Raw genomic sequence first — 57,010 nt, 5'->3', positions numbered from 1 at the left:
CCCGGCCCAGAACGGCAGCAACGTCGTGGCATTCAATGGCGGCGACAGCACCCCGAACGGCAGCATCTGGCAGAGTTTCGTCACCACCACCCGCGCGCAATACACGGTGAACTTCGACTTCGGCGCAACTTCCTGCACGAGCAGCTGCGGCCAGTCGCTGCTGGCCTCGGTCTTCGGCGCCGACGGCACGACCCTGCTGGCGTCGAAGACCGTCGCCGGCGGCTCGAACGGCGCCCTGGGCAGCTTCAGCTTCAACTTCGGCGCCAACGGCACCGCCACCACGCTGCGTTTTTCCGACCTGGCGACCAACCGCACCGTATCGATCGACGGCGTGCTGGACAACGTCAGCGTGACCGCCGTCCCGGAGCCGGCTTCGCTGGCCCTGCTGAGCCTGGGCCTGGTCGGCCTGGTCGCGCGCCGCCGCCGCGCCTGATCATCTTCGGTACGGACATAAAAAAGCCCGCGACAGCGTAATGCCGTTCAGTTGCGTGGCGTGTTACGCATTTCAGCTAGTGCCACTCTCTGTCGCGAAATGCGAATCGCGCGATACGTAGGGTGGACCGGGCGGCGAACCGCTCCGTCCACGGCCCTTTTCATGCACATCGAAATGCGCCACCTAGTCCTGGAGCTCGTACTTACGGGCTGACGCCAGCGTGTGGGAGTGAAACGAAACGGCCGTGGACTCAAGAGTCCACCCTACGATTAACGAAACTCAGCCAGTGTGGCCCGGTTCACCGCTGACAGTCATTTCGCCCAGGCTTGACTGAACGGTATTACCCGCCGCGGCGGGCTTTTTTTTGCGTCCGCTCTCGGTAATCTTACTCCGTGTCCTCGCGAAAGCGCCGCAGCGCCGCATCGACAATTCCCTCGGTACTGCCCGCCTCCGCATACGCATTGCGCAGCGTCTGCGCGTCGCTGCCGGTATGCGTCTCGCGGTAGAGGTGGTCCAGCGCCGCTTCGCTGCCGAGCGCCTTGGCATGGGGCTCGAGCCGGCGCAGGGTGGTCAGGATGTCTTCGCGCAGCGAGATCGTTTCGTGGCTTTGCGGGTGCACCAGGGTGCCGTCGAGGCCGAAGCGGCAGGCCTGGAAGCGGTTGTAGTTGTAGACCAGGTAGTCGTCTTCGAGCGGCGGCGGCTCGTTCCCTTCGAGCAGATAGCGGCACAGCGCCTGCAGGTAGCAGGCCAGCGCCGCCGCGCGCTCGACCGTCAGCGGGGTGTCGCAGACGCGCAGTTCGATGGTGCCGTACTCGGGTTTCGGGCGCAGGTCCCAGTAAAAGTCCTTCATGCTGCGCACGATGCCGGTGTTTTCCATGCGCCGGAAGTAATCGCGCTCGAAGGCTTCCCAGCTGAGGATAAAGGGCGCCCGCCCGGACAGCGGAAAGGCGAACACGCTGTTCAGGCGCGCCGAGTTGAACTGGGTGTCGCTGCCCTGCAGGAAGGGCGACGAACTCGAGAGCGCGATGAAATGCGGGATGTAGCGGTTCAGCGCATGTAGCAGGTACAGGGCCTGGTCGCCCGAGGCGCAGCCGATGTGCACGTGCTGGCCGAACACCGTGAACTGCTTGGCCAGGTAGCCGTACAGCGCCGAGACTTCGCGAAAGCGCGGCTTGGAAAAGATTTTACGTTGCGACCACTGCTGGAACGGGTGCGTGCCACCGCCGCAGATGCCGACATTCAGGCGGTCTCCTGCCCGCAAGAGCGTGTCGCGGATCTCGCGCAGTTCCTTCAGCAATTCGCCATGGTGCGTATGCACGCTCGAATTAATCTCGAGCATGCTCTCGGTGATCTCGGGCGTGACGTTACCGGGAAACGGCGCACGTTCCAGCAGTTCGAGCATGTCGGGCGAGGCGGCGACGAGGTCGAAGTCGGACAGGCTGACCAGCTGCAGCTCGAGTTCGACGCCCATGGTGAGCGAATGCGATTGTGCGAATGGTGGCAGTGCCATGATTTATGCCTCCTTGGTGTTGCGGGTTTCGTCGGCCCAGACGACGGCGCGCTGGGTCAGGATCGGCCCGAGCACGTCGAGCAGCAGCATCACCGCCGCCAGCGGCGCCAGGCTGTCGAACAGATCGACGCCGATCCAGCGCGTCTGCTCCATCAGCAGGATGGCGAACACCGCCATCGGCGTGAGCGCCAGGCCCGACAGCGCGCCCTTCTTCGCCGAGATGCCGGAGGCGCGCGCAAAGGCGGTGCACACACCGACTTTCACCAGGCCGCGCACGATGACCAGCAGCAGGCCGAGGGCGATGCCGCCGCCCAGGTGCTCGACCTCGACCTTGGTGGCCACAAAAAAGAACATCAGCACGGCCAGCAAGTCGCCCAGCACGCCGAAATTGCGCTGCGCCGGCGACAGCGCGATGCGGCGGTGGCGCGCGACCAGGCCAAACGTCAATGCCGCCAGTACAGGCGAGAACTGCAGCACGGTGGTGACGGCCACCAGCAGCACCACGGCCAAGGCAAAGGCGAGCGTGGCGTCGCGCGCGGTGTCGTGCGCAGTGTGGCGAACTACGGCAATCATGCGCAGCCAGAGCGGCACCAGCGCGCCGAACAGGGCGCCGAGCACGCTCGACGCGCCCAGCACCAGCAGGCTGCTGCCGGCCGCGTGGGCCAGGTCGCCCGAGGTCTGGAACACGCCGATGCCGACCACCACGTTGAAGGTGAACACGGCCATCACGCAATTGAGCGCGGTCAGGTGCATGGCGCGCTCGGTCACCTGCCCGGCCGCGCCCTGCTCGTTGAGCACGCGCAGCAGGCCCGCCGGCGAACTCGACATCGCCAGCGAGGCGGTCAGCGCGGCCGGCAGGCGCTCCATGCCGAACATGCCGGCGACCAGGTAGACGGCGGCGAAGGTCAGCACCGCTTCCAGCACCGAGGTGGCGACGATCCACGGATTGCTGCGCAGCCAGCGCAGGTTGATGCGGTAGCCGAGTTCGAACAGGATCAGGCCGAAGCCCAGGTTCGCCAGCAGCATGAAGTTCTTCGATTCGGACGGCGGCAGGTAACCGGCGGCCAGGTTGCCGAACACGAAGCCGCCGAGGCCGTAGACGGCGATGCGCGGCAGCGCGGTCCAGCGGAAAATCAGTTCGCCGGCCATCCAAGCCAGGGCGATGGCCAGCGGCCAGGCAAGTTGCAGGCCGAGATCGGCGTAGTTGGGCAGAGATTCGGGCATGGGAATCCTCGTCGATGGGCGGGAGAACTGCGTTCGCACCGGGCGGTGCGCTCCCGCTAAAAAACAGCCCCCGGAAGGCCCGGGGGCTCAAAAGAGCCGCGTGAACGTCTCGCTGCTGATCGGGCGCCACCCGGAGGGAGGTGCTCGAAACAAGCCCATATTGCCTGAGATATATTCTATTGGCAACTATATTTGTGCGAACATATCCGCAGTCATCGGACCTGCGCCACCGCGCAGCGCGACTTCTTGCCCTCCACCTTGCAGCTGTTGCGCTCGCGTCCGTCGAGATCCCACACCTTGGCGAGCCAGGCGTCCGGCCCGGTGCGCTCGAGCGTCATGAAGCCGAAACCGTCGATCCACGAACTCATGTGTTCGACGATGGCGCCAGGTGCGGGACCCACACCCGCGGGCGGCGCGGCCGGCAACGGCACGATGTCTTCGGCGGTGCCGGAAAAGCCGGCCACGAACTGGGTCGGATGGGCGCTGGCGAAGCTGGTCTGCTCCCACAGGTGCACGTGGCCCGACAGCAGCATCGAGATCGAGGGCGGCAGGTAGCCGGGGTCGACGTCGCCAAAGGCGTCGAGCAAGCCGCGGTCGCCGCCGAACAGGGTGATCTCGCCGGTCCTGGCGTCGCGGTTGGCGCCGAAGGCGAACAACGGATGGTGGTCGACGCCGATGTTGTAGCGCGCGCGCCCTGCCAGCGCATCGATCTTGCGATAGCTGTCGGCATACGCGGCGCGGCGCGGATCGCTCTTCGGCAAGCCCTTGTAATTGGTGTTGGCGGTGTCGAACACGATCAGTTGCGCGCCGCCGCCGAGCGGCACCGCGTACGGATCGCTGTGTTCGCCGCGTGCATCGTCCGCAGGCCGGTCGCAATCGCGCCCTGCCTCGAACGGGCGCGGGTCGAGCCAGCGCCACCAGCCCTGGCCGGCGCGGCTGCAATTTTCGTGGTTGCCGCGCGCCAGCACCCAGGGCGCGGCGGCGAACAGCTTGCGCGCCGGGGTGAAGAAATCGGCCGCCCAGGCGTCGTAGCCGTAGCCGTAGGGACTGCCGGCGCAGCCGGCCTGGCCGGCCGGGCACGGGTCTTCGCGGTAATGGTAATCGCCGACGTGAATCACCAGGTCGGGCTTGAACTCGGCGGCACGGGCGGCGACCTGCGCGAACGGAAAGCGCGCCGGGTCGTTGCAGTCCTGCGCCGCGCTGCCCTTCAGGCGGCAGCCGGTGTCGCCGATGACGACGATGCGGCGCGGCGCGGCCTGCGGCACCGGCAAGGCAATGCCGGCCACGCTGGCGATGACGCTACCCGCCGCGATCGGCGCCTCGCACGTCAGCATGGCGCTGGATGGCGGCGTGTGCGGCTGGCCAGGGCGCGCCGGGATGCTCGACCTGGGCACGCGCACCCGCATCGGCATGGCGCGGTTGTCGACGACCAGCGGCGGACACGTCGGCGCCGTCGTGATCAGGCGCGCCGTCGCCGCCCCATCCTCGCCGAGCACGACAAAGGCGACGTCGTCCGGACCGGGATCGGCCACCATGCCGGCGCAGCCAGCCAAAAGCAGTGAGGACAGCAACGCCGCCATCCGAACGGTAAGAGACCGGGTCATGCGCTTCTCCGTGCAAAAGTTGCGAATGTATCACAGCGGTATGACAAGACGAAGTCGAGGCGAACGCGGCCGTTTCCCACTTGCGCATAGCATTTAACAAAGCGATTTTGACAAAATGATGTGCGAATGACAGGAGAAGCAATGGATCAGATACCGATGTGGCTGCAGGCGGGATGGTGGGGACTGGTCGCGGGCGCGGCGCTGCTGATCGGCGCCTTCGTCGGCTACCGCGTAAAAGTGCCGCCGCGCCTCGTGGCGGCGATCATGGCCTTCGGCAGCGGCGTGCTGATTTCCGCGCTGTCGTTCGAACTGATGGACGAAGCCTTCAAGACCGGCGGCTTTCGCGCGACCGCGTTCGGCTTCCTGGCCGGCGCCACGGTCTACACGCTGGCCAACTGGTGGCTGTCCCATGGCGGCGCGCGCCACCGCAAGCGCTCCGGCGGCCAGCCGAGCGAAGCCGAGCATGGCGGCAGCGGCAGCGCCATCGCGGTCGGCGCCCTGCTCGACGGCATCCCGGAATCGATCGTGATCGGCCTGTCGATGCTGGGCGGCGGCAAGGTCAGCCTGGTCGCGGTGGCGGCGATCTTTCTCTCGAACGTGCCGGAAGGCTTGTCGAGCGCGGCCGGCATGAAAAAGGCCGGGCGCAGCGCCGGCTACATCTTCGGCATCTGGGGCGCGATCGCGCTGGCCTCGGGCCTGTCGGCGCTGGCCGGCTACACCCTGTTCGAAGGCGTCTCGCCCGCCACGGTCGCCGCCACCACGGCGGTGGCTGCCGGGGCCATCCTGGCGATGCTGGCCGACACCATGATTCCCGAAGCCTTCGACGAAGCCCACGATTTCGCCGGCCTGATCACGGTGATGGGCTTCCTGGCGGCGTTTGCGCTCAGCAAGATGGGCGGCTGAGCGGACGGCGTCAGGTGCCTGGCCGGTCCGCAGCCGCGGCTGCGGCTAAGGCGGCCCGTTTTCGGTTCGCCACATCGCGGGTGATCCGTAACAGGTCGGCGATATCGAGCGGCTTGGTCAGGTGTTCATTGAACTGCGCCGCTGTCGTCATGTCGCGGTCCTGGTCGCGGCCGAGGCCAGTGAGCGCGACCAGCGGCAACTTGCGGCCCTGCGGCATCCCCCTGATCCTGAGCGCCACCTGGATGCCGCTGATGTCCGGCAGACCCAGGTCGAGGAAGGCCATGTCGATCGGCTCGGACGCTGCCAGCGCCACGCCTTCGAGCCCGTTGAACGCGAGAACCGATGTATGGCCAAGGGCCTCGAGCAGCAGCGCCAGCGTGGTCGCGCCATCGACGTTGTCGTCGACGACAAGCACGCGCAGCGCATCTGCCGTCGGCATGTCCGTGGCGCTCGGCGCCGCGGCATCCTCCTGTGCTTCCATGCGCGGCAATACGACCGTGAAGCAGCTTCCCCTGTCCAGTCCCGCGCTGGCCGCGGATACTTCGCCCCCATGCAGGCCGACCAGTTTCTTCACCAGGTTCAGGCCGATGCCGAGGCCACCCTGCGCGTGGACACCGGTTGCATGCACCTGGGTGAACAGGTCGAAGACATGATCGATCGACGCGGCGGACAGCCCGATGCCCTGGTCGCATACATCTACGACGGCCGCGCGTTCGTCGGGACGGCAACGGATCGACACCGGCTTGTGTGCCGGCGAATATTTCGACGCGTTCGTCAACAGGTTCGCGAACACCTGGACCAGCCGCAGCGAATCGCCCTCGATCCATATCGGCGCCTCGGGCACCTCACAGTTCAAGGGCTGCTCCTTCTGCCTGAACAAGGGCTGCACGCTCTCCATCGCCTGGGCGATGACGTGCTGGAGAAGAACGGGCGCCTTGTCGATTTCCAGTTTTCCGGAGCTGATGCGTCCGACTTCCATCAAGTCGTCCACCAGGCCCGCCAGCTGCTTTACCTGCCGCTCGATGACTTCGCGCGCCCGGCTGCGCACGTCGCGGTCTTTGGAAAATTTGATCAGTTGCGCCGCCGACGAGATCGGCGCCAGCGGGCCGCGCAGCTCGTGCGCCAGCGTCGCCAGATACTCGTTCTTGCGCACGTCGGCTTCCTGCAGCTGCACACCGTCCGCACGCACGCGCTGCGCGTCGCGTTCGCGCTCGGTGTGATCGGTCGATACGGTCAGCACGGTGTCGACGTTTCCTTCCTGGTCGATCGACGGGAACACGCGCGTGATGAAAAAACGCTCCTTGCCATACTGATCGGTATAACCGTAATCGAACTCGCGCGCGCGCTTGTTGCGTACGACATCCTCGAGCACCGCGTCCCAGCGCCGCGCAAGGAGCGGTTCCATGCCCGGCTCATCGAAGCGTTTCCCCACGAAGTATTCCGGGGCGTAGCCGGTCAGCGCCTCGATGCGCGGCGACATCGACAGGCAGCGCCGCTCGCGGTCGAAGCGGCCGACGACGTCGGGCAGGTTGGCGGCAAACGCGGCGAAATCGAGCTCGCGCTGGCGCGTGGCGTTCTGCGCCTCGGCAGCCTGGCTGATGTCGACCACGGCGCCATTGATACCGGCGGGCGTCCCGTCCTTGTGGAAGATGACCCGGCCACTGCCGTGGATATGCCGGACCCTGGCGTCGGGAAGGCGAATCCGGAAGCGGAGCCGGTAGCCGGTGCCCTCGCGCAGCGCATCCCTGATCGCGGCATCGACCGTCGCCGCGTCGTCCGGATGGAGGCGTTCCCTGAACATCGCGTGCGAGACGGGAGCATCGGGCGCGTCGACGGGCCAGCCGAAGATGGCGTAATGATGACGCGACCAGCGCACGGTGTCGCTCTTGAGGTCCCAGAAAAACGTGCCGATTCCCGCGGAGTCGATGATGTCCTTGTAGGCCTCGAGCCGGTTGGCGAGGTCTTCGCGGCGTTCGTCGGCCCGCATGGCCGGCGCCGGGGCGTCCGTCCGGCGCTTCGACCAGAGGACGCAGGCAAGTACGCCAATGGCGATCCCGCCGAGCATGCCTGCTGCCGCAGACCCAAAATCAAACCACAACATGTAAGGTTCTTTCCTGCTTGTCAGGCTGCCAGGCCCGGCGCGCCGCCTGCCATCCGGCAGCGCACCGCATCTGTTTCTGAAGAGATTGCGGGAGTCGCATCGACGCGCGTCATGCGATCACTCACGTTCGGACTGTGGAACGGCAATTTGCCGTAATTTTACCGATTTCCTGCAATCAAGGTGCTGTCGATGTGGCTGGTGATGCATTCCCGGTCATCCTGCATGGCCTATCTGTCGGAATTGACGCACCACTCACTGTTTCGGCCAGTTCACCTCAAGCATTTCTGTCCAACCAAAACGATAAAGTGGTCTTGCCACTTCTACCCTTCGGCGCTACTATCGGCCTGAGCGGTTCAAGGCGCAAGGCGCGCTCGTACTGCTACATAACAACGACAGGAGACAGCAATGAATGAAGAGAATGGGCGTACGTTCGGCCGGCGCACGGTCTTGAAGGCGGCCGGCGCGGCCGGCCTGCTGCTGGCGGGCGCGCCCGCATGGTCGGCGGCATCGTCGTCGCGCAAGCGCTATGCGGTCGTGGGCGTCGGCTCGCGCGCACGCATGTTCACACGCGCCATCACCGACAAGTTCAGCGACAACAACGAGATCGTCGGCATCTGCGACCGCAACGCCGGCCGCGCCTCGCTCGCGGTGAAGACCATCACCGCGACCGGCAAGAGCGCGCCGCTCGCCTTTGCGGCGTCCGATTTCGACCGCATGATCAAGGAGACGAAGCCGCAGTACGTGATCGTCACCACCACCGACGCCAGCCATGACGACTACATCGTGCGCGCGCTCGACGCCGGCTGCGACGTGATCACCGAGAAGCCGATGACGACCACCGCCGAAAAGGCGCAGCGCATCCTCGACGCCGTCAAGCGCAGCGGGCGCCACATCCGCGTCACCTTCAACTACCGCTATTCGCCGCCGCGTTCCCAGATCAAGGACCTCCTGATGTCGGGCGAGATCGGCGACGTGATCTCGGTCGACTTCACCTGGCTCCTCAATACCGTGCACGGCGCCGACTACTTCCGCCGCTGGCACGCCAACAAGGCCAATTCGGGCGGGCTGATGGTGCACAAGGCAACCCACCACTTCGACCTGGTCAACTGGTGGCTCGGCGCCCAGCCGGAAAGTGTGCATGCCTTCGGCTCGCGCCAGTTCTACACGCCCGAGACGGCGCGCCGCATGGGCCTGTCCGGTCCGCACGAGCGCTGCCTGACCTGCCCGGAAAAGCAGAAGTGCAGCTTCTACTTCGACCTCGCCGCCGACCCGGGCCTGAAAGCCATCTACCTCGATAACGAAAAGTTCGACGGCTACTACCGCGACCGTTGCGTATGGCGTCCGGACATCGACATCGAAGACACGATGAACGTCATGGTCCGCTACGACAACGGCGCCCACCTGAACTACGCGCTGTCGGCCTACGACGCCTGGGAGGGTTATCACATCGCCTTCAACGGCACCAAGGGCCGCCTCGAGCACCGCATCGTCGAATCCGGCGGCGCGGCGGGCGCGGCCAAGGTCCAGAGCGGCAACGAGAACGTCTCGATCCGCATCATCCCGATCCGCGGCCAGGCGCGCGACATCGAACCCTGGACCGGCAAGGGCAGCCATGGCGGCGGCGACGACGTCATGCTGACCGAAATCTTCGGCGAGGCGCCGCCCGACAAGTACAAGCGCGTCTCCGACGAACGCGCCGGCGCCTGGTCGGCCCTGGTCGGCATCGCCGCCAACAAATGCTTCGCCACCGGCCAGACCGTACGCATCGCCGACCTGGTGACCGGCCTGGCCCCGCCCGACCGCGCGCCGATGCCGGACCGCAGCACGCCGGTGCCGATGCCGATCCGGATCAAGATTCCGTGATGCGGTGGCGGATTCGTAATGGGGCGTCACGAATCCGCATTCGATGATTGATACCCCGTCAATACTCGCTTTAGATCGGATATTTGCCGTATTGCCAGCACGGCGCAAATGTAGGGTGGACTCCGTCCACGCGTGACGCTTGAAGGGCCTGCGGCGCCGGCTTCGGAGCAGCAGTTGGCTGTGCGACGTTTACGCGTGGACGGAGTCCACCCTACGTCCGCGCCATGCCGGCTCAGATGCTCGTGATCACGAGCCGATACCCCACTCCCGTCTCGGTCAGCAAATACCGCGGCTGCGCCGGATCGTCTTCCAGTTTGTGGCGCAAATGCCCCATGTAGATGCGCAGGTAATGCCCGTCTTCGAGATGCGACGGCCCCCACACCGCGCGCAACAGCTGCGGGTTGGTCAGCATCCGGCCGGCGCTCGCCACTAATACTGCCAGCAGCTTGAATTCGGTCGGCGTCAGGTGCACGCCGGCGCCGCCCCTGGTGACGCGCCGGTCCTTCAGGTCGACGGCGACGTCACCGAAACGCACAACGCCTGCGTCGGCCAGGTCCGGCTGGCGCCGGCGGCGCAGCGTCGCCCGTACCCGGGCCTGCAGCTCGCCCACACCAAATGGCTTGGTGAGATAGTCGTCGGCGCCGGCGTCGAGCGCGGCGATCTTGTCGGCCTCGCCCGCGCGCGCCGACAGCACGATCACCGGCACGCCCGACCAGGTGCGCAGGTCGTGGATCAGGTCGACGCCGTCGCCGTCGGGCAGGCCGAGGTCGAGGATCACCAGGTCCGGGCTGCGCGTGCCGGCGTCGGCCAGGCCGCGCCGGGCGGTGGCCGCCTCGTGCACCTGCCAGCCTTCTTCCTCGAGCGCGGCGCGCACGAAACGGCGGATCTGCGGCTCGTCTTCCACTAACAAGGCCAACGGCGCCAATGCATTCGCAGTCATTCAACTACCTTCATTCAAATATCCATTTCCGGGCCGGCCTGCGGCGGCTGTCCCAGCGGCAAGGCGATCACGAAAGCGGCACCGCCCATGTCGGAGCGGGTACAGGCGATGCTGCCGCCGTGCGCCTCGACGATGGCGCGGCAGATCGCTAGGCCCAGTCCGACGCCGCCGCGCGCCGTTTCGCGTTCGCCGCGCGTGAACTTCTCGAACATCGCTTCTTCGCGCCCCGGCGCCACACCCGGCCCGTCGTCGGCCACTATCAGGGTAGCTGCGGCGCCATGTAGGGCGGCGCGGATTTCGATGCGCGAACCCGGCGGCGTGTGCTTGGCCGCGTTTTCCAGCAGGTTGCACAGCACGCGCTCGAACAGCACCGCGTCGAAGCGCAGCAGCGGAAAATCGGCCGGGATGCTGGTCGTGACCACATGGCCGGCCAGCTGCGCGGCGCTCAGGCGCAGGGCCGTGCCGACGGCTTCTTCCAGCGCCTGCCACTCGCGCCTGAGTGTAACCTGTCCGCTCTGCAGGCGCGCCATGTCGAGCAGGTTCGTTACCAGCGCGCTCATGCGCAGGGCTTCTCCATGCAGGCCCTGCGCCATGTCCAGCTGCGCCGGCGCCAGCGCGGGTTGCGCGCGCGCCAGCGATTCCGACAGGCCGACCAGCAGGGTCAGCGGCGTGCGCAGGTCGTGCGAGAGCGCAGCCAGCAAGTCGTTACGCAAACGCTCGGTCTCCATGCTCACCAGTGCGCCCTGCGCGACCTCGATGTAATGCACGCGCTCGAGGGCGATCGCGGCCAGCGCGGCAAAGGTATCGAGCTGCTGGCGCTGTTCCGGGATCAGGATCCAGCGCTGCTGCTCGGGCACGATCGCCAGCACGCCGCGCGTACGCATCGGCGCCACCAGCGGCAGGTAGAAAAAGGCACTGGCAGGCAAGGTGCCAGTGCCGAGGCCGGCCGCCTGCGCATGGTCGAAGGCCCACTGGGCCACGCCCGGGTCGGGCGCGGCGGTGCCGTCCTCGGGCTCCGGCGACACGAGGCGGCCGTCGGCATCCGGCACCAACAACACTGCGCGGGCGCGGAAGGTGCGTCCCAGGAAATCGCGGGTGGTCTCGATTACCTGCTCGACCTGCAGCGCCCCCGAGAGTTCGCGCGCGAATTCGTAGAGGGCGCGCGAGCGCCGTTCGCGGTGCGCCGCGACACGGGCCTGGAAGCGCAGGCCCGCGGTGAGATGGCCGATGACCAGGCCGACGGCCAGCATGACGCCGAAGGTAATCAAATACTGCAAATCCGAGACGGCCAGCGAGAAGCGCGGCGCCACGAAGAAGAAGTCGAAACAGGCGACGCCGATGCAGGTCGCCACCACCGCCGCGCGCCGGCCGAGGCGCACGGCCACCAGCACGACCACCAGCAAGAACAGCATGGCGATGTTGGCCTGGTCGAGATAGGGAGCGAGTGGCGTCGCCAGCAGCGCCACGCCCAGGCTGGCGGCTGCGGCGATGGCGTACGACAGCCAGCCTTTGCGCGCCCGGGGCGTGTCCTGCGCGGGAGCCGCAGGCGCCACATGCGTAGCGGCGCCGGCCTCGATCACGTCGACATCCGGCGCCAGCGCGGCGATACGGCGCGCGTGCGGCGTGCGCCATGGCCAGGTGCGGTGGCCGCGCGCCATGACGATCTTCGACAGGTTGTGTTCGCGCGCATAGTCGACGATCGCCGCGCCGATGTCTCCACCGGCCAGCACCGCCGTCGCCGCGCCCAGTTCGGCCGCCAGCCGCAATGCCAGCAAGATCTGCTCGCGCCGCGCCGCCGGCAGGCGCGCCAGCGCCGGCGTCTCGACGTACACCGCGTGCCAGTCGACGCCGAGCTGGCCGGCCAGGCGCGCGGTGCTGCGCACCACGTGTTCGGCGCCCGGACGCGGGCCGACGCAGGCCAGCAAGGCGCCGCCGGTTTTCCAGACCGTGTCGATCGACTGTTCGACGCGCCAGGCGCGCACGTCGTCTTCGATGCGGTCGGCGGTGCGGCGCAGGGCCAGTTCGCGCAGCGCGATCAGGTTCCCCTTGCGGAAAAAATGCTGCGCGGCGCGTTCGGCCTGGCCAGCGCCATACACCTTGCCGCTTTTCAGGCGCGCCAGCAGTTCGTCGGCCGGCAGGTCGACCAGCACCACCTCGTCGGCCGCGTCGAACACGGAGTCGGGCACGGTTTCGGCGACGCGGATGCCGGTAATGCCGCCGACCACGTCGTTCAGGCTGTCGAGGTGCTGGACGTTGACGGTCGTGAAGACGTCGATGCCGGCGGCGAGCAGTTCCTCGACGTCTTGCCAGCGCTTCGGGTGGCGCGCGCCGGGTGCGTTCGAGTGCGCCAGTTCGTCGACCAGTACCAGCGCCGGGCGCCGCGCCAGCGTGGCATCGAGATCGAATTCGGCCAGCGCATGGCCGCGGTGCGCGAAGCTTTTACGGGGCAGCACCTCGAGCCCGTCGAGCATGGCGGCGGTGTCCAGCCGGCCGTGGGTCTCGACCACGCCCACCAGCGGCGCCCTGCCCTCTGCCTGCAGTTTGCGCGCTGCGGCCAGCATGGCCCAGGTCTTGCCGACCCCAGCCGATGCGCCGAAATAGATGCGCAGGCGCCCGCGCGCATCCTTGCGCTGCTGGCTGTGCAGTTGCGCCAGCAATGCATCCGGGTCGGGACGCTGGCCGTCGTTCGGTACCATCGGATCCTTTGTCTTGAAAATCAGCGGACCGTCTGGTCGAGCGCGAGGTTCAGCGCCAGCACGTTCACGCGCGGTTCGCCGAACACGCCCAGCGTGCGCCCGACGGTATGCTGCGCGACGAGCGCGTCGACCTGCGCGCGCGGCAAGGCCCGCGCCGCAGCCACTCTGCCGGCCTGGTAACGCGCGGCGGCGACGCTGATCTCGGGATCGAGGCCGCTGGCCGAGGCGGTCACCAGGTCGACCGGCACCGGCGCCGTATTGCCCGGATCGGCCGCGCGCAGGGCAGCGATCCGCGCTTTGACAGCATCGACCAGGGCCGGATTGAGCGGCCCCAGGTTCGAGCCGCCGCTATCGGCGGCGTTGTTGGGCACCGGTGCCGTGGCCGATGGCCGGCCCCAGAAGTAGCCGGGCGACGTGAAGGACTGGCCGATCAGGCGCGAGCCGGCCGGCTGGCCGTCGATGACGATCAGGCTGCCGCTTGCCGCGTCGGCAAAGGCGGCCTCGCCCATGCCGGTCACCAGCACGGGGTAAAAAACGCCGACGACCAGCGTGAGCGCGCCGAACAGCACCAGGGCGGGACGCAGAGTAGTTTTCATGATGTGCTCCCAATTAAACCAGGTTCAGGACCGACAAGACCATGTCGATCAATTTGATGCCGGCGAAAGGCAGGATGATACCGCCTACGCCGTAGACGAGGAGATTCCTGCGCAGGAGCGCAGCGGCGCCGATGGCACGGTAGCGCACGCCCTTGAGCGCCAGCGGAATCAGCACGATGATGATCAGGGCGTTGAAGATGACCGCCGACATGATGGCCGTGTCGGGACTGGCCAGGCGCATGACGTTCAACGCTTCCAGCGCCGGATAGGTGCCGACGAAGGCCGCCGGAATGATCGCGAAATACTTGGCGATGTCGTTGGCGATCGAGAAGGTGGTGAGCGCACCGCGCGTCATCAGCATCTGCTTGCCGATCTCGACGATCTCGAGCAGCTTGGTCGGATTCGAATCGAGGTCGACCATGTTGCCGGCTTCCTTGGCAGCTTGCGTGCCCGAGTTCATGGCCACCGCGACGTCGGCCTGGGCCAGCGCCGGCGCGTCGTTGGTGCCGTCGCCGGTCATGGCCACCAGGCGGCCCTGCGCCTGGTAGTCGCGGATCAGTTTCAGTTTGTCTTCGGGCGTGGCCTCGGCCAGGAAATCGTCGACGCCCGCTTCGGCCGCGATCGCCGCCGCGGTCAGCTTGTTGTCGCCGGTGATCATGACGGTCTTGATGCCCATGCGGCGCAGTTCGGCGAAGCGTTCGCGGATGCCGCCCTTGACGATGTCCTTCAGCTCCACCACGCCCATCGCGCGCTCGCCATCGGCCACCACCAGCGGCGTGCTGCCACGGCGCGCCACCTCGTCGACGCTGCGCGCCAGCGCCGCCGGCCAGGCTGCGCCCAGGCTTTCGATATGGCGGCGCACCGATTCGGCCGCGCCCTTGCGCACCTGGTGCTTGCCAAGATCGATGCCGCTCATGCGCGTATTCGCGCTGAATGGGATGAACACGGCCTGCAGGGAAGCCGCCTCGCGTTCACGGATACCGAACTTCTGCCTGGCCAGCACCACGATCGAGCGCCCTTCCGGCGTTTCGTCCGCCAGCGAAGCCAGTTGCGCGACGTCGGCCAGCTGCTGCTCCGTCACGCCGGGCGCCGGGAAGAAGCCGGCGGCCTGGCGGTTGCCGAGCGTGATGGTGCCGGTCTTATCGAGCAGCAGGACGTCGACGTCGCCCGCCGCCTCCACCGCGCGGCCCGAGGTGGCGATCACATTTGCACCCATCATGCGGCTCATGCCGGCCACGCCGATCGAGGACAGCAAGGCGCCGATGGTGGTCGGGATCAGGCAGACCAGCAGCGCAACCAGCACGGTCGCGCTCACGGGTGTTCCACTTCCCGCTGCCGCCACGCTGAACAGCGAGAACGGCAGCAGCGTCACGGTGACGACCAGGAACACGATGGTCAGGGCCACCAGCAGGATCGTCAGCGCGATCTCGTTCGGCGTCTTCTGGCGCCTGGCGCCTTCGACCATCGCGATCATGCGGTCGAGGAAGGTCTCGCCCGGATTGACCGAGACGCGCACCACCAGCCAGTCCGACAGCATCCGCGTGCCGCCGGTGACGCTGGAAAAATCGCCGCCCGACTCGCGGATCACCGGCGCCGATTCGCCGGTAATCGCGCTCTCGTCGACCGAGGCCACGCCTTCGATCACTTCGCCGTCGATCGGGATCACGTCGCCGGCGTCGACCAGGATGGTGTCGCCTTTGCGCAGCTCGGTGCCCGGCAGCGCCAGCCAGGCGGCGCCATGCTTCGGCGCCGCCAGCTTCTTCGCCGTCACGGTCCCCTTCAGGCCGCGCAGCGACGCCGCCTGCGCCTTGCTGCGGCCTTCGGCCAGCGCTTCGGCGAAGTTCGCGAACAGCACCGTGAACCAGAGCCAGGCGCAGATGGCCAGGATGAAGCCGGACGACGTGTCATCGGTCGGCGCGCCCAGCGACTGGCAGTACAGGAAGGTCGTCAGGATGCTGCCGACATAGACCACGAACATGACCGGGCTGCGCAGCTGCGTGCGCGGGTCGAGCTTCTTGAAGGCGTCGACGAGCGCGGGCCAGACCAGGCTGGCGTCGAACAGGGTCAGCGTTTTGCGCGGTGTAGCTGCCGGCGGCAGCGTCGTTACTTGGGACATCATGGACTCCGTCAATGCGATTGTGTATGGAGCTGCAGGTGTTCGACCACCGGCCCCAGGGCCAGCGCGGGCACGTAGTTCAGCACCCCGACCAGCAGCACGGTCCCGACCAGCAAGCCCACAAAAATCGGCCCATGGGTCGGCATGGTGCCGGGATTGGCGTCGAGCCGCGGCTTGGCGGCCAGGGCGCCGGCGATGGCCAGCACCGGCACGATCACGGCGAAGCGCCCGAACCACATGGCGATCGCCAGCATGGTGTTGTAGAACGGCGTGTTGGCGGACAGGCCGGCAAAGGCGCTGCCGTTGTTGTTGGCGGCCGAGCTGAAGGCGTACAGGATCTCGGAAAAGCCGTGCGCGCCGGGATTGGCGATGCCGGCGCGGCCGGCGTCGAGCATGACCGCAACCGCGGTGCCGCCCAGCACCAGCAGTGGCGTGGCCAGGATCACGATCGAGCTCATCTTCATCTCGTAGGCCCCGATCTTCTTGCCCAGGTATTCCGGCGTACGCCCGATCATCAGGCCGGCGATGAACACGGCCAGGATGGCGAACACCAGCATGCCGTACAGGCCCGAGCCGACGCCGCCGAACACCACTTCGCCGAGCTGCATCAGCAGCAGCGGCACGGCGCCGCCGAGCGGCGTGAACGAGTCGTGCATGGCGTTCACCGCGCCGCAGGAGGCGGCGGTGGTCACGGCGGCGAACAAAGCGGAGGCGGCGATGCCGAAGCGCGTCTCCTTGCCTTCCATGTTGCCGCCGGATTGGAGCGCGCCGGCGGCCTGGTCGACGCCGAGCGCCGCCAGTTGCGGATGGATCGACTGCTCGGCCGCCACCAGCGCCAGCGTGGCGCCGACGAACAGCACGGTCATCGCGGCCAGCAGCGCCAGGCCCTGGCGCCGGTCGCCGACCATGCGGCCAAAGGCGAAGCACAAGCCGGCGGGGATCAGGAAGATCGACAGCATCTCGACGAAGTTCGACAGCGGCGTCGGATTTTCGAAAGGGTGCGCCGAGTTGGCATTGAAGAAGCCGCCGCCGTTGGTGCCGAGCATCTTGATCGCTTCCTGCGAGGCGACCGGGCCCATGGCAATCGTCTGGGTGGTGGCCGTCACGCCTCCCGCCGTCACCGGCTCGATCAGCCGCACTTTCTGGTAAGGATCGACATTCTGGATCACGCCCTGGCCCATCAGGATGGCGGCGACCAGCAGCGACAGCGGCAGCAGCACGTACAGCGTGGAGCGGGTCAGGTCGACCCAGAAATTGCCGATGGTCCGGACCGAACGCGCACCGAAGGCGCGCATCAAGGCAAAGGCGACGGCGACGCCGGTGGCGGCCGAAAAGAAGTTCTGGCCGGTGAGCGCCATCATTTGCGTCAGGTAGCTCATCGTCTGCTCGCCGCTGTAGCCCTGCCAGTTGGTGTTGGCGACAAAGCTGACCGCGGTGTTGAAGGCCGAATCCGGGCCGACGTTGGGCAGCGCCTGCGGATTGAGCGGCAGCCAGGCTTGCACCCGCTGCAGCGCGTAGACGAACAGCGCACCGATGCCGTTAAAGACGAGCAAGGCGATTGCGTAGGCCTTCCAGCCCATGCCAGCCTCGGGCGACACGCCGCCAGCCCGGTAGAGCAGTCGTTCGACGCCGCCCAGCCAGCCCAGGCCGGGCACGGCGCCACCGCTCCCGACCCGCGCCAGCACCAGGCCCAGCGGCCAGGCGAGCGCGAACAGCACCGCCAGGAAGGCGCCCAGCAGCGCCACCGAATGCAGTGTCATCACAGCTCCTCCGCTTTCACCAGTGCACGCACCAGGTAGGCCAGCAGGCCGATAGCGACCGCGGCGCCGATATGCCAGGTTTCCATTACTTGCCTCCCAGGCGGTCGCAGCCGGCCGCAAAGGCCCAGCTCAATGCAAAGAACGCGGCGAGCGCGCCGATATAGATGATGTCCATTGATTCCTCTTGAACGCTTGTTGTCGATAGGCCAAGCGTATCGCCTGCCTCGTAAAAATTTCATAAAGACTGGCGCGGCCGGAGTAAACAAACCGTAAAAATGCGGCGTTTCACCCTCAGAAAGTCTTGCTGACGGTCAGGACCAGCGCCGATTTGCCTAGGAACTTGCCGTTGGCCGGCGAGGCATAGGCGCTCTTGCGCGCATTCGTGCCGACGTAGGCGAGCGCGGCGCTGGCCACCCCGAAGTCCCTGGTGACGCCGAGCTTCCAGTCGGTATAGCTGGCCGCGCCGTTGTGCGCGATGCGCTGGCGCCCGGCGTGCAGGTTGACGACCAGGCCTTGCGCAGCCGGCAGGTTGGCGGCCAGGTCGAGGTAGCCGCTGCCCTGGCTGTCGGCGACAGCCGAACAGGTTCGTGACCGCATGCGAATACTTGAGCAGCGCCGCACCCCAGGACAGTTGTGCGTAGACTTCGGTGGTATTGGCGTCGACGAAGCCGGGCACGCGGCCCAGGTCGTTCGACGGATAGGCATAGCGCAGTACACCGAGGTCGAAGCCGAGGCTTGGCGCCAGTTCGCCGCGCTTGCCGGCGTACAGGTCGATCTCGACGCCGCCATCGCCGCCGGCGTCCTCGGTCCATTTGATGGTGGAGGCCCAGGCGCCGGCATACAGCCCGGTCGCGTTGTGAACGAGATCGGCGCCGCCCTGCAGCGCCGGCTGCAAACGCGTCTGGGAAATGGCTCGGTAGCGGTAGTCGCTGGTGAGGGCGGCGTTGAAGGTAAGATCGGTCGGCGCCTGGGCTTCGGCGGCGCTGGAGGCGAAGGTCGCCGTCATGGCGGCGGCAAGAAATGCGGATTTCATGGGGGTCTTTCGGTGGCTTCGTGACGAAAGAAGCGTAGCAAGCGGCCCGTAAAGACTTTCTAAAAATTGCACTTCAACATGTAAACGCCGCGTAAAAAACGGCGCATTCACCTTCACCGCGCGCGTAGAGGGTGTGAAAAAAACGTCAGGGCAAGGGATACGGCCGCCCGGCGCCGAGTCGAAGACAGCACGAGGGTACGGCGAGACGAGGCAACGCAGCCATGGCGATTTTTTCACATCCTCGTAGGGTGGACCGGGCGGCGAACCGCTCCGTCCACGCGAAAACGCCGACCAGCCCACTGCCGCATTGGCGACTGGCTGACCCACCGTCACGCGTGGACGGAGTCCACCCTACGATCGCCGTTGCGCATACGCTGCCGTCACTTGCCCACCATTCCCGCTCCTGCGCACATCCCTTACAATACCGAGCCCTGCCCCTGTTACATCGAAAGAACCCGCATGATCCTCCTGAAGGTCCCCTACGCCGAAAAAGACGAAGCCAAGGCCCTGGGCGCGCGCTGGAACCCGACCCGCAAGTGCTGGTACGTCCCCGACGGCAAGGACAGCGAACCGTTCGCGCGCTGGATCGCCGCCGGCGGCGCGGAGAAACTCGATGGGCTGGCCGCCAAGGCGTCGTCCTCGCGCGACGCCCACGGCGCCAAGCCGGTGATCGGATCGAAGTACGTCGAACTGGCGCACGCCTGCAACCCGTTCGAGGAATGCGCCGAATGCCGGCCGAAACTGATCGAGAGCGGCTGGCTGGAAGCGCACCAGGCGGTGCGCAAGCTGTTGGCCGGGCTGTAAAGCGTCGCGCCGGCCACACGTTTTACTGAACCGCATCTTTTCAGCCGTGCCCGGCCTTATACTAGCGGCCGGCGCAAACGAGCCGATGGCCCGCGCGCACGATCAACCCAACATCTCCAAGGACAAGATGCACAGTGACACCATCTCCCAGCGCCTGCGTTCGCTGGTCCGCTCCCTGCCGCGCACCGGCATCACGCTCGCCGAACTGGTGCACCGCGTCGGCGACGACGGCTTGCTGCTGCTGACCGCCCTGCTCACGCTGGTGTTCCTGATCCCGGTCTCGATCCCGGGCGTGTCGACCGTTTTTGGCGCCGCCATCCTCTTGATCGGGCTGGCGCGCCTGTTCCGGCGCGACCTGTGGATTCCGGCCAGGATCGAGCACCGCGTCATCGCCACCAAGAAGCTGCGCCCGCTGCTGCGCAAGGCCCTGCCCTGGCTGCAAAAGATCGAGCGCGTCAGCCGCCCCGACCGCATCGGCTGGCTGGTGGCCGACGGCGCGGCGACGCACATGAACAACCTGTCGCTGATCCTGGGCGCGGTACTGCTGATGATGCCCTTCGGCCTGATCCCCTTCAGCAATACCTTCCCGGCGGTGGCGCTGCTGTTCTTCGCCATCGGCCTGCTGCAGCGCGACGGCGTCTGCGTGCTGCTGGGACACATCAGCAACGTCGCGACCATCGTCTATTTCGCCCTGCTGATCGGCGGCGGCGGGCTGGCGGCGCGCGAAGTGTTCCAGCGCATCACGGCCTGAACCACGCGTTTGAGCCAATAACATTCACAACAAGAGGAGACACAGCATGTTCAGTCACATCATGGTCGGCACCAACGACATCGAACGCTCGAAACAGTTCTACGACGCCGTGCTCGGCCTGCTCGGCGCCGGCGAGCCGTTCCGCAACGTGTCCGCCACCGGCCACACCCGCCTGTTCTACCGCCACGACGGCAGCAGCTTTTGCGTGAGCGAGCCGATCAACGGCGAAGCGGCCACCTGCGCCAACGGCGGCACGATCGGCTTCAAGTGCGGCTCGCCGGAACAGGTGCAGCAATTCCACGACACCGCCGTCGCCCACGGCGGCGCCTCGATCGAGAATCCACCAGGCCTGCGCGAAGGCGCCATGGGCGCGCTGCACCTGGCCTACGTGCGCGACCCGGACGGCAACAAACTGTGCGCGCTGTATCGTCCAAAGTAAAACCGGACGGCGGCCACCGGCCAGGAGATGATCGTGAAACCATCCCGCCTGATTATGGCGGCCGCCTTCTGCGCCGCCGCCCATACCTGCCCAGCGGGCGCTGCTGACGCGAAGCCGCTGCGCTTCGAACACCGCGACTGGGAACTGGTCTGCGACAACACCCGTACCTGCCGCGCGGCCGGCTATCATCCCGAGGCACAGGAAGACGCGCCGGTTTCGGTCTTGCTCGAACGCCGGGCAGGCCCCGGCCAGGCCATCGTCGCAAAAGTGCGTCTGGGCGACGACGAGAATGCTGCCGCGCCGGCGGCGCTGGCGATGGCCATCGATGGCCGTTCACTCGGCAGCATTGCCTTGTCGGGTGACGAATCGTTCGGCGCCCTGTCGCCTGCGCAGACGCAGGCACTGGTGCGTGCGGTGGCTGGCAGCGGCCGGGTCGAATGGCGCGCCGGGCGCCGCCGCTGGGCCCTGTCCGGCGCCGGTGCGGCTGCGGTGCTGCTCAAGATGGACGAGTTCCAGGGACGGCTCGGCACCATGGGCGCAGCCATCCGCAAAGGGCCAAAGGCCGATGCTGCGGCCCTGCCGGCCCTGGCGGCGCCCAACGTGGTGGCAGCCGCGGTCCCGCGAGGCGCCCTGCCGCCGCCCGCCAAGGACGGACAGCGCCTGCTGCTGGCGAGCCTGCGCAAGACGGTGACAGGCGACGAATGCGAACTCCTGGCGGACGCCGCCTCCGGCAAGAACCCGCTCGTCTATGCCCCATTGTCGGCGGACCGGATGCTGGTCTCCACCGTGTGCTGGCGCGGCGCCTACAACGAGGGTAGCGGATACTGGGTCGCGAGTCGCAAGCCGCCGTTCGTAGTAAGCTTTGTCACCCAGATGGGGACCGGCTACGACAAGGGCAGCATCAGCGCGTCGCACCGTGGCCGCGGTGTGGGCGATTGCGGCTCGATCGGCGAGTGGGTATGGGATGGCCGGCGCTTCGTCCAAACCCTGGAAGCCACCACCGGCATGTGCCGCGGCATCGCCGCCGGCGGCGCCTGGACCTTGCCGACGCTGGTGAGCAAGGTCCAGCGCTAAAGGATCAAGGTAGACACGTAAGGTGGGCGGCTGGACCCGGCTCCTTGCCTGCCTGCTGCCTGGGCGCCGCCCACGCGTTCAGCCACACTCTGAAACCTCGGGACAATTCATCGGCTGGTTGAACGCGTGGGCGGCGCACATGTAATTGGTCCGGAAAACGAAGAGGTATAGCCGCCCGGTGAATCCGTCATCGAGGCCATTGGCCTCGATGACCCTGTACGGGTCTGAGCATTCCGCCCAAGTCCTATTTCACCCGTTGTTTCTCCAGCTTCCTCGCCAGCGTCCTCCGGTGCATCCCCAACCGCCTTGCCGCTTCCGAGATATTGAAATCGGTCTCGGCCAGCACCGCATGGATGTGTTCCCATTCCAGCGTCTTGATCGAGGTCGAGCGGTTGGTGACCTCGATGTCGGCATTGCCGGCCACGTGGCCGAAGGCGGCCTCGATGTCGTCCGTGTTCGACGGCTTGGCCAGGTACTGGCAGGCGCCGAGCTTGATCGCCTCGACCGCGGTGCCGATGCTGGCGAAGCCGGTCAGCACCACGATCAGCATCTCGGGGTCGTGCGCGTGCAGTAGCTGCACGCAGTTCAGGCCCGAGGAATTGCCCTTCAGTTTCAGGTCGACCACGGCGTAGCCGGGATCGCTGTCTTCCAGCACCTTGGCCGCTTCTTCGTAGCCGGGCGCATGCAGCACGCGGTAGCCGCGCCGCTCGAAGGAGCGGCCCAGGGTGCGCGCAAAGGCTTCGTCGTCTTCGACGATCAGCAGCAGCGGCGCGTCTTCCGGCACGAGATCAGCCATGCTCGGCCTCCCCGCTCAGTGCGATCGACGCCAGCGGAATCGTCAGCGTCACCGCCGCCCCACCCTCTTCACGGTTGCGCGCCACGACGCTGCCGCCCAGCGTGCGCGCCACGTTCACCACCAGGAACAGGCCGACGCCGGCGCCGGGCCGGCTCTTGGTCGACTGGTAGGGCTTGCCGAACTGGGCCAGCATGCCGGGGGCGAAGCCGGGGCCGCGATCAAGCACTTCCAGGCGCAGGGTGCCGTCCTCGACGCTCGCTTCGAGTCCGACCCACTCGGGCGAGGCTTCCAGCGCGTTGTCGAGCAAATTGTCGATGGTCTGCTTCAGGGCCGAATCGAAAGCGACCGGGATGTCGTCGGTGATCCGGTTCTCGTAGTCGAATACGCCGGCCTTGCGGCTGTCTTCCCATTCCTCGGCCAGGCCGTCGAGGAAGGTGTGGATGGTCGTGCGCACGGCCGACTCGCCGCGCGCGCTGCCGGCCGAGAGCAGGATGCCGCTGACGATCGACTTGCAGCGTTTCAGCTGGGTCTGCATCTCGCCGATTTCTTCCAGCAAATCCGGGCTGTCGCGGAAGGCCGGCATGCGCTTCCAGTCGCCGAGGATGACGGACAGCGTCGCCAGCGGCGTGCCCAGTTCGTGGGCGGCGCCGGAAGCAAGCAGGCCCATACGCACGATGTGGTCTTCCTCGGCGGCGCGCTGGCGCAGGTCGGCCAGCTGCGCCGCCTTGGCGCGCAAGGTGGCGCTGATGCGGGTGATGAAGATCACCAGCAGCGCCGCATTGATCGCAAAGCACAGCAGCATGCCCTGAACGTACAGGCTGGCGATGCCGCGCGCATGGTCGAACGGCAGCGCCAGCGGCTGCGCGAACACGGCCAGCAAGGCCAGGCAAACCAGGGTGATGGCGACGATGGTCCAGGTCGACCAGGCTTCCAGCAGCACGGCCGAGATGATAATTTGCAGCAGGTAGAGGAAGGCGAATGGGTTGGTGGTGCCGCCGGACAGGTAGAGCTGGACCGTGAGGGTGGCGACGTCGACCAGCAGCGCCATGAACAGTTCGCTGTTGGCGACCGGGCGCCGTTCGTGCCAGCGCAGGTGGCTGGCGATGTTGAATGCGATCAGGCAGGCCAGCACCTGCAGCATGTGCACCAGCGGCAGGTTGATGTCGAAGATGAGGATCGCCGCGGCGATCGTGGTGACCTGGCCGATGACGGCGATCCAGCGCAGCTCGATCAGCTGCAGCATGTTCTTGTGGCCGGCCGCGTATTCGACGGTGGCCTCGAGCGCCGAAGCCATCGACGGTGTTATTTTTGTGAGTAGATCAAGCTTTACTGCCATCGTTCCTGCCGGTTTCCCTGTTCGAACCCGAGCGTGCGACATACCACCACGCGCCGAGCACCATCAAAGCAAGAGCATACCAAGTGATCGCATACACGAGGTGATTGTTTTGAAAGGAAATGACAGTCAGGCCGCCGACCGGGTGTTCAGGGGCGCCGGCGGGATCCTGCCCGCGCCGCGCATCGACGAAATAAGGTGCGACATTGGATAAACCGCGCGCGGCGGCGATGCCGGCGACGTCGCGCGAGAACCAGCGGTTGCCGGCCGGATCGTTGTCGCGCAGGAAGCCGCCGCCTGGTTCGGCGATGCGCAGCAAGGCGGTGAAGCTGTGCGGGGCATCCTCGACAGCGGCGCAGGGATTGCCGTCGGCGCGCCGCGCCGGATAGCGCCCGCGCGCATCGGCGGCCGGGATGAAACCGCGGTTGACGAGGACGATGCTGCCGTCAGGCGTGCATAGCGGCGTGACCAGCCAGTAGCCGGCGCCTAGTTCGGACACGGCTTGCACCGGCGTGGAAAATTCGTAGAGGAAGTGTCCGGCCAGGCGTACGTGCCGGTATTCGTCGGATTCTTTGGAGATTGAAGACCAGCGCGCCGCGGGAGGCGGCGCCACCGGATCTGCGCTGACGCGCGATTCGACACGTTCGATCAGGGCCAGTTTCCATTGCAGGCGTTGCACCTGCCAGGTCCCCAGCCCCGCGAACAGCACGATCAGGAGCAAGCCGATGATCGCCAGGACGATGCGTACCACACTGCGTGGCCGCTTCACACCGGAATCAAGCGCATGCGCCGGATCGTGCCGGTCCATCATTGCATGTCGTGGGGGCCGTGGCCGGTCATGCCGGCTGCGTCGCCCATGCCAGGCATCATGTTGGCGTTCATGTGGTACATGACCCAGATCGAACCGGCCAGGATGATACCCAGCAGGACGATGGTGAGGATCAGCGCCATCATATTCCAGCCGCCCTCGGACTTCGAGTTCATGTGCAGGAAATAGATCATGTGGACGACAACCTGCACGCCGGCGAAGCCCATGATGACGAAGCGCGTCATCTCCGGTTCGATCACGTTGCCCATGACCAGCCAGAACGGGATCACCGTCAGGATCACGGCCAGCACGAAGCCGATCGTGTAATCCTTCAGGCTGTAATGCACGCCCGGCTCGTCGCCATGGCTGTGGCCATGGAGCGCATCGTGGGCGTGATGGGCGTCGTGGCCGTGGTTGTGGTGGCCGTTGCTCATGGCAGCACTCCCATCAGGTAAACAAAGGTGAAGACGAAGACCCAGACCACGTCCAGGAAGTGCCAGAACATCGACAGGCAAGCCATGCGGCGCAGGTTCTCGACCGACAGACCGTGCTTTGCCAGCTGGAACATCAGCGTGACCAGCCAGACGATACCGAACAGCACGTGCAGGCCGTGGGTGCCGACCAGCGAGAAGAACGCGGTCAGGAAGGCGCTGCGCGACGGGCCGGCGCCTTCATGGATCAGGTGGTAGAACTCGTACAGTTCCAGCGCCAGGAAGCAGGCGCCGAGGACACCGGTGATGGCCAGCCAGAGCTGGGCCTTGCCCAGATTCTTGGCCTGCGCCGAGATCATCGCGAAGCCGAAGGTGATCGACGACACCAGCAGGAAGGCCGTGTTGATGGCCACCAGCTTGAGGTCGAACAGTTCGGCGCCGGACGGACCGCCGGCGTAGTTGCGACCGAGGACAGCCCAGGTCGCGAACAGGCTGGCGAAGATCAGGCAGTCGCTCATCAGGTAAATCCAGAAACCCAGCATGGTGCCGTGTTCCGGATGATGCTCGCGCACGTGGTAGCGCGAGCCGGCGTCGGCCCCGGGGGCGCCGGGGTGAGCGTTCAGGGTTGCGTTAATTTCAGACATGGGCTTCCAGCAATTTAGTGCGTGCGTTCTCGGTACGGGTCACTTCTTCCGCCGGGATGTAATAGTCACGCTTGTAGTTGAACGTATGGACGATGACGGCAACGATCGTCGCCACGAAGGCGAGTCCCGTCAGCAGCCACATGTGCCAGATGATCGCGAAACCGACCACCATCGACAGCGCCGAGACCACGAATCCAGCCCAGGTGTTCTTCGGCATGTGGATCGCGACGTAGTCCTTCAGCGGACGGGTCCAGCCATTCTTCTTCATGTCGGCGAAGGTGTCGTTGTCGTACACGACCGGCGTGAACGCGAAGTTGTAGTCGGGCGGTGGCGACGAGGTCGCCCACTCCAGCGTACGGCCATCCCATGGGTCGCCGGTGACGTCGACGTTCTTCTTGCGGTCGCGCCAGGAAACGAAGATCTGCATCAGGAGGGCCGCGATACCGCCGGCGATCATCAGGGTGCCGATGAACGAGATCACGAACAGCCACTGCATTTCAGGGTCTTCGAAGTGGCTCGAACGACGGGTCACGCCCATGAAGCCCAAGATGTAGCCCGGCAGGAAGGCGACCCAGAAACCGATCGACCACAGCCAGAACGAGATCACGCCCCAGAACTTGTTCAGCTTGAAGCCGAACATCTTCGGGAACCAGTAGTTGAAGCCCGCAAACAGACCGAACAGCACGCCGCCGATAATGACGTTGTGGAAGTGGGCGATCAGGAACAGCGAGTTGTGCAGCACGAAGTCGGCCGCGGGAATCGCCAGCATCACGCCGGTCATGCCGCCGATGGTGAAGGTCAGCATGAACGAGACGGTCCACATCATCGGTAGTTCGAAGCGGATACGGCCGCGGTACATCGTGAACAGCCAGTTGAAGATCTTGGCCCCGGTCGGGATCGAGATGATCATCGTGGTAATGCCGAAGAACGCGTTGACGCTCGCACCCGAACCCATGGTGAAGAAGTGGTGCAGCCAGACCAGGTACGACAACACCATGATCACGACGGTCGCATACACCATCGAGGTATAGCCGAACAGACGCTTGTTGCAGAAGGTCGAGACGACTTCCGAGAAGATGCCGAAGGCCGGCAGGATCAGGATGTACACCTCGGGGTGGCCCCAGATCCAGATCAGGTTCACGTACAGCATGGCGTTGCCGCCCTTGTCGTTCGTGAAGAAGTTGGTGTCGAACAGGCGGTCCATGCCCAGCATCGCCAGGGTGGCGGTCAGGATCGGGAACGACATGACGATCAGGATGTTGGTGCAGAGCGAGGTCCAGGTGAAGACAGGCATCTTCATCAGGTCCATGCCCGGCGCGCGCATCTTGACGATGGTGACGATCAGGTTGACCCCTGACAGCAATGTACCGACACCCGCAATCTGCAACGACCATATGTAATAGTCGACGCCGACACCCGGACTGGCCAGGATGCCCGACAGCGGCGGGAAGGCCAGCCACCCGGTACGTGCGAATTCACCGACGAACAGCGAGGCCATGACCAGCACGGCGCCCATGGTCGTCATCCAGAACGAGAAGTTGTTCAGGAACGGGAAGGCCACGTCGCGCGCGCCGATCTGCAGCGGCACGACATAGTTCATTAAACCCGTTACGAATGGCATCGCCACGAAGAAGATCATGATCACGCCGTGGGCGGTGAAGACCTGGTCGTAGTGGTGCGGCGGCAGGAAGCCGGCATTCTCGCCGAACGAGATCGCCTGCTGGGCGCGCATCATGAGTGCGTCGGCGAAGCCGCGCAGGAACATCACGAGGCCCAGGATCATGTACATGATGCCGATTTTCTTGTGGTCGATACTGGTGATCCAGTCGCGCCACAGGGTGCCCCACAGGCGGAAGTAGGAGATCAGGCCGATAAGGGCCGCACCGCCGACAAGCACGCCTGCGAAGGTAGCGAGCAGGATCGGCTCGTGGAACGGAATCGCGTCCCAGCTGAGCCGTCCGAAGATAAGCTTCGTCAAGTCAAATGAGTCTTGCATGGTTACTTCTTCACAGAATTAGTAGGGGTTTCGCATACTTCGGTCGTGGCATCGGCGACCTGGCGCTTGCCGTCTTGCGGCAACTGCTTGAGGGCGATGTCGTTACGCACGCGCTTGGCGTCCATGGCCATCTGGTGGTTCATGCAGACGGCGCCTTCGGCCACGCAGCGGTTCACGACCGTCATGAACAGGTTTGGCTGGACGGTGCCGTAATGGCGCACCGGCTCTTTTTCCGACGGCTTTTCGAGGGTCAGGTAGTCGTTGCGGCCGAGCGTGTTGCCGCTGGCCTTGACCTTGCCGACCCAGGCGTCGAAATCGGCCTGGCTGGTGCCGCGGTAGGCGAACTTCATGTGCGAGAAACCGTCGCCGCTGAAGTTCGACGACTGGCCCTTGAAGTCGCCGGCCTTGTTCAGCACCGCGTTCAGGGTCGTCTCCATGCCCGGCATCGTGTAGATCATGCCGGCCAGGGTCGGGATGTAGAACGCATTCATCACGGTCGACGAGGTCAGCTTGAAGCGGATCGGGGTGTCGATCGGGGTGACCAGTTCGTTCACCGTCGCGATGCCCTGCTCCGGATAGATGAACAGCCACTTCCAGTCGAGCGAGACGACCTGCACTTCGAGGACCTTGGTGCCGGCCGCGATCGGACGGTGCTGGTCGATGCGGTCGAGGGGACGATACGGGTCGAGCTTGTGGGTGCTGATCCAGGTGATCAGGCCCAGCGCGATGATGATCAGCAGGGGCGCGCCCCAGATGACCAGTTCGAGCTTGGTCGAGTGATCCCAGTCCGGCTCGTACCGGGCGTTGGCGCCCTTGCGGTACTTCCAGGCGAAGAACACGGTCAGGACCATGACCGGCACGATGATGATTAACATTAACAGGACCGAGACCGTAACCAGGTCGGCCTGCTGCTTGGCGATATCACCGGAGGGGTTCATTACCACCGTGTTGCAGCCGGACAGCACCGCAAGCAGGAGTAACGACAGTCCGGGTCGGACAATTTTAGGAATCATGCTAGGTATCTAACGTTACATGGGAATGAGAACATGCTACTGTAATGCCATCGGCCTTCGTTGCACATTGGACGTTTTGTCCCACCCTTGCCCAGGCCAGGGGACTACCTTGAAGGCTGCGCACTTACCTGGAGACTAAGAATATGGCTAGCACGAATTCCTACGGCGGCGCAGGAGCCGCTCCCGTTACCGCCCCGCATAGCGGGGCCCGCAACATCAATGCCCGGGACGACCACATCTCCCCGAGCGAAATTGCCGTTGGCGTTGTCATTGGGCGCGCCTCCGAATATTTCGACTTCTTTGTCTACGCAATCGCCTCGGTGCTGGTCTTCCCCGCGATCTTTTTCCCGTGGGCGGACCGGCTGGAAGGCACACTCTACTCGTTTGTCATTTTTTCGTTCGCATTCATCGCGCGCCCGATCGGCACGATCGTCTTCATGAAGATCCAGGAACGCTTCTCCCGGGAAGTCAAGCTGACCATTGCCCTGTTCCTGCTCGGCACCGCCACCGTCGTGATCGCCTTCCTGCCCACCTATGACCGGATCGGCACCGCCGCGATCGTCCTGCTGGCCCTGATGCGCATCGCCCAGGGCGTGGCGCAAGGCGGTTCCTGGGATGGCCTGCCGTCGCTGCTGGCCCTGAACGCGCCCGAGCACAAGCGCGGATGGTATGCGATGCTCGGGCAATTGAGCGCACCGTTAGGATTCCTGATCGCCGCCGGCCTGTTTGCCTACCTGCTGGACAACGTGTCGACCGACGACTTCCTGGTCTGGGGCTGGCGCTTCCCGTTCTTCGTCGCTTTTGCGATCAACGTCGTCGCCCTGTTCGCGCGCCTGCGCCTGGTCTCGACCACCGAATATTCGCGCCTGCTCGACGCCCATGAACTCGACCCGGCGCCGGTCGGCGAACTGGCAAGCAAGCAAGGCGCCAACATCGTCATCGGCGCCCTCGCCGCCCTGGCTAGCTACGCCCTGTTCCACCTGGTGACCGTGTTCCCGCTGTCGTGGATGCAGCTCTACGACACCCGTCCGATCAGCGGCTTCCTGTACGTGCAGATGTGGGGCGCCGCCGTCGCCGCAGTCTGCATCCTGATTTCCGGCCTGGTGGCCGACAAGGTCGGCCGCCGCACCACGCTCGGCACCCTGGCCGCCCTGATCGCGATCTTCTCGGCCTTCGTGCCGATGCTGATCGACGGCGGCGAAGCTGGCCAGAACGCCTTCATCCTGATCGGCTTCGCCCTGCTCGGCCTGTCCTACGGCCAAGCCGCCGGCGCCGTGACCTCGAACTTCGAATCGCGCTTCCGCTACACCGGCGCGGCCCTGACGAGCGACCTGGCATGGCTGGTCGGCGCCGCCTTCGCCCCGCTGGTCGCGCTCGGCCTGTCGGCCAACTTCGGCCTCGGCTACGTCAGCCTCTACCTGCTGTCGGGCGCGGTCGGCTCGCTGGCGGCACTGAGCCTGAACCGCAAGCTGGAAATTCGCGACTGATGATGTCTTGATTGCGCCGCCCTCTTCGGCGGCGCAGCCTGCATTCCCACGATCCGGCCAGGCCCCGCGCCTGGCCGGATTTTTCTTTTGTGGCGGCGGTCCAAGCCGAATTGGACGGAGGCTGCGAAGGAGGCTGATATGGTGCGCGAATATCCCGTCGAGATTGCTGCGGATGGGGTCACAGCTGGCACAGCGCTGGCCGGCGTGCTGGCACTGCCGCCCGACCCGATCGGCGTCGTCCTGTTCGCGCACGGCAGCGGCAGCAGCCGCCACAGTCCGCGCAACCAGGCCGTCGCGGCCGCGCTGCGCGAGGCCGGCGTCGCCACCCTGCTGCTCGACCTGCTCACGCCCGCCGAGGACGCGCTCTACCGCAACCGCTTCGACATCGACGTGCTGGCCGCGCGCCTGCACGCCGCCGCGCGCTGGCTCGGCACCGAACCCCTGAGCGCACCCCTGCCCCTGGGCCTGTTCGGCGCCAGCACCGGCGCGGCGGCGGCCCTGCGCGTGGCCGCCGACAGCGGCAGCGGCATTGCAGCCGTCGTTTCGCGCGGCGGCCGGCCAGACCTCGCCGGCACGGCCTTGGCGCAAGTGCTGGCGCCAACGCTGCTGATCGTGGGAGGGGCGGATACCGAGGTGCTGGAGCTCAACCGCCGGGCATTCGCGAGCCTGCAGTGTGAAAAAGCGCTGGAAGTGGTACCGGGGGCGGGCCACCTGTTCGAGGAAGCGGGGGCGCTGGAACAGGTGGCGGAGATGGCCTCGGACTGGTTCGTGCGGCATTGTGGCCCGTAGCCGCGCCCGGCTCAGGCCTGCTCGGCCTTTTTCATGACGGGCCAGTGGCTGAGTGCAAAGATCCAGATGAAGACGATGTTCAGGAACGGAACCCAGGTCAGCAGCGCCAGTGGACCGGCATAGCCGGCTTTCTTGACGATGAGCCAGGCCGGGACGATGGACGTTGCAAGAACGAAGAGCACGATGATCCAGTGCCAGATGCTGAAGGAGCCCATGAGAATGAATGAGAAAGACGGCAGCGATGCGTGCCGAGTCGCTCGTCCATTCTAGCGAGTTTGCCTGCCAGAAATCTCTCGAATTGTTGCGTTCCTGATCCCATGACGCTCGCCCGGAACGCCTGCGTAGGGTGGGCACTCTGAACTGCCCACCCTACATGCCTGTCTCGGCTTACGCCAGCGCCGTATCCAGCACCGTCATCAGGATGAATCCGAATATGAGCGCGATCGTCGCCGAGGTCCCGTTGCCGTTCTCGCGCATCTCGGGAATGACGTCGTTGACGATCACGAACAGCATGGCGCCACCGGCCGCGGCCAGGGCGAACGGCAGCAGGCCGCCGGAGATGCCGATCAGCGCGACGCCGAACGCGGCGGCGATCGGTTCGATCAGGCCGGACAAGGCACCCAGCCCGACCGAGGTCAGGCGGCTATAGCCGACCGTGCGCAAGGCCAGCGCCACCACCAGCCCTTCGGGCACGTCCTGGATCGAAATGCCGGTCGTGAGGGTATGGGCTTTTTCGACGTCGATGCCGGCGTAGGCCACGCCGATCGCCATGCCTTCGGGCAGGTTGTGCAGCGCTACCGCGGTGACGAACAGCCAGGCGCGGCGCAGCGAGTTGCCGTGCACGTCGCTGACCAGCACCTGGGCCGGCGCCGTCGCGCGGCTCATCAGGAGGATGGCGCCGGCGCCGGCCATGATGCCGGCCCCGGCCAGCAGGCTCGCTTCCCATGGCCCGGCGCCCGAGGAACGGGCGGCGGCCAGCGCCGGAATCACCAGCGAAAACGCGGTCGCGCCCAGCATCACGCCGGCGCCGAAGCCGAGGAAACCGTCATAAGTGCGTTTCGAGAAATTCTGTGAAAACAGGACCGGCAAAGTGCCCAGCGCCGTGGCCGCGGCCGCGGTGGCGCCGCCCAGCAAGGCGTAATGCATCTTCGGATTTGCATTGATGAGCTGCTCGACCAGGCTGCCGAGCAATAACAGGCAACCCGCCGAACAAATCAGCAGGCCAATGACGCGGCGCACCGTCAGCGCGCGCATAAGCGCGCCGGTCCAGCGCAATTTCTGTGTTCTGGATTCCATCCACGATCCCTTCTGTCCGCCGAAACGGAACTACCCTGCAAGTTTATTACTTAGCAGGGTAGCAAAAACAGCGATGGCAAGGGCGCGCGCATGGCGAGACCGGAAACGACGCAGCCCATTGCCCGCGCGCGCCGCCCTTACATTACGGCTTGCTCACTGCCGACGCGCCTTTTGGCGTCGCCGGATCGAGGCCGAGCTCGGCGCCGGTCTGCGGATCCTTGGAAGGATCGGACAGGGTGCGCGCCTGCATCTGCTTGAGCACTTCGATGTCGTCGGCCGGCAGCTTGACTTCGGCTTCGCCGGAGCCGCCATCGACTGCCATCTGCTTCTCGCGGTCGGTGACGAAGTCCCAGCCCGGACCCTGGTTCCACGGGCCGCGCATTTCGCCTGGACCCTGGGACATGTTGAAGTAGACGCTGGAGAAGCGTGGGTCGACCGGCATTTTGCCTGCCGGGAAATTCGACTCCATCGAATACAGGGCTTTTTCGAAGGACTTCTGGTGCGCCACTTCACGCGTCATCAGGAAGCCCAGCGCTTCTTTCACGCCCGGGTCGTCGGTCAGCGCGATCAGGCGCTCGTAGACGATCTTGGCGCGCGCTTCGGCGGCGATGTTCGAACGCAGGTCGGCCGTCGGCTCGGTGATCGAGTCGATATAGGCCGCCGTCCAGGGCACGCCGGCCGAGTTGGTCAGCGGTGCGCCGGCGCCGTACAGCACCTGGGTGATGTGGGAGTCGTTGCCGGCGCCGGTGATCTTGCGGTACATCTCGGCTTCGGTGTCGACCGCTTCGGCCAACTGGCCCTTGGCGCCCTTGTTCAACATGGCGACGATGTGGCCGATCACCTCGAGGTGGCTGAGTTCCTCGGTGGAGATGTCGTACAGCATGTCCTTGCGGCCTGGATCGTCTTCGGCAACAGCTTGGGTAAAGTAACGCATGGCCGCAGCCAGCTCGCCCTGTGGCCCGCCGAACTGCTCGAGCATCAGGTTGGCCAGGCCGGGGTTCGGTCCCGCGACGCGGACCGTGTATTGCAGGCGTTTGTTATGTGCAAACATTCCGACTCCTCCGATAGATGAAAACTAAGCGTCCACGCGACAGCGTGCGACGCCATCTCAAAACGGCTGCACGGCTTTGCGCCGTCAGTCGAACGTGGACTCATCATCGCAGCCAGGCGTTATCAAGTAATCAGCACTCTCGCCGTGTTCATGTAGGACAAGGGTGACAAACTATTAAAGAATTCTCATAGGAATGACTGGCTTGGATCTCCACCAGGAAAAACTACTGTCGGTTACGAAATAACCCGGGTGCATTGAGTCAGCCAAGTCAAACCGGCGCCTTACCCCGCCAGAACGTTGCACACTATATAAGCGCATTTCATATCGCTGAGGACGCGCCCTTGGCCGACAAAACGCTGCTCTACGGTCCTACGCCGTGCGCACATTGGCCAAATTAGCATCTTAATTATTAGTCAACCCGGAGGGACACCAACATGTTTTCGCTGAACCAATTGAGCCCGACCATCACCGACATGATCCGCTTCGATCACTCGCACGTGATGGTGACGTTCCACCAGTACACCAAGGACAAGTCGCCAAGCGTCAAGAAAGCGCTGGCCGACACCATCTGCACGGCGCTCGAGATCCACGCCACGCTGGAAGAGGAAGTCTTTTATCCGGTGATGCGCCAGCTCGACAAGGGCGAACCGTTCATCCACAAGGCCGAGCCCGAGCATAACGACATGCGCCGCCTGATCGCCGAGCTGCGCCGCACCAGCGCCTCCGATCCACGTCACGACAAGATCCTGCTGGAACTGATGCGCGACGTGATCCACCACGTGGCCGACGAGGAAACGACGCTGTTGCCGCAGGCGGAAACGCTGATGAGCAAGGCACGCCTGGCCGAACTCGGTTCGCAGATGACCAAACGCCGCATGGAATTGATCGCGCCGAAAGCCGGCAAGCTGGCCAAGAGCCACGCCGTCGGTTTCTCGGGCAGCACGACGGCGGTGGTGGTCGGCGTCGCCAGCGCCCTGTTCGCGCTGACCAAGCTGGTCAAGAAGCCGGGCGGCGAGCCTGCGAACTCCGGGACCTGGGCGAACGCGAATTCGACGCCGCACGGGAGCTGAAGGAAGCGGACTTACCTCGACGTTTCAACCATCCGAAACGCCGCGTTAACGTAGGGAGGACCGGGCGGCGAACCGCTCCGTCCACGCGGTAGTGCGCGCGAGGATCGAAACCTGTCCGACAGATCGCCAGCCAACGCGGGCCGGATCGGTCGCGTCATCGCCAACTGTCATACCGCGTGGGCACAAGTGCCTCTCGTGGCCCGGCCCACCCTACGAGGATGTGAAAAAATCGCCATGGCTGCGTTGCCTCGTCTCGCCGTACACTCGTACTGTCTTCGACTCGGCGCCTTGCCCTGACGTTTTTTTCACATCCTCTACGAGGCGCTGGTCATTCCGGCGCCTCGGTTTTATTTACGCTACCTCGGCCGTCTGCCCGATCGCCCCGCGCTTGACCTGGTCACGCTCGATCGATTCGAACAGCGCCTTGAAATTCCCTTCGCCGAAGCCGTCGTCGCCCTTGCGCTGGATAAATTCGAAGAAGACCGGCCCCAGCTGCGCTTCGCCGAAGATCTGCAGCAGCAGGCGCGGCTTGCCGTCGACCACGTTCCCGTCCAGCAGCAAACCACGCGCCTGCAGTTCGGTCGCGCTCTCGCCGTGGCCGGGGATGCGGCCGTCGAGCATCTCGTAATAGGTTTCCGGCGGTGCGCTCATTAGCGGCACGCCGGCGTTGCGCAGGGCGTCGACGGTGGTGATCAGGTCGTCGGTGAGCAAGGCGATGTGCTGGATACCTTCGCCATTGAACTGCATCAGGAATTCCTCGATCTGGCCGCCGCCGGCCTTGCCCTCTTCGTTCAGCGGAATCCGGATCTTGCCGTCCGGCGCGGTCATCGCCTTCGAGGTCAGGCCGGTGTACTCGCCCTTGATGTCGAAGTAACGGATTTCACGGAAATTGAACAGTTTTTCGTAGAAGCCGGCCCAGAAGGCCATGCGCCCGCGATAGACGTTGTGGGTCAGGTGGTCGATGATCTTCAAGCCATGGCCGGCGGGGCGGCGCTCGACGCCGTCGATGAACTCGAAATCGATGTCATAGATCGACTTGCCGTCTTCGAAACGGTCGATCAGGTACAGCGGCGCGCCACCGATACCCTTGATCGCCGGCAGGCGCAACTCCATCGGGCCGGTCGGGATGTCGACCGCCTGCGCGCCCAGTTCCAGCGCGCGCTTGTAGGCGGCGTGCGAATCCTTGACGCGGAAGGCCATGCCGCAGGCCGAAGGGCCGTGCTCGGCGGCGAAATAGGCCGCGTAGCTCTTCGGCTCGTTGTTGACGATGAAGTTGATCTCGCCCTGGCGATACAGCACGACGTCCTTCGAGCGGTGCACCGCGACCTTGGTAAAGCCCAGCTTCTCGAAGATCGGCTCGAGCACGCCCGGCGTCGGCGACGCGAACTCGACAAATTCAAAGCCCATCAGGCCCATTGGATTCTCAAACAGGTCAGCCATCTTGTTTTCCTTGTCTTTCTTGTGATGCAGTGATCTCCTCCAACCGGCACGCGCCTCGTGAGCGGCGCCGGGCGGAACCGTGCGGCCGGCGCGCGTCTCGCTGCGGCGCCTGGCCCGAACATGCGCAGCCGCCCCTGCCTGGGCGGCGCGGCTGTGCAACGAGCGGAATGATACGCCAGTTGCGCGCCAGTTTCAGGCAATGATGTCGAATCGGCATGCCCATATGGCATGGATCGCCGGGAATCTGCCTCGGCCGACGCGGGCTAACGCCGCGCCGTATGCTGGCGCGGCCGTTCTCCGGCACGCTCCGCCAGCAGCGTGCGGATATCGTTGATCAGCACCGCCGGGTGGAGGAAGGAGGTCGAATAGATTTCGCGCACCGTGCCGGAGGCGTCGAGCAGGTACACCTTCAGCATGTGGCTGAGCACCGGTGCGCGCTGGCCCGGCGGCTTGACCGCGGCCACCGAGACATCCTGGCCGAAACCGTCGAGCAGCGGCGCCAGGTCACGGCCGCCGCGCGTGGTCAGGAAACGCCAGTCGAGGCCGCCCCTGGCGCGGGCCTCGGCGCCGCCATAGCTGCGCATCGCCAGCGGCGTGTCGAATTCCGGATCGAAGCTCATGCTGACGAAGCGCACCTTGCCGTGCAAGGCGGGCGTGCCCTCGACCGTGCGCTTCAGGCTGTGCAGGGTGGCGTAGGCCAGCGGACAGCCCTTGGCGTCGGTGCAATAGGTGTAAATGAAGGAGAACAGCGTGACCTTGCCGGTCGTGAACTCCGACAGGCGGTGCACGCTGCCGTCGCTGTCCAGCACGATGCCGTCGGGCGCGCGCATGATGCGCTCGAGCCGGTAGCTGCCCGGCGCGGGCGGCACGAAACCGAGCGCCGGAACCGCCGTTGGCCCGGAAATGTCGAGCGCAGCTGCGCCGGCCGCAGCGCCGCTCGCGCAGATGGCCAGCGCCAGGGAGGCGGCGCGCAGCATGTCTCTCACCGCCCTGCCAGCCGTCCTGACTCGGTACCATGCACAGGGCCGTAGGCAGCCTGCTGCCCGCTGCGGGCGCCGAATTTCATGTGGTGCGGCCGGCCCAGCTTGAGCTTGTAAAAGTCGACTTTCCATTGTTCGTTCAGCGCCTTGCCATCCCAGGCAAACAGCTTGACGAACTGCTCGTTGTCCGCCCCGGCCTTGTCCCAGTTGGCCAGCAGCGACGAACTGACGTAGAGCCGCTTGCCGTCCCAGCTTTGCGACAGCATGTTGACCTGGGACCCGGTTTTTTTCGCATAGGTCTGGCGCGGCGCTTCCGGGTTGCTGATGTCGAAATAACGGGTGGTGCCGTCCATGAAGGTATTCACCCAGAGACCCTTGCCGTCGGCGCGCATCGAAATGTCGACCGGCAGTGGCGTCTTGGCCGGGTCGCCGATGGTGGCGACGTCGCGCGCCTGCCACTGGCCCTTGGCGTCCTTTTTCACCAGCCACAGCTTCGAGGTGAGCGCGGTTGCGGTGATCGCCCAGTCGTCGCCGCCGGCGAGCGACCAGCGGATTTCCAGCGGCGCACCCGGCACGCTCAACACCTGTTCCGGCTGCATCGATTTCAGGTTCCACATCACCATCGTATTGCCGAACTGCTTCATCGCGCCCGCGTCCTTGACCAGGCTGCCCAGCGGGGTCATGTAGTTCTTCTTGCCGGTGAAACTGGAACTGAGCATCGCGTTGCGGGCCGGATTGATGGCCAGGTCGTAGCCATAGCCGTCGCCGCCCTTCAATGCGGAACCAGTCGGCATGGCGTATTTTCGGATGAACTCGCCCTTGTTGTTGTACAGGGCCATGCCGGTGGCGCCGCCGCCATCCCTGGCATTCGACAGTGCTCCGATCAGCATCCGGCCCGGCATCGCGTAAAAGGTGTGCGGGCCGACCAGGCCGGTGCGCTTTTCGAAGTCGGCAATCGTATTGACCAGGCGCGGCTTGGCGGGATCGGTATGGATGTCGAAAATGTAGATCTTGCTGTCGTCGAGTCCGCCGGCCCAGAGGAAGCGGCGGTCGTCGGTGAAACCGGCATGGTGGGCCTCGCCGCGCCCGCCCACCGAGACCTGGGTCAGCACCTGGCCGAACTTCGGCGACTTGGGGTTGGCGTCGAGCGTGACCAGCTTGTCGGAGCCGTCGCCCATGCCCTGCACGCCCAGCGTCCATACGTACAGGTAATCTTCCTGCCCCTTGATCAGGCTCGACATATAGGGGGAATTGCAGGTTTCGTCGGCACTGGCGAGCCCGCCGAGGCCAAGCACGATGGCGGCGGCGGTCGCCGCGCGTGCAAATTGATGTGGTCGCATGTTGAACTCCTGTCGGAAGCCATTTGGTTCGACGCGCGGGCAAGCTTGCCAGGCGCGCCGGCAGCAACAGGACAAGCATACGCCTGCCAGTGCAAACGTTGGCAATCCTTGCCGCCTGCTGCCTATGCGCTACAGTCTCATGGCGTTTACGCAACAATTGCCTTCCACAGCGGCTCGTAGCAACGAGTCCGCATGGCCACTATTTACATTGTAAATAGACAAAATTCATCTATTCATGTCGTAAAACATGCGCGACTGACTTACAGTGCTGGATAAAGAACAAGCCCCCTTCACAGGAGACCCGCATGACCCAGCACATCGGTACCGAACTGCGCTACCAGTCCGGCTTCGGCAACGAATTCGCCACCGAAGCCCTGCCCGGCGCCCTGCCCGCGCACCGCAATTCGCCGCAGCGCGTGGCCTACGGCCTGTATGCCGAGCAGATCTCGGGCACGGCATTCACCGCCCCGCGCGGCCACAACCGCCGTTCCTGGCTGTACCGCATCCGCCCGGCGGCCATGCACGGCAATTTCACGCAAATCGACAGCGGGCGCATCGTCGGCAAGTTCGATCAGGGCGCGCCGCCGCCGAACCAGATGCGCTGGAGTCCGCTGCCGCTGCCTGATACGCCAACCGATTTCATCGATGGCTGGGTCACCATGGCCGGCAACGGCTCGGCCGAAAGCATGAGCGGCTGCGCGATCCACCTGTACGCCGCCAACCGCTCGATGACCGACCGCTTCTTTTATTCGGCCGACGGCGAACTGCTGGTCGTGCCGCAACAGGGGCGCCTGGAAATCGCCACCGAACTGGGTACGATCGAGCTGGAACCGCAGGAAATCGCCGTGATCCCGCGCGGCATCCGCTTCCAGGTGCGCCTGCCGGACGGCGCAGCACGCGGCTACATTTGCGAAAACTTCGGCGCCCTGCTGCGCCTGCCCGACCTGGGCCCGATCGGCTCGAACGGCCTGGCCAACCCGCGCGACTTCCTCACGCCAACGGCCCGTTACGAAGAGCGCGAGGGCGACTTCCAGCTGGTCGCCAAGTTCTGCGGCAACCTGTGGGCGGCGAGCATCCAGCACTCGCCGCTGGACGTGGTCGCCTGGCACGGCAATTACGCGCCCTATAAATACGACCTGCGCCATTTCAACACCATCGGCTCGATCAGCTACGACCACCCCGATCCGTCGATCTTCCTGGTGCTGCAGGCGCCGAGCGATTCGCCCGGCGTCGACACGCTCGACTTCGTCATCTTCCCGCCGCGCTGGCTGGTCGGCGAAGACACCTTCCGTCCGCCCTGGTTCCACCGCAACGTCGCCAGCGAATTCATGGGCCTGGTACATGGCGCCTACGACGCCAAGGCCGAAGGCTTCGTCCCCGGCGGCGCCAGCCTGCACAATTGCATGAGCGGCCACGGCCCCGACGCTGCCACCTTCGACAGGGCCAGCAACGCCGACACCAGCCAGCCGGGCAAGGTGCAGGACACCATGGCCTTCATGTTCGAGACCAAACACGTGCTGTGCCCGACCGCGCACGCGCTGGCGTCGCCGCAACTGCAAGGCGGCTACCAGGATTGCTGGGCCGGCATCCGCAAGCACTTCCGGCAGACGCCGTAAGGGACAGGCCATGGCACACCAGGCGATATTGACCTTCCAGACGCGCGGACGGGGCACGCAAGACATCACGCGCGCAGTGGCCGAGGTGGTTGCCGCCGCCGGCGTCGCCTGCGGCCTGGTGCAGGTGTTCGTCCAGCACACCAGCTGCTCGCTGACGATCACCGAGAACGCCGACCCCGACGTGCGGCGCGACCTCGAGACCGTCATGGGGCGCCTGGCGCCGGATGGCGATCCGGCTTACCGCCACAATGACGAGGGACCGGATGACATGGCGGCGCATGCGCGCAACGTGCTGACCGATACCGGCATTACCGTGCCCATCGGCGGCGGACGTATGTTGCTGGGAACCTGGCAGGGAATTTACCTGTGGGAGCACCGAACGGCGCCGCACCGGCGCACGGTGGTCGTTACCGTCCTCGGCTGACCGCCTCGCCTCTACTTGAAATATGGCGGGGCGTTGCGCGCCACCTGCTCCAGCTCGGCCGCAGTCAGCGGCAACTTGCGAAACGCCGCCCAGGCTTCCTTGGGACGCAGGTTCGCTCCCTGCGCCGCGTCGGTGCCGTACAGCACCCGGTCCAGGCCGATCTGGCGCAGGCGTTGCACCAGCAGCGCCGCCGCCTCGGGCGTGGTGTCGTCCTGCGCGATCGAGGCGACGTCGAACCACAGGTTGCGCGTGGCCGGCTGGCGCCGTTCCATCGCCGCGGCCAGGGTTGCCAGCACGGCGCGCGAAGGCGGGTCCTCGAAGCCGGGGCCGGTGCCGGCCAGGTGCGCCACCTGCACCGTCACGTGCGGCGCCGCCGGCAAGACCTTGTCGAGGAAGGCCTGCGCCTCGGCCGCGCCGTAGGGCCGCTTGTTGCGGATGCTGGCGCGCATGTGCACCAGGATTGCCATGCCGGCGCGGTCGGCCGCCGCGAACACCTCGGCCAGGCGCGCCACGTGCGCCGGCTGCTCGAGCTGCACGTCCGAATTCCCGAAGTGCAGCTTGATACCGTGCTTCAGGCCAGGGGTGCCGGCGCAGCGACGGATTTCGTCGAGCGCGTACTCCTTGAGTGGATTGACGCCGCAAAAGGCGATCAGGCGTTCGGGATACTGCGCCGCCTGCCCCGCCGTCCAGTCGTTTTCGCGGCGCACCTTCGCATATTCATCGTCGAGCTTGCGCTGCGGGCTGCCATACATATAGGCGGTCGAGAGCAGCACCGCCTTGCGGATGCCGGCGGCGTCGAGCAGCGCGATCACCTGCTTTGCCGGCAGCGGTTTGAGGCCGGCGTCGGGACCGAGCAGCGTGATGATGTCGTCGCTGAAGACGTGCTGGTGGTAGTCGATGGCGGGGGTGGACTGGGCGTGCGCGCCTGCGTTGACGAGCAAGCTGGCGGCCAGGACGGCATAACGCATTTGCTTGATCATCGTTGCTCCTTATATTTGCATATAGCTGACGGACAGGTAACGAATACAACCAGGATGGGCTGGATTGTCGCTGCGGCTGATTGTCGTCTATCATGATCACTTATTTCGAAGTTAGCAACAGATCAGCGCCGGCTCGGCAGATCATCACCGGGATTCACTGTCCAACCATGTTCAACGCATCCAGCAGACCTCATTCAAGCGGCGTATGTGCCGCTTTCCGGAGTAAAACCGTCACGGAGAGGATGAAGCCATGAGGATCGAGCAAATACGGCTGACGAATTACCGTGGTCATGAAGACTTGACGCTCGATTTTGAGCAGAGGTTTAATGTTATCGTCGGATCGAACGGAAGTGGCAAGACATCGGTATTAAACAGTCTGTGTGATGCGCTTTCTGCTTTGCTGATTAATACTCCGTCGAGCTCTGGATATCATCTAGTGTTTAGCGACCCTGATATCGCTAGGATAAAGGCCGAAACAGTCAATGGCCGCGTCCGGTTTGAACCACAGTATCCGGTCTGCGTAGCGGCTAGAGGCATAGTTTTAGGGACCGTGTGTAACTGGGCGATAAGTAAGTCAGCTCCGGATACCTATCCGGATTATTCAGGAGACTCTCCAAGTAATGTTCTCGCTAAGACGCTTAAGGGCTTAAATCCGAGTGATGATTCGGGAAATACAGTTACACTCCCATTGATTGCTTTTTACCGGGCGACTCGTCAATGGAATCAGCCGCAGCCAAACGAACTCAGCGCGGCCACGTCCCGTCACAGCCGGGCCGATGGTTACAGTCGCTGGTGGGATGCGTCCAACGATTCGTCTGCCCTACAAGGCTGGGTAATCGCCAAATGCCTGGAGCGCTTCCAGATATCGTCGGAAACCGGTATTGCTTTCGACGATATTAAGGACGACGAGCTGGCAATGGTCAATCGCGCATTGCAAGAAGCGGTTGAAGGCATAAAGGGACTGAAATACGACCTGAAACAGAAAAGCTTGCTGGTGGAATGGCAGGCCACTAACGAAGGCCCACGCGATTCGACCAGTTTCCAAAACCTGAGTCACGGGCAGCGCGCCGTCATCGGTCTCATCGCCGACATCGCACGCCGAATCTGCTTACTGAATCCGCAGCTCGGCCTGGAAGCGACAACGAAGACGAACGGCGTCGTGCTGATCGATGAACTCGACATGCACCTGCACCCGCGCTGGCAGCGTCTGCTGACGCAAGGACTCAAGCGGGCCTTCCCGGCGATTCAATTCATCGTCGCCAGCCATTCCCCGCAAGTATTGGGCGAACTGCACCCGGACGAGATTATCCTGCTGAGACCGCACGGAACGGTGCATCCCCAGGTCAGCTACGGCCTCGACTCGAGCCAGATTCTGGAAGAAATCATGGGCGCCGATGCGCGTACGGAGAGTGTCGATAAGAGACTCTCCGCCCTGTTCGAAGCACTTGAGCGCAACGAGATCGACGTTGCCCGGCGCGAGATCGAACTTCTCAAGTCGGACGCGCCCGGCATTCCGGAGCTTGCCGGAGCCGAGGCCTTGTTGCGGCGAAAAGAGGTGCTGGGTAGATGAAGCACGTCGCCAAACGGGCTTCCCCGGCGCCGTTCGAGGCGTGGAAATCCGCCGGGAACGCGTCCCGGGTGCCCTCCTATAGCAATTTGCAGAATCCGCAAAAGAAAATACTGCATCACGCTTTGCTCGATGAGCAGGCCCGCGTCTGCTGTTACTGCGGCCGAAGCATTTCGCTGGAAACCAGCCACATCGAGCATTTCAGGCTCCAGGAAAACTACCCGCACCTGGCGCTCGACTTTACAAATCTGCACGCTTCATGCATCCGCGAGACCAGGCCGGGGGCACCGCTTCATTGCGGCCACGCGAAAGGAAGCGGTTTCGACGAGGCCATGCATATCTCGGCCCTGGATCCGCAGTGCGAACGACGTTTCATGTATGCGCTCGACGGGGCGATCCTCGCATCGGATGGGGAGGATGCAGCGGCTGTTTACATGCGCGACCTGCTTCGGCTCGACATCGCGTTCGTGCAAACCCGGCGCCAGGCTGTGCTCGCCGCCGTCTTCGACACCGACTTTCTCGCATCCGCAACCGACGACGAGCTGCAACGGTTGGCCAGCGCGTTCCGTACACCCGATGCCAATAGCGCGCTTGAAGATTTCGGCCATGTTCTGGCCAGGTTTGCCGAGCAGTTGGCTGGCCGTCCGCTCTGAGGCAGACGATACCGACACATGACGACCTTGCATATCGACGACACCGCCCTGCAGCAGGTCCGCCGCTTCAACACTACACTGGCACGCCTGCCGCGCTTCAAGATGCGTAACCGCTTCACGCCGGTGCTCGGCCAGGCGTTGCTGCGCCTGTCCCAGCTCGGCGCCGACCGCAGGCTGGCGCGCCGCGGCATCCGGGTCGAACGGCATGTCGCCACCTGTGACGGCCTGCATGTGCCGCTGCGGGTGTTGCGTCCGGCCGGGACCGGCCCGGTCGGCGCCGTGGTGCTCGACATCCATGGCGGCGGCTGGGTGATCGGCAATGCGCGCATGGACGACCTGCACAACGCGGCGCTGGTCGAGGCTTGCCGGGTGGCGGTCGTGTCGGTCGACTACCGGCTGGTGCGGCCGCACCTCGCCGACCGCAGCCTGCAGGAGGCGATGGACGACTGCCTGGCCGCTGCGCGCTGGCTGCTCGGGGCCGGCCGGGCGGACTTCGACGGCCTGCCGGCGTTCATCCTGGGCGAATCGGCCGGCGCGCACCTGGCGGCCACGGTGCTGCTGCGGCTGAAAAGCACGCCGCAGCTGCTGGCGCGCATTGCCGGGGCGGTGCTGTACTACGGCGTCTACGACCTCGGCGGCAGCCCTAGCGTGCGCCAGGCCGGGCCGGCGACCCTGGTGCTCGACGGCCCCGGCATGGTCGATGCGCTGCGCATGCTCACGCCGGATTGCAACGACGAACAACGGCGGCAGGCGCCGCGCTCGCCCCTCTACGGCGACCTGGCCGGCATGCCGCCGGCGCTGATGTTTGCCGGCGCGCGCGATCCACTGCGCGACGACACGCTGCAGATGGCGGCGCGCTGGCGCGGGGTGGCCAATGCAGCTGCAGTCGAGCTGCACCTCCTGCCCGAGGCACCGCATGGCTTCCTCCACTTTCCGACGCCGCTGGCGACCAGCGTGCCGGCGCGCACGCATGCGTGGCTGGGCGAGCGTATCGCGGCGTGGAATGCGCGGACCGGACGCGTTCCGATGCCGGTCGGTGTAGCCGATCGTACCGGGAACGAATGCGCAGACATGTAGGGTGGGCGGCTCTGCCTCCTCAGTTGGGGGGCGCAGGCATGTGTGCCGCCCACCCTACGGTCTGGGCATTCTTTCCCGAAGCTACGCGGTTCGGCCGATGTGCATGGCAACAAGCCCGCAAGTCTCCAGTGCGAGGGCCGCTCGCAGGCTCGTGCGATGATGGCATTTAACTATCGAACCAGGCGCTGCAGGTCCCTCAGGTCCCACAAGCGGCGCCCCGGCACCGGCCCGGCCAGCCGCTGGAGAACTGCTTTTCCCTTATGCTGACCGACATCCTGATCATCCTCTTCCTGATCCTGCTCAACGGCGTATTCGCGATGTCGGAACTGGCGCTGGTCTCGGCCAAACGGATGCGGCTGGAGAAGTCCGCCATCGAGGGCAGCCGCGGCGCGCGTGCCGCACTCGACCTGGCTGACGAACCGAGCAACTTCCTCTCCACGGTCCAAGTCGGCATCACCCTGATCAGCATCTTCAACGGCGCCTTCGGCGAAGCCTCGCTGGTTGCGCACCTGAAGCCGGAGCTGGAACAGATCCCGCTGCTCGCGCCCTACGCCTACCAGGCGTCGCTCGGCCTGGTCGTGGTCTGCATCACCTTCGCCTCGATCATCCTCGGCGAACTGGTCCCGAAGCGCATCGCGATGGCCTATCCGGAAGCGATGGCGACGCTGATCGCGCCGCCGCTGCGCATGCTCTCGACCGTGATGTCGCCGTTCGTCAAGATCCTGGCCTTCGCCACCGAGGCGATCGTGCGCCTGCTCGGCATCGGCCGCCACAAGGAAGCGGCGCCGACCGAGGAAGACATCACCGGCATGATCAAGGAGAGCACCGACGCCGGCGTGTTCGAAAAGACCGAGTACGACATCGTCTCGCGCGCGCTGCGCCTGGACGACCAGCACCTGAAAGCGCTGATGACGCCGCGCGTCGACCTCGTGCTGGTCGACCTCGACATCCCGCGCGCAGACAACCTGGCGCGCATCGCCTGCAGTCCGTACAGCCGCATGCCGGTCTGCCGCGGCGACCGCTCGCGCATCATCGGCTTCGTGCATTGCCGCGACCTGCTGGCCCAAGCCGTGCGCGCGCGCACGATCGACGCCATCGACATCGAAGCGGCCGTGCAGGAGATCCTGTACGTGCCCGACTCGGTCAGCGCCATGGCCCTGCTCGAACTGTTCAAGAAGAACAAGGCCGAGATCGCGCTCATCGTCGACGAGTACGGCGACATCCAGGGCATGGTCACCCTCACCGACGTGATGAGCGCGCTGGTGGGCGACGTCTCGGTGATCGGCGAGGAAGGCGAGAACGACGCCGTGCAGCGCGACGACGGCAGCTGGCTGCTCGATGGCGGCGTGGCGCTTGAGCGCTTCCGCGACGTGATGGGTACCACCCTGCGCTTTCCGGGCGAGGAAGCCGGCGCCTACCACACGCTGGCCGGCTTCATGCTCTACCAGCTCGGCTACATCCCGAAGATCGCCGAAACCACGCACTGGGGCGACTACTGCTTCGAGGTGATGGACATGGACGGCAACCGCATCGACCAGCTGCTGGTGACCCACGTGCCGCCGGCGCCGCCGACTGAACATGAAGAGGATGGGGTCCGGGGCGACGCTTGATCTCGCATTAATATTGTTGAGCTAATCTCCCGCTCTACGGCGGATTCGCCGACAGGGTAACTCGACATGGATGCCATTAATTTTGGACCGCTGGTCCTGCCGCTGCGCGTGCTGGCGCCCCTCGCCGCGCTGCTGGGCGCGAACGGCGTCGCCTGGCTGTGGCAGCGGCGGCGCGGCGTCGATGCCTCCAACGCGCTGTGGCAGATGACGCTGTGGGGCTTCCTCGCCGCGCGCGCCGCCTTCGTGCTCAAGCACTGGGATACCTATGCCGCGGCGCCGCTGTCCATGCTCGACATCCGCGACGGCGGCTTCGTCGCCACGGCCGGCCTGCTGGCGGCCTGCGCGGTCGGGCTCGAGCAGCTACGGCGCCACCCGGGGTTGCGGCGTTCCCTTGTCACCTCGGCATTGGCCGGCCTGCTGGTCTGAGGCGGCGCCACGCTCGCCATCCATGCCGGCCAGCCGGCCAACGTTCCCCTGCCCGCCCTCACCCTGCAGCAGCTCGACGGCGGCGCGGTGGCGCTGGACGGGTTCAAGGGGCACCCGCTGGTCGTCAACCTGTGGGCGACCTGGTGCCCACCCTGCCGGAGAGAGATGCCGGCCTTGGTCGCGGCGCAGGTGGCCAACCCGGACGTCGCCTTTGTCTTCGTGAACACGGGCGAGGATGCCGCCACCGTCCAGCGCTATCTGAGCGACGCCGGCCTGGCGCCGCAGAATGTCCTGCTCGACCGGACGCGCGCGGCGGCACGGGCGATGGACGCTGTCGGCTATCCGACTACCCTGTTCTACGACCGCCATGGCATGCTGGCGGGACGCCACATGGGCGAGCTGTCGCGCGCGGCCGTGGACGAGCAGGTGGCGCGGCTGCGCGCCGCACACTGAAAGGCCGCACCTCGGGCCGCGCGCGCGGTCAAACAGCGAGGAGGCATTCATGACCATCGACTGGATCCATTTCACGCCCTGGACCGCGCTGTTTGGGGGCATGCTGATCGGCCTCGCCGCCGCGCTGCTGATCCTGTTCAACGGCCGCGTCGCCGGCATCAGCGGCATCCTTGGCGGGCTGCTGCCGCCCAGCCGCGGCGACGCCGCCTGGCGCGCACTGTTCCTGCTCGGCCTCATGCTCGCGCCGCTGGCCTGGTCGGCCGTGCGGCCGCTGCCGGTGCTGCACATCGAGGTCGGCCACGGCATGCTGGTCGCAGCCGGCCTGCTGGTCGGCATCGGCACCCGCTATGGTAGCGGCTGCACCAGCGGCCATGGCGTGTGCGGGATGGCGCGGCTGTCGCCGCGTTCGATCGTGGCCACCTGCGCGTTCGTCGCGGTCGGCTTCGTCACCGTGTACCTGATGCGCCATGCAGGCGGCTGAGGACATGTCATGGTTCTCGCCGCCGCCTTTGCCATCGGCCTGCTGTTCGGGATCGGCTTGATCCTGTCCGGACTCACCGATCCGGGCAAGGTGCTCGCCTTTCTCGACCTGGCCGGCGCCTGGGACCCGTCGCTGCTGTGCACGATGGGCGGCGCCACCGTGGTTGCCGCGATGGGCTTTCGCCTGGCGCGGTCGCGCCGCACGGCGCTGCTGGGAGCGCCAATGCGCCTGCCCGCGGGCGGCGCGATCGACCGCCGCCTGGCGCTGGGCAGCGTAATCTTTGGCGTCGGCTGGGGCCTGGCCGGCTTCTGCCCGGGGCCGGCGCTGGCCTCGCTTGGCACCGGACTGCTCGCACCGCTGTTGTTCGTGGCGGCGATGGTGGCGGGGATGGGGCTGTTCGCGCTGTTCGAGCGGATCGGGTCGCGCCGCGCGGCATGACGGTTCGTAGGGTGGGCGCCCTGTGCCCACGCGTGAAGCCAGCACCGTGTTGGCAGGGTCTTTCGTAAAACGAAGCCAACGCATTGCGACGTTTACGCGTCGGCCCGGGGGCGCCCACCCTACCGCATGCCGCAGCCACCGGCATACGGACATTCCATTCCCTTGCTTTGCCCGGATGCATTAGAATCATTGACTTTTGCACACCGGGCAGCGGCAATGTCAGAACCGACGCAACAACTCCATCGCGGCCTCAAGAGCCGGCACATCCAGCTGATCGCCCTCGGCGGCGCCATCGGCACCGGGCTTTTCCTCGGCATTGCGCAAACCATCCAGATGGCCGGGCCGGCGGTGCTGCTCGGCTACGGCATCGCCGGCGTGGTCGCCTTCCTGATCATGCGCCAACTGGCCGAACTGGTGGTCGAGGAACCGGTCGCCGGCTCGGTCAGCTATTTCGCCGACAAATACGGCGGCCACATGGCGGGCTACATCGCCGGCTGGAATTACTGGGTTATGTACATCCTGGTGACGATGGCAGAACTGTCGGGTGCCGGCATTTACGTCCAATACTGGTTCCCCGAGGTGCCGACCTGGGTCTCGGCGCTGGTCTTTTTCGTCATCATCAATTCCTTCAGCCTGCTCAACGTCAAGGCTTTCGGCGAGCTCGAATTCTGGTTCGCGGTGATCAAGGTGGTGGCCGTGATCGGCATGATCCTGTTCGGCGGCTACCTGCTCGTCTCCGGCATGGCCGGGCCGGACGCGGGCGTGGCCAACCTGTGGCAACACGGCGGCTTCTTCCCGAACGGCATCGGCGGGATGGTGATGGCGATGGCCGTGATCATGTTTTCCTTCGGCGGGCTGGAACTGATCGGCATCACCGCGGCCGAAGCCGACGACCCGGCGCGCTCGATCCCGCGCGCCACCAACCAGGCGCTGTGGCGCGTGCTGATCTTTTATATCGGCGCCCTGTTCGTCCTGCTGTCGCTGTTCCCGTGGCAGAAAGTGGCCAGCGGCGGCAGCCCCTTCGTGCTGATCTTCGCGGCGCTCGACAGCCCGGCTGTCGCCACGGTATTGAACATCGTCGTGCTGACCGCCGCGCTATCGGTCTACAACAGCGGCGTCTACGCCAACACGCGCATGCTGTACGGCCTGGCCGCGCAGGGCAACGCGCCGCGCTTCCTGATGAACGTCACCAGCAGCGGCGTACCGCTGGCGGCGCTGGGCGTGTCCTCGCTGGTGACGGCCGCCTGCATCGCGGTCAACTATTTCCTGCCGCGCGAGGCGTTCGGAATGATGATGGGGCTGGCGGTGTCGGGCCTGATCATCAACTGGGCCACGATCTCGATCGTGCACCTGCGCTTTCGCAAGGCCCGGGCCGGGGCGCCTACGCAGTTTCCGAGCCTCCTGCATCCGCTGTCGAACTGGCTGTGCCTCGCCTTCCTGGCGGGGATCACGGTGGTGATGTACATGACGCCGGGGTTGCGGGTGTCGGTGTACCTGATTCCGGTGTGGCTGCTGGTGTTGTGTGTGGGGTATGCTTTGCGGCAGCGGCATTTGGCGCGCTGACGTTGGTGGCGCTGTTGCGTGGGCGGTTATCGGTCTTCTTGATCCGCATGGGCACGAGTGCCCATCCTAGGGGTGGCGCTAGCGGCGAGATCATACGAAATCCGTAGGGTGGGCCGGGCGGCGATCCGCTCCTGAGTCCACGCGTTACGCACGTATCCATGCACCGGCGACGCTGATCAATCGCTCCCTTCCCCGTCCGTGCGCTCGCTCGTGGCGCATCGCAGTATCATGGTTCAAACCAACCGGACAACGGTGTCCACAACCATGACCCTATTGCGCTCCGACGCCGCGCTGCGGCGCGACCAGATCCTCGATGCCGCCGATGCCGTCTTCGCCGAACGCGGCATCACGGCCCCGCTCGACCTGGTGGTGACGCGCGCCGGCGTCGGGCGCGCCACGCTGTACCGCAATTTTCCCGACCGCGCGGCGCTGGTCGAGGCGCTGTTCGAACGCACCCTCGCCGGCCTGGAAAGGGCGGCCAAGGGCCAGGACCTGTTCGCGCTGGTCGAGCAGGTCGGCCTCGACCTGGTGGGCGCGCCGGCACTGGCCGACTACTGGCGCGCGCTCGAGCCCGGGCATCCGGCGGCGAAGAGCGCGCGCGAACGGCTGGCGCGGCTGTTCCGGGCGCCGCTCGCCGCGGCGCTGGCCCGTAACACCTGCCGCGCCGACCTGCGCCCGGCCGACCTGGTGCTGGTCTGCGGCATGCTCGGCGCCGCATTGCGCGGAGCGACGCCGGCCCAGCGCCGCACACTGGTACGGCGCGCGCTCGACCTGTTGCATGGCGGCCTGGCAACAAGGGAGCGGGGTCGATAAGTGGTCCAGCTGCTGAAACCGACACCGGACTGGGAAGAACACGAAAAGCCAGGCCTGCCTGGTTCGCCCTCGATGCCCTACCATACGCCGGCCGTGCGCCTGGCGTACGCGCTGGTGGCGCTGCTGGTCGGCATCACCGGCGGCCTGGGCAACGCGCTGGTCTCGGCCAACCTGCCCACCATCCAGGGCCAGCTCGGCCTGACGCCCTCGGAAGCAACCTGGCTGCCGGCCGCCTACGTGATGGTCAACATCACGGTCAACCTGCTGGTATTCAAATTCCGCCAGCAGTACGGGATGCGCCTGTTCGCCGAGATCGGGCTGGCGCTGTACGCCGCCGTCACCGTGCTGCATCTCCTCGTCGGTGGCTTCGGCATGGCGGTCGCGGTGCGCGCGGTGAGTGGCTTTGCCGGCGCCGCGGCCACCACGCTGTCGATGCTCTACATGCTGCAGGCCGCGCCGCGCGCCTACACCGGCAAAATGGTGGTGCTCGGGGTCGGCATCCCGCAGCTGGCCACGCCGCTGGCCTGGCTGCTCTCGCCCACGCTGCTGGTCTATGGCCAGTGGCACAACCTGTACCTGTTCGAGGCCGGCCTGGCGCTGTGTTCGCTGGCGGCGGTGGTGATGCTGAAACTCCCGCCCGGCATGCACATCAAGGTGTTCGAACAGCGCGACTTCATTACTTTTGCCCTGATGGCGCCGGGCGCCGCGATGCTGGTGGCCGTGCTGGCCCAGGGCTATTCGCAGTGGTGGTTCGACGAGCCCTGGCTGGCCTGGCTGCTGATCGGCGCCCTGGTCCTGCTCGGCGCCGCCCTCTACCTCGAACACCACCGCGAGAACCCGCTGATCCAGACCCGCTGGCTGGCCACGCCGACCATGCTGCGCTTTATCGTCGGCGCCTTCCTGATCCGCTTCCTCACTTCCGAGCAGACCTTCGGCGCGGTTGGCTTCCTGCGCGCGCTCGGCATGGGCCCGGACCAGATGCAGCCGCTGTTCGCCGTGATCCTGGTCGGCACCGTGTGCGGCATCGCCGCCAGCTCGATCACGTTCAGCCCGAAGACGCTGATCCCGCAGATCATCGTCGCCATCGTCCTGTTCGGCGTGGCCGCCGCCATCGACTACGGCCGCACCAGCCTGGACCGGCCGCAGGACTTTTATTTCAGCCAGTTCCTGGTCGCCGTCGGCGGCGGCATGTTCCTCGGGCCGCTGGTGCTGCTGGGGATCACCCAGGCCCTGAAATTCGGCGCGAACTACGTGATTACCTTCACGGTGGTGCTGTCGATGACGCAGACGCTCGGGGCGATGACCGGCTCGGCCCTGCTCAGCACCTATCAGCTGCACCGCGAACAAGTGTATTCCACCGACCTGGTCTCGCAACTGAACCCCGCCGATCCGCTCGTCGCCCAGCGCCTGCAGCTGCAAGCCGGGATCTACCGCGGCACTATCGCCGACCCGGTCCTGCGCGCGGCGCAGGGAGCGAGCCTGCTGGCCCAGATCACGCGGCGCGAAGCGAACGTGCGCGCCTTTAACGACGTCTTTGCCCTCTCCGGTGTGCTGGCCCTGCTGTTCCTGTTCTGGTCGCTGTTCGTGGCGGTGCGCGCCGCGCTGCGCGACCGGCGCGCAGCCGCCGCACTCAGTCCCACCCCAGCAGCACCAGTCGCCACCGCAGTCAATAAGGCTTGAATCCGTATGAACGCTCCACGACCACCTACTCCCGACGAAACCGCGGACCTCGAAGCGAATCCGCCCGCCCCCGGCGACGCGGACGACGGCACGCCGCCGGCTGCATTGGCCGCGCCACCCGCTCAGGCGGCACAGCCAGCGCAGCCGGCTCCCGCGGCACAGCCGGCCCAGCCCGCGCCGCCACCGAAGAAGATCAAGGCGACGCCCGCCTCGATCGGCATCATGGTCGTCATCGCCGCCGTCGGCATCGCCCTCATCCTGTGGGCCTGGCGCCTCGGTCCCTTCAACAGCACGCGCGTGAGTACCGACAACGCCTACGTGCGCGGCGCGATCACCGTGCTGGCGCCCCAGGTCAATGGCTACGTGACCGAAGTGCTGGTCAGGGACTTCCAGTACGTCAAGGCCGGCCAGGAACTGCTGCGCATCGACGACCGTATCTATACTGAACGGGTACGCGCGGCCGAGGGCCAGGTCGCGAATGCCACGGCCCAGCTCAACAACGCCGAGCAGACCCAGGCCCAGAACACGGCCACCGTCGGTTCCGCGCGCGCCAACCTGGTGGCGGCGCAAGCCGAGGCGGCGCGCGCCCGCGCCGAGCAGGCCCGGGTCGACGAGCTGGCCGAACGCGGATCGGTGTCGCTGAGCGAACGCGATCGCGTGCGCACCTCGGCGCGCCTGGCAGCGGCGAATGTGCTCAAGGCCCAGGCCGAGATCGAGATCTCGCAGCAGCGCGTGAAAGGCACGACCGTCTCGCGCGGCGGCCTGGAAGCGCAGGTGCGCATGGCCGAGGCCCAGGTGGCGCTGGCCAGGATCGACCTGGCCAACACCGTGATCCGGGCGCCGCGCGACGGCCAGGTAAGCGAATCGACGGTACGCCCCGGCCAGTACGTCACCGCCGGCTCCCAGCTGCTGTTCCTGGTGCCCGACACCTTGTGGGTGGTCGCCAACTTCAAGGAAGGCCAGACCTGGCGCATGCGCGTCGGCCAGCCGGCCACGCTGGCGGTCGACGCCTTCGAGGGCGCCACCCTCACCGGCCACGTCGAACAGATCGCGCCGGCCACCGGTTCCGAATTCTCGGTGCTGCGCCCCGACAATGCGTCCGGCAATTTCACCAAGGTCGTACAGCGCCTGCCGATCCGGATCGCCATCGACGCCAACCAGGAACTGGCCAAACGGCTGCGGCCGGGCATGTCGGTGACGGCGGAAGTGGATACCGGCGCAGCCGCGCGCGAGGGCGCAGGCGAGAACGGCGGCGCCGGCGGGGTTGCCCGCGGGGTTGCCCAATGAGGCGGCGCGCATTCAACACCGCGCTTGCCGCCCTTGGTGCGGCCACCCTCGGCGGCTGCCTGCCGGCCTACCGCGCCGCGCCCGCGGCGGCGCAGGTCGCGCCGCCTGCCGCCTGGCGCGAACCGGCCGCCGGCGCAGCGACGGTCGACCCGCACTGGTGGCGCGCTTTCGGCGATCCGGCGCTGGCCAGCCTGGTCGAAGCCGCGCTGGCGCGCAACAGCGACGTCCTGATCGCGGTGGCGCGCATCGACGAGGCGCGCGCCCAGGCGGAGTTGGCCGAAAGCGCGCGCCTGCCGGCCCTGAACGGCGCGATCGGCCTGCAAACCGGGCGCGCGCTGGAAGCGACCGGCATCAGCACTAGCCGCGTCATCCAGCCGAATTTGACGGCCAACTGGGAGCTCGACCTGTTCGGCCGCATCCGCAACCAGGTCCGCGCCGCCAACCTGCAATACCAGGCGACCCAGGCCGAGCGCGCTGCGGCCGCGCTGTCGGTGGCCGCCTCCACGGCCCAGAACTACGTCGCCCTGCTCGCGCTCGACGCCCAGCTGTTCATCACGCGCGAAACGGTGGCCTCGCGCGCCGAAGCGCTGCGCCTGGCCCAGGACCAGGCCCGCGTCGGCTATATCTCGCAGTTGCAGCTGACCCAGGCGCAATCCGAATACCAGTCGGTGCTGGGCGCGATCCCCGAACTCGAACTGGCCGTACGGCGCCAGGAAAACGCGCTGCGCCTGCTGGCCGGCGACCTGCCCGGAGACGTATTGGACGACACGGCGCACGGCGCCGGTTTCGCCGCCCTGCGCCTGCCGCCGGTGCCGGGCGTACTGCCCTCGCAACTGCTGGCGCGCCGTCCCGACATCTTCCAGCGCGAACTGCTGCTGGCCGCCGCCGACGTCAACCTGGCCGTGCGCCGCCAGGCCTTCCTGCCGCAAGTCTCGCTCAGCGCCCAGCTGGGCAGCCTGTTCGTGAATGCGCTCGACTACGACCCGGTGACGGTCTGGAGCCTGGGCGGCAGCGTGCTGGCGCCGCTGTTCTCCGGCGGGCGCCTGAACGCCCAGGTCGAGGCCGCCGCCTCGCAGCGCGACCAGGCCGCGTTTGCCTACCGGCGCACGGTGCTGACGGCGTTTTCCGAGGTCGAGAATGCGCTGGCCGGGGTGCCGCGGCTGGCCGAACAGGTGAGCCACGCGGTGCAGCGGCGAGCAATCCTGACGCGCTCGCTCGGCTATGCCACCGACCGTTACCAGGCCGGGTATGCCTCGTATCTGGAGCAACTCGACGCCCAGCGCAATTTGTACCAGGTGGAGCTGAACCTGGTTACGCTGCAGCGCACACAGATGGAAAACGTGATTGGCTTGTATCGGGCGCTGGGGGGTGGGTGGGCCGTAGGCCCGGAGCGCTGACGTTCCCCACATCTTCGCAGCAAGTGGCCGCCAGCCCCGTCTCGATCCACAAGCGGCAGGTATCACCGCGTGGGCAGAGCCCACCCTACATTATCGTAGGGTGGACTCCGTCCACGCGTGATACGCGACTTCGGATCATCCGCGCCCGCGCTGGCACCCTCAAGAATGCCGCACCGCAGCACGAAAATACTTCTCTGCAATGCCCGTGCGTGCTCTTGCTCGATTTATCATCTCATCCTGCCGCACATCACCTTACAAAGGAAACGCGCATTATGAGCCAGGGTACCCCTCTGTCGCTGCATGTTCCGGAGCCAACCGGCCGTCCGGGTTGCAAGACCGATTTTTCATACCTACAAATGAGTCCCGCCGGCGCCGTCCGGCGGCCTGAAGTGGACGTCCTGTTCGGCGATACCGCCGACCTGGTCTCCAGCCTGATCCGCGTGCTCGACGACGAGGGCAATGCCGTCGGCCCGTGGGCGCCGCAGATCGACGTCGACAAGCTGCGCTTCGGCCTGCGCACGATGATGAAGACCCGCATCTTCGATGCGCGCATGGTCATCGGCCAGCGCCAGAAGAAGATGTCGTTCTACATGACCTCGCTCGGCGAGGAAGCCATCGGCACCGCGCACGCGCTGGCGCTCAAGGATGGCGACATGTGCTTCCCGACCTACCGCCAGCAAAGCCTGCTGATGGCGCGCGAATACCCGATGGTCGACATGATCTGCCAGCTGCTCTCGAACGAGCGCGACCCGATGAAGGGCCGCCAGCTGCCGGTCATGTACTCGGTCAAGGAAAAAGGCTTCTTCAGTATCTCCGGTAACCTGGCCACGCAAGTGCCGCAGGCGGTCGGCTGGGCCATGGCTTCGGCGATCAAGGGCGATACCAAGATCGCTTCGGCCTGGATCGGCGACGGCGCCACCGCGGAAAGCGATTTCCACACCGCGCTGACCTTCGCCCACGTCTATCGTGCGCCCTGCATCATCAACGTCGTCAACAACCAGTGGGCGATCTCGACCTTCCAGGCGATCGCCGGCGGCGAGAGCGTGACCTTTGCCGCCCGCGGCGTCGGCAGCGGCATCGCTTCGCTGCGCGTGGACGGCAACGACTTCCTGGCCGTGTACGCGGCTTCCTGCTGGGCCGCCGAGCGCGCCCGGCGCAACCTCGGACCGACGCTGATCGAATGGGTGACCTACCGCGCCGGCCCGCACTCCACCTCCGACGATCCGTCGCGCTACCGCCCCGCCGACGACTGGACCCGCTTCCCGCTGGGCGATCCGATCGCGCGCCTGCGCCAGCACCTGACCAAGATCGGTGCCTGGTCCGACGACGAGCATGCGCGCGTCCAGGGCGACCTGGAAGCCGAAGTCCTGGCCGCGCAACGCGAAGCGGAACAATACGGCACGCTGGCCGACGGCCGCGTCCCGAGCGCGGCGTCGATGTTCGAGGATGTCTATAAGGACATGCCCGAGCACCTGCGCCGCCAACGTCAACAATTGGGAGTGTGAGATGGCGCGCGACGAGAATGATGCAAACCCGGCCGAGAAAAATCCGGCGCAGAGTACGACAATGACCCAGATGACGATGATCCAGGCGCTGCGCTCGGCGATGGACGTCATGCTGGGCCGCGACGACAACGTCGTCGTCTATGGCCAGGACGTCGGCTATTTCGGCGGCGTGTTCCGCGCCACCGACGGCCTGCAGACGAAGTACGGCAAGAACCGCGTGTTCGACGCGCCGATTTCCGAAGGCGGCATCGTCGGCACGGCGGTCGGCATGGGCGCGTATGGTCTGCGTCCCGTGATCGAGATCCAGTTCGCCGATTACTTCTATCCGGCGTCCGACCAGATCGTCTCCGAAGCGGCGCGCCTGCGCTACCGCTCGGCGGGCGACTTCACCGCCCCGCTGACGATCCGCATGCCCTGCGGCGGCGGCATCTATGGCGGCCAGACCCACAGCCAGAGCCCGGAAGCGATGTTCACCCACGTCTGCGGCCTGCGCACGGTGATGCCGTCGAACCCGTATGACGCGAAGGGCTTGCTCATCGCCTCGATCGAGAACGACGATCCGGTGATCTTCCTGGAACCGAAGCGCCTGTACAACGGCCCCTTCGACGGCCACCATGACCGTCCGGTCACGTCCTGGGGCAAGCACCCGATGGGCCAGGTCCCGGAAGGCTATTACACGGTCCCGCTGGACAAGGCGGCGATTTTCCGCCCCGGCGCCG

The 57,010-nt window shown here is 65.9% G+C and carries 51 protein-coding genes and 1 pseudogene (2 of these 52 running past the window's edge); 27 read left to right on the top strand and 25 right to left on the bottom strand.

Going from position 1 to position 57,010, the window contains the following annotated elements:
• On the top strand, positions 1-433 hold the 3' portion of the coding sequence (locus IFT60_RS00505) for a PEP-CTERM sorting domain-containing protein (RefSeq protein ID WP_192048336.1). 167 nt of this gene lie to the left of the window's left edge; only the last 433 of its 600 coding nucleotides appear in the window; its start codon lies beyond the left edge, outside the window; its stop codon occupies positions 431-433.
• 385 nt (positions 434-818) lie between these two features.
• Here the strand turns inward: IFT60_RS00505 and IFT60_RS00500 are convergent, their stop codons facing one another.
• The 3 genes from IFT60_RS00500 to IFT60_RS00490 all read right to left on the bottom strand — a co-directional run bounded on the left by IFT60_RS00500 (position 819) and on the right by IFT60_RS00490 (position 4,771).
• Positions 819-1,943, bottom strand: coding sequence for a YbdK family carboxylate-amine ligase (locus IFT60_RS00500; RefSeq protein ID WP_192048334.1), 1,125 nt, complete (start codon positions 1,941-1,943; stop codon positions 819-821).
• A 3-nt stretch (positions 1,944-1,946) separates the two neighbouring features.
• A complete protein-coding gene (locus tag IFT60_RS00495) occupies positions 1,947-3,167 on the bottom strand; it encodes a cation:proton antiporter (protein WP_192048331.1) in 1,221 nt (406 codons plus the stop codon).
• A gap of 212 nt (positions 3,168-3,379) precedes the next feature.
• The gene (locus IFT60_RS00490) at positions 3,380-4,771 is read right to left on the bottom strand and encodes a metallophosphoesterase family protein (protein ID WP_192048329.1); all 1,392 of its coding nucleotides are present in this window, start codon (positions 4,769-4,771) and stop codon (positions 3,380-3,382) included.
• A 141-nt stretch (positions 4,772-4,912) separates the two neighbouring features.
• Between IFT60_RS00490 and IFT60_RS00485 the strand changes: the two genes are divergently transcribed.
• A complete protein-coding gene (locus tag IFT60_RS00485; RefSeq protein ID WP_192048326.1) occupies positions 4,913-5,674 on the top strand; it encodes a ZIP family metal transporter in 762 nt (253 codons plus the stop codon).
• A gap of 10 nt (positions 5,675-5,684) precedes the next feature.
• On the opposite strand, the gene IFT60_RS00480 is transcribed toward IFT60_RS00485, so the two are convergent.
• Positions 5,685-7,775, bottom strand: coding sequence for a PAS domain-containing hybrid sensor histidine kinase/response regulator (locus tag IFT60_RS00480; RefSeq protein WP_192048323.1), 2,091 nt, complete (start codon positions 7,773-7,775; stop codon positions 5,685-5,687).
• A gap of 405 nt (positions 7,776-8,180) precedes the next feature.
• On the opposite strand from IFT60_RS00480, the gene IFT60_RS00475 reads away from it, so the two are divergent.
• On the top strand, positions 8,181-9,638 hold the full coding sequence (locus IFT60_RS00475) for a Gfo/Idh/MocA family protein (RefSeq protein ID WP_192048321.1): 1,458 nt from the start codon (positions 8,181-8,183) through the stop codon (positions 9,636-9,638).
• Between the two features lie 232 nt (positions 9,639-9,870).
• Here the strand turns inward: IFT60_RS00475 and kdpE are convergent, their stop codons facing one another.
• The 7 genes and pseudogenes from kdpE to IFT60_RS00440 all read right to left on the bottom strand — a co-directional run bounded on the left by kdpE (position 9,871) and on the right by IFT60_RS00440 (position 18,779).
• Complete coding sequence (kdpE, locus tag IFT60_RS00470) at positions 9,871-10,578, bottom strand: two-component system response regulator KdpE (RefSeq protein WP_192048319.1); 708 nt, start codon at positions 10,576-10,578, stop codon at positions 9,871-9,873.
• 14 nt (positions 10,579-10,592) lie between these two features.
• Positions 10,593-13,274 (bottom strand): two-component system sensor histidine kinase KdpD, encoded by a 2,682-nt coding sequence (gene kdpD, locus IFT60_RS00465; protein WP_192048317.1) that lies wholly within the window; start codon positions 13,272-13,274, stop codon positions 10,593-10,595.
• 20 nt (positions 13,275-13,294) lie between these two features.
• Complete coding sequence (gene kdpC, locus IFT60_RS00460; RefSeq protein ID WP_192048315.1) at positions 13,295-13,870, bottom strand: potassium-transporting ATPase subunit KdpC; 576 nt, start codon at positions 13,868-13,870, stop codon at positions 13,295-13,297.
• Between the two features lie 13 nt (positions 13,871-13,883).
• Positions 13,884-15,989, bottom strand: coding sequence for a potassium-transporting ATPase subunit KdpB (gene kdpB, locus IFT60_RS00455; RefSeq protein WP_374000199.1), 2,106 nt, complete (start codon positions 15,987-15,989; stop codon positions 13,884-13,886).
• Positions 15,990-15,997: 8 nt separating this feature from the next.
• A complete protein-coding gene (kdpA, locus tag IFT60_RS00450) occupies positions 15,998-17,746 on the bottom strand; it encodes a potassium-transporting ATPase subunit KdpA (protein WP_192048313.1) in 1,749 nt (582 codons plus the stop codon).
• Positions 17,747-17,831: 85 nt separating this feature from the next.
• Positions 17,832-17,921 (bottom strand): potassium ABC transporter ATPase, encoded by a 90-nt coding sequence (locus IFT60_RS00445; protein ID WP_192048311.1) that lies wholly within the window; start codon positions 17,919-17,921, stop codon positions 17,832-17,834.
• Between the two features lie 116 nt (positions 17,922-18,037).
• Positions 18,038-18,779 (bottom strand): annotated as a pseudogene (locus IFT60_RS00440) (TorF family putative porin).
• 459 nt (positions 18,780-19,238) lie between these two features.
• Between IFT60_RS00440 and IFT60_RS00435 the strand changes: the two are divergent.
• From IFT60_RS00435 to IFT60_RS00420, 4 genes are all read left to right on the top strand, one after another.
• On the top strand, positions 19,239-19,583 hold the full coding sequence (locus tag IFT60_RS00435; protein WP_192048309.1) for a DUF5710 domain-containing protein: 345 nt from the start codon (positions 19,239-19,241) through the stop codon (positions 19,581-19,583).
• A 127-nt stretch (positions 19,584-19,710) separates the two neighbouring features.
• Positions 19,711-20,334: an exopolysaccharide biosynthesis protein gene (locus IFT60_RS00430; protein ID WP_192048307.1), complete on the top strand. Its 624-nt coding sequence runs from the start codon at positions 19,711-19,713 to the stop codon at positions 20,332-20,334.
• A gap of 46 nt (positions 20,335-20,380) precedes the next feature.
• Entirely contained in the window at positions 20,381-20,773 is a 393-nt protein-coding gene (locus tag IFT60_RS00425) for a VOC family protein (RefSeq protein WP_192048305.1), read from the top strand.
• A 33-nt stretch (positions 20,774-20,806) separates the two neighbouring features.
• Entirely contained in the window at positions 20,807-21,847 is a 1,041-nt protein-coding gene (locus IFT60_RS00420) for a DUF1176 domain-containing protein (protein ID WP_192048304.1), read from the top strand.
• Between the two features lie 244 nt (positions 21,848-22,091).
• Here the strand turns inward: IFT60_RS00420 and IFT60_RS00415 are convergent, their stop codons facing one another.
• From IFT60_RS00415 to cyoA, 7 genes are read right to left on the bottom strand one after another with little or no spacing between them, the layout of a single operon-like run.
• Positions 22,092-22,643 carry a response regulator transcription factor gene (locus IFT60_RS00415; RefSeq protein ID WP_192048302.1) on the bottom strand — a complete coding sequence of 184 codons (552 nt, stop codon included), beginning with the start codon at positions 22,641-22,643 and terminating at the stop codon, positions 22,092-22,094.
• Positions 22,636-23,937 carry an ATP-binding protein gene (locus IFT60_RS00410; protein ID WP_229510619.1) on the bottom strand — a complete coding sequence of 434 codons (1,302 nt, stop codon included), beginning with the start codon at positions 23,935-23,937 and terminating at the stop codon, positions 22,636-22,638. The genes IFT60_RS00415 and IFT60_RS00410 overlap by 8 nt, the downstream gene beginning before the upstream one ends.
• Positions 23,938-23,962: 25 nt before the next feature.
• The gene (locus tag IFT60_RS00405) at positions 23,963-24,787 is read right to left on the bottom strand and encodes an SURF1 family protein (RefSeq protein WP_229510618.1); all 825 of its coding nucleotides are present in this window, start codon (positions 24,785-24,787) and stop codon (positions 23,963-23,965) included.
• Positions 24,784-25,218: a cytochrome o ubiquinol oxidase subunit IV gene (gene cyoD, locus IFT60_RS00400; protein ID WP_192048298.1), complete on the bottom strand. Its 435-nt coding sequence runs from the start codon at positions 25,216-25,218 to the stop codon at positions 24,784-24,786. The genes IFT60_RS00405 and cyoD overlap by 4 nt, the downstream gene beginning before the upstream one ends.
• Positions 25,215-25,859 (bottom strand): cytochrome o ubiquinol oxidase subunit III, encoded by a 645-nt coding sequence (cyoC, locus tag IFT60_RS00395; protein WP_192048296.1) that lies wholly within the window; start codon positions 25,857-25,859, stop codon positions 25,215-25,217. Before cyoC ends, cyoD begins: the two co-directional genes overlap by 4 nt.
• A complete protein-coding gene (gene cyoB / locus IFT60_RS00390) occupies positions 25,852-27,855 on the bottom strand; it encodes a cytochrome o ubiquinol oxidase subunit I (RefSeq protein WP_192048294.1) in 2,004 nt (667 codons plus the stop codon). Before cyoB ends, cyoC begins: the two co-directional genes overlap by 8 nt.
• 2 nt (positions 27,856-27,857) lie before the next feature.
• Positions 27,858-28,868: a ubiquinol oxidase subunit II gene (gene cyoA, locus IFT60_RS00385; protein ID WP_192048291.1), complete on the bottom strand. Its 1,011-nt coding sequence runs from the start codon at positions 28,866-28,868 to the stop codon at positions 27,858-27,860.
• 143 nt (positions 28,869-29,011) lie between these two features.
• Between cyoA and IFT60_RS00380 the strand changes: the two genes are divergently transcribed.
• On the top strand, positions 29,012-30,355 hold the full coding sequence (locus IFT60_RS00380; protein WP_192048289.1) for an MFS transporter: 1,344 nt from the start codon (positions 29,012-29,014) through the stop codon (positions 30,353-30,355).
• Positions 30,356-30,493: 138 nt separating this feature from the next.
• Positions 30,494-31,144: a dienelactone hydrolase family protein gene (locus tag IFT60_RS00375; protein ID WP_192048287.1), complete on the top strand. Its 651-nt coding sequence runs from the start codon at positions 30,494-30,496 to the stop codon at positions 31,142-31,144.
• A gap of 11 nt (positions 31,145-31,155) precedes the next feature.
• Here the strand turns inward: IFT60_RS00375 and IFT60_RS00370 are convergent, their stop codons facing one another.
• The 3 genes from IFT60_RS00370 to IFT60_RS00360 form a co-directional block, all read right to left on the bottom strand.
• Entirely contained in the window at positions 31,156-31,359 is a 204-nt protein-coding gene (locus tag IFT60_RS00370; protein WP_192048286.1) for a Sec-independent protein translocase family protein, read from the bottom strand.
• Positions 31,360-31,531: 172 nt separating this feature from the next.
• Positions 31,532-32,440, bottom strand: a complete 909-nt coding sequence (locus tag IFT60_RS00365) for a ZIP family metal transporter (RefSeq protein ID WP_229510617.1) — start codon at positions 32,438-32,440, stop codon at positions 31,532-31,534.
• Between the two features lie 142 nt (positions 32,441-32,582).
• Entirely contained in the window at positions 32,583-33,491 is a 909-nt protein-coding gene (locus tag IFT60_RS00360) for a manganese catalase family protein (protein ID WP_192048284.1), read from the bottom strand.
• A 434-nt stretch (positions 33,492-33,925) separates the two neighbouring features.
• Between IFT60_RS00360 and IFT60_RS00355 the strand changes: the two genes are divergently transcribed.
• Positions 33,926-34,561, top strand: a complete 636-nt coding sequence (locus IFT60_RS00355) for a hemerythrin domain-containing protein (RefSeq protein ID WP_192048282.1) — start codon at positions 33,926-33,928, stop codon at positions 34,559-34,561.
• Positions 34,562-34,912: 351 nt separating this feature from the next.
• Here the strand turns inward: IFT60_RS00355 and hppD are convergent, their stop codons facing one another.
• The 3 genes from hppD to mtoX all read right to left on the bottom strand — a co-directional run bounded on the left by hppD (position 34,913) and on the right by mtoX (position 38,321).
• Positions 34,913-36,001, bottom strand: coding sequence for a 4-hydroxyphenylpyruvate dioxygenase (gene hppD, locus IFT60_RS00350; protein WP_192048280.1), 1,089 nt, complete (start codon positions 35,999-36,001; stop codon positions 34,913-34,915).
• A gap of 263 nt (positions 36,002-36,264) precedes the next feature.
• Positions 36,265-36,978: an SCO family protein gene (locus IFT60_RS00345; protein ID WP_192048278.1), complete on the bottom strand. Its 714-nt coding sequence runs from the start codon at positions 36,976-36,978 to the stop codon at positions 36,265-36,267.
• 5 nt (positions 36,979-36,983) lie between these two features.
• Entirely contained in the window at positions 36,984-38,321 is a 1,338-nt protein-coding gene (mtoX, locus tag IFT60_RS00340; protein ID WP_192048276.1) for a methanethiol oxidase, read from the bottom strand.
• A gap of 305 nt (positions 38,322-38,626) precedes the next feature.
• Here mtoX and hmgA point away from each other — a divergent pair, with 305 nt between their 5' ends.
• Together hmgA and IFT60_RS00330 are read left to right on the top strand one after the other, a co-directional pair.
• The gene (hmgA, locus tag IFT60_RS00335; protein ID WP_192048274.1) at positions 38,627-39,937 is read left to right on the top strand and encodes a homogentisate 1,2-dioxygenase; all 1,311 of its coding nucleotides are present in this window, start codon (positions 38,627-38,629) and stop codon (positions 39,935-39,937) included.
• 10 nt (positions 39,938-39,947) lie between these two features.
• Positions 39,948-40,361 carry a secondary thiamine-phosphate synthase enzyme YjbQ gene (locus IFT60_RS00330; RefSeq protein WP_192048272.1) on the top strand — a complete coding sequence of 138 codons (414 nt, stop codon included), beginning with the start codon at positions 39,948-39,950 and terminating at the stop codon, positions 40,359-40,361.
• 11 nt (positions 40,362-40,372) lie between these two features.
• Here the strand turns inward: IFT60_RS00330 and IFT60_RS00325 are convergent, their stop codons facing one another.
• Positions 40,373-41,341, bottom strand: a complete 969-nt coding sequence (locus IFT60_RS00325) for an amidohydrolase family protein (protein WP_229510616.1) — start codon at positions 41,339-41,341, stop codon at positions 40,373-40,375.
• A gap of 250 nt (positions 41,342-41,591) precedes the next feature.
• Here IFT60_RS00325 and IFT60_RS00320 point away from each other — a divergent pair, with 250 nt between their 5' ends.
• From IFT60_RS00320 to IFT60_RS00255, 15 genes are all read left to right on the top strand, one after another.
• On the top strand, positions 41,592-42,911 hold the full coding sequence (locus IFT60_RS00320) for an AAA family ATPase (protein ID WP_192048270.1): 1,320 nt from the start codon (positions 41,592-41,594) through the stop codon (positions 42,909-42,911).
• Positions 42,908-43,561 carry a retron system putative HNH endonuclease gene (locus tag IFT60_RS00315; RefSeq protein WP_192048269.1) on the top strand — a complete coding sequence of 218 codons (654 nt, stop codon included), beginning with the start codon at positions 42,908-42,910 and terminating at the stop codon, positions 43,559-43,561. Before IFT60_RS00320 ends, IFT60_RS00315 begins: the two co-directional genes overlap by 4 nt.
• Before the next feature lie 18 nt (positions 43,562-43,579).
• On the top strand, positions 43,580-44,638 hold the full coding sequence (locus IFT60_RS00310; protein WP_192048267.1) for an alpha/beta hydrolase: 1,059 nt from the start codon (positions 43,580-43,582) through the stop codon (positions 44,636-44,638).
• Positions 44,639-44,898: 260 nt separating this feature from the next.
• On the top strand, positions 44,899-46,248 hold the full coding sequence (locus IFT60_RS00305) for a hemolysin family protein (RefSeq protein ID WP_192048259.1): 1,350 nt from the start codon (positions 44,899-44,901) through the stop codon (positions 46,246-46,248).
• A 66-nt stretch (positions 46,249-46,314) separates the two neighbouring features.
• Positions 46,315-46,674 (top strand): hypothetical protein, encoded by a 360-nt coding sequence (locus IFT60_RS26385; RefSeq protein ID WP_229510615.1) that lies wholly within the window; start codon positions 46,315-46,317, stop codon positions 46,672-46,674.
• An 18-nt stretch (positions 46,675-46,692) separates the two neighbouring features.
• Complete coding sequence (locus IFT60_RS26380) at positions 46,693-47,127, top strand: TlpA family protein disulfide reductase (protein ID WP_374011009.1); 435 nt, start codon at positions 46,693-46,695, stop codon at positions 47,125-47,127.
• A complete protein-coding gene (locus IFT60_RS00295; protein ID WP_192048257.1) occupies positions 47,042-47,608 on the top strand; it encodes a YeeE/YedE family protein in 567 nt (188 codons plus the stop codon). Before IFT60_RS26380 ends, IFT60_RS00295 begins: the two co-directional genes overlap by 86 nt.
• A 9-nt stretch (positions 47,609-47,617) precedes the next feature.
• Entirely contained in the window at positions 47,618-48,046 is a 429-nt protein-coding gene (locus IFT60_RS00290) for a DUF6691 family protein (RefSeq protein WP_192048255.1), read from the top strand.
• A gap of 216 nt (positions 48,047-48,262) precedes the next feature.
• The gene (locus tag IFT60_RS00285; protein WP_192048253.1) at positions 48,263-49,609 is read left to right on the top strand and encodes an amino acid permease; all 1,347 of its coding nucleotides are present in this window, start codon (positions 48,263-48,265) and stop codon (positions 49,607-49,609) included.
• Positions 49,610-49,873: 264 nt separating this feature from the next.
• A complete protein-coding gene (locus IFT60_RS00280) occupies positions 49,874-50,422 on the top strand; it encodes a TetR/AcrR family transcriptional regulator (RefSeq protein ID WP_192048250.1) in 549 nt (182 codons plus the stop codon).
• 72 nt (positions 50,423-50,494) lie between these two features.
• The gene (locus IFT60_RS00275) at positions 50,495-52,102 is read left to right on the top strand and encodes an MFS transporter (RefSeq protein ID WP_229510632.1); all 1,608 of its coding nucleotides are present in this window, start codon (positions 50,495-50,497) and stop codon (positions 52,100-52,102) included.
• 6 nt (positions 52,103-52,108) lie between these two features.
• Complete coding sequence (locus IFT60_RS00270) at positions 52,109-53,389, top strand: HlyD family secretion protein (RefSeq protein WP_192048246.1); 1,281 nt, start codon at positions 52,109-52,111, stop codon at positions 53,387-53,389.
• Positions 53,386-54,786 carry an efflux transporter outer membrane subunit gene (locus IFT60_RS00265; protein ID WP_192048244.1) on the top strand — a complete coding sequence of 467 codons (1,401 nt, stop codon included), beginning with the start codon at positions 53,386-53,388 and terminating at the stop codon, positions 54,784-54,786. The genes IFT60_RS00270 and IFT60_RS00265 overlap by 4 nt, the downstream gene beginning before the upstream one ends.
• A gap of 272 nt (positions 54,787-55,058) precedes the next feature.
• Complete coding sequence (locus IFT60_RS00260) at positions 55,059-56,291, top strand: 3-methyl-2-oxobutanoate dehydrogenase (2-methylpropanoyl-transferring) subunit alpha (protein ID WP_192048242.1); 1,233 nt, start codon at positions 55,059-55,061, stop codon at positions 56,289-56,291.
• Between the two features lie 61 nt (positions 56,292-56,352).
• On the top strand, positions 56,353-57,010 hold the 5' portion of the coding sequence (locus IFT60_RS00255; RefSeq protein ID WP_197986171.1) for an alpha-ketoacid dehydrogenase subunit beta. Its footprint extends 359 nt past the window's final position; only the first 658 of its 1,017 coding nucleotides appear in the window; the start codon lies at positions 56,353-56,355; its stop codon lies off the right edge, out of view.

The sequence above is a fragment of the Massilia sp. CFBP 13721 genome, from assembly GCF_014842025.1.
GTDB lineage: Bacteria > Pseudomonadota > Gammaproteobacteria > Burkholderiales > Burkholderiaceae_D > Telluria.
The sequence above is the reverse complement of the archived record's forward strand: the minus strand, read 5'-3'. Positions and strand labels throughout refer to the sequence as shown.

Bases quoted from the DNA above. Each gene is read 5' to 3' on its own strand.
- IFT60_RS00500 (WP_192048334.1), bottom strand. From the start codon at position 1,943: ATGGCACTGCCACCATTCGCACAATCGCATTCGCTCACCATGGGCGTC.
- IFT60_RS00495 (WP_192048331.1), bottom strand. From the start codon at position 3,167: ATGCCCGAATCTCTGCCCAACTACGCCGATCTCGGCCTGCAACTTGCC.
- IFT60_RS00490 (WP_192048329.1), bottom strand. From the start codon at position 4,771: ATGACCCGGTCTCTTACCGTTCGGATGGCGGCGTTGCTGTCCTCACTG.
- IFT60_RS00485 (WP_192048326.1), top strand. From the start codon at position 4,913: ATGGATCAGATACCGATGTGGCTGCAGGCGGGATGGTGGGGACTGGTC.
- IFT60_RS00480 (WP_192048323.1), bottom strand. From the start codon at position 7,775: ATGTTGTGGTTTGATTTTGGGTCTGCGGCAGCAGGCATGCTCGGCGGG.
- IFT60_RS00475 (WP_192048321.1), top strand. From the start codon at position 8,181: ATGAATGAAGAGAATGGGCGTACGTTCGGCCGGCGCACGGTCTTGAAG.
- kdpE (WP_192048319.1), bottom strand. From the start codon at position 10,578: ATGACTGCGAATGCATTGGCGCCGTTGGCCTTGTTAGTGGAAGACGAG.
- kdpD (WP_192048317.1), bottom strand. From the start codon at position 13,274: ATGGTACCGAACGACGGCCAGCGTCCCGACCCGGATGCATTGCTGGCG.
- kdpC (WP_192048315.1), bottom strand. From the start codon at position 13,870: ATGAAAACTACTCTGCGTCCCGCCCTGGTGCTGTTCGGCGCGCTCACG.
- kdpB (WP_374000199.1), bottom strand. From the start codon at position 15,989: ATGATGTCCCAAGTAACGACGCTGCCGCCGGCAGCTACACCGCGCAAA.
- kdpA (WP_192048313.1), bottom strand. From the start codon at position 17,746: ATGACACTGCATTCGGTGGCGCTGCTGGGCGCCTTCCTGGCGGTGCTG.
- IFT60_RS00445 (WP_192048311.1), bottom strand. From the start codon at position 17,921: ATGGACATCATCTATATCGGCGCGCTCGCCGCGTTCTTTGCATTGAGC.
- IFT60_RS00435 (WP_192048309.1), top strand. From the start codon at position 19,239: ATGATCCTCCTGAAGGTCCCCTACGCCGAAAAAGACGAAGCCAAGGCC.
- IFT60_RS00430 (WP_192048307.1), top strand. From the start codon at position 19,711: ATGCACAGTGACACCATCTCCCAGCGCCTGCGTTCGCTGGTCCGCTCC.
- IFT60_RS00425 (WP_192048305.1), top strand. From the start codon at position 20,381: ATGTTCAGTCACATCATGGTCGGCACCAACGACATCGAACGCTCGAAA.
- IFT60_RS00415 (WP_192048302.1), bottom strand. From the start codon at position 22,643: ATGGCTGATCTCGTGCCGGAAGACGCGCCGCTGCTGCTGATCGTCGAA.
- IFT60_RS00410 (WP_229510619.1), bottom strand. From the start codon at position 23,937: ATGGCTTCGGCGCTCGAGGCCACCGTCGAATACGCGGCCGGCCACAAG.
- IFT60_RS00405 (WP_229510618.1), bottom strand. From the start codon at position 24,787: ATGATGGACCGGCACGATCCGGCGCATGCGCTTGATTCCGGTGTGAAG.
- cyoD (WP_192048298.1), bottom strand. From the start codon at position 25,218: ATGAGCAACGGCCACCACAACCACGGCCACGACGCCCATCACGCCCAC.
- cyoC (WP_192048296.1), bottom strand. From the start codon at position 25,859: ATGTCTGAAATTAACGCAACCCTGAACGCTCACCCCGGCGCCCCCGGG.
- cyoB (WP_192048294.1), bottom strand. From the start codon at position 27,855: ATGCAAGACTCATTTGACTTGACGAAGCTTATCTTCGGACGGCTCAGC.
- cyoA (WP_192048291.1), bottom strand. From the start codon at position 28,868: ATGATTCCTAAAATTGTCCGACCCGGACTGTCGTTACTCCTGCTTGCG.
- IFT60_RS00380 (WP_192048289.1), top strand. From the start codon at position 29,012: ATGGCTAGCACGAATTCCTACGGCGGCGCAGGAGCCGCTCCCGTTACC.
- IFT60_RS00375 (WP_192048287.1), top strand. From the start codon at position 30,494: ATGGTGCGCGAATATCCCGTCGAGATTGCTGCGGATGGGGTCACAGCT.
- IFT60_RS00370 (WP_192048286.1), bottom strand. From the start codon at position 31,359: ATGGGCTCCTTCAGCATCTGGCACTGGATCATCGTGCTCTTCGTTCTT.
- IFT60_RS00365 (WP_229510617.1), bottom strand. From the start codon at position 32,440: ATGGAATCCAGAACACAGAAATTGCGCTGGACCGGCGCGCTTATGCGC.
- IFT60_RS00360 (WP_192048284.1), bottom strand. From the start codon at position 33,491: ATGTTTGCACATAACAAACGCCTGCAATACACGGTCCGCGTCGCGGGA.
- IFT60_RS00355 (WP_192048282.1), top strand. From the start codon at position 33,926: ATGTTTTCGCTGAACCAATTGAGCCCGACCATCACCGACATGATCCGC.
- hppD (WP_192048280.1), bottom strand. From the start codon at position 36,001: ATGGCTGACCTGTTTGAGAATCCAATGGGCCTGATGGGCTTTGAATTT.
- IFT60_RS00345 (WP_192048278.1), bottom strand. From the start codon at position 36,978: ATGCTGCGCGCCGCCTCCCTGGCGCTGGCCATCTGCGCGAGCGGCGCT.
- mtoX (WP_192048276.1), bottom strand. From the start codon at position 38,321: ATGCGACCACATCAATTTGCACGCGCGGCGACCGCCGCCGCCATCGTG.
- hmgA (WP_192048274.1), top strand. From the start codon at position 38,627: ATGACCCAGCACATCGGTACCGAACTGCGCTACCAGTCCGGCTTCGGC.
- IFT60_RS00330 (WP_192048272.1), top strand. From the start codon at position 39,948: ATGGCACACCAGGCGATATTGACCTTCCAGACGCGCGGACGGGGCACG.
- IFT60_RS00325 (WP_229510616.1), bottom strand. From the start codon at position 41,341: ATGATCAAGCAAATGCGTTATGCCGTCCTGGCCGCCAGCTTGCTCGTC.
- IFT60_RS00320 (WP_192048270.1), top strand. From the start codon at position 41,592: ATGAGGATCGAGCAAATACGGCTGACGAATTACCGTGGTCATGAAGAC.
- IFT60_RS00315 (WP_192048269.1), top strand. From the start codon at position 42,908: ATGAAGCACGTCGCCAAACGGGCTTCCCCGGCGCCGTTCGAGGCGTGG.
- IFT60_RS00310 (WP_192048267.1), top strand. From the start codon at position 43,580: ATGACGACCTTGCATATCGACGACACCGCCCTGCAGCAGGTCCGCCGC.
- IFT60_RS00305 (WP_192048259.1), top strand. From the start codon at position 44,899: ATGCTGACCGACATCCTGATCATCCTCTTCCTGATCCTGCTCAACGGC.
- IFT60_RS26385 (WP_229510615.1), top strand. From the start codon at position 46,315: ATGGATGCCATTAATTTTGGACCGCTGGTCCTGCCGCTGCGCGTGCTG.
- IFT60_RS00295 (WP_192048257.1), top strand. From the start codon at position 47,042: ATGGCATGCTGGCGGGACGCCACATGGGCGAGCTGTCGCGCGCGGCCG.
- IFT60_RS00290 (WP_192048255.1), top strand. From the start codon at position 47,618: ATGGTTCTCGCCGCCGCCTTTGCCATCGGCCTGCTGTTCGGGATCGGC.
- IFT60_RS00285 (WP_192048253.1), top strand. From the start codon at position 48,263: ATGTCAGAACCGACGCAACAACTCCATCGCGGCCTCAAGAGCCGGCAC.
- IFT60_RS00280 (WP_192048250.1), top strand. From the start codon at position 49,874: ATGACCCTATTGCGCTCCGACGCCGCGCTGCGGCGCGACCAGATCCTC.
- IFT60_RS00275 (WP_229510632.1), top strand. From the start codon at position 50,495: ATGCCCTACCATACGCCGGCCGTGCGCCTGGCGTACGCGCTGGTGGCG.
- IFT60_RS00270 (WP_192048246.1), top strand. From the start codon at position 52,109: ATGAACGCTCCACGACCACCTACTCCCGACGAAACCGCGGACCTCGAA.
- IFT60_RS00265 (WP_192048244.1), top strand. From the start codon at position 53,386: ATGAGGCGGCGCGCATTCAACACCGCGCTTGCCGCCCTTGGTGCGGCC.
- IFT60_RS00260 (WP_192048242.1), top strand. From the start codon at position 55,059: ATGAGCCAGGGTACCCCTCTGTCGCTGCATGTTCCGGAGCCAACCGGC.